The following is a 57,671-nucleotide window of genomic DNA, read 5'->3' as shown; positions in this document are numbered from 1 at the left end:
CGTGTTCGCCCGAAAGGAATTGAATTGACTCCCACGCCCGAACTGCGCCGCATCCACCTGCACCTGCCCCGCCTGCGCCTGATGAGCGCGAATGAAATGCTCCGCGCCAAAGCCCGGGACCACCTCTGCGGCAAGCTGGCCTACGAACTCGCCAAAACCGGTCAGAAGTCGAGCAGGACTTCTAATCTTTTGGAAGGTACTGTATGTCCAATCCAGTGTTTTGTTCTCAGGCCCAAAGTGTCGCTCAGTCTCGCTGACTTGAATGAGGACGCCATTATCAGCTTGGCGAGTGCTGCGCAAGGTGTTCGGGCCCGTGGGCAGCGTGACGTCCTTCAGCACCGCAGAGCAAATGATGGGTTAGGCCAACGATTCCGGTTACGGCCTTGCCAGCAGCGTCTGGACGCAGAACGTGGGCCAGGTCAGCACCGCACTGGAATACGACTGCACCTGGGTCAATAGGCATTCTATGCTGATCAACAAAATGCCCCACAGCGGCTTCAAACAAAGCGGCTAAGGCAAACACATGAGCATATAAACGCTGGAAGACTGCTCAGGGGTGCAGCACGTCATGATCAAGCACTGAGAATTCCTGAACTGACGGACCAACCCTACGTAGCTGCACAGCGCGTTCAGATATGGGGTATGCAGTCCGTCCTCTTCAGCGTGCCCAAATCACTGAATCTGGTTGTTCTGAGCCCAGCGATCTGGCTATGCTCGTCCTAACCCGGCACTATTCGATCGGCTGGATTTCCGACAGAGTGGTGGAGGCCGACTCGATGCGCTGCTGACGCAGATTGCCCAGGTCTTTGGCATTGACGGCATGCTCGGCCATCACGATGGTCTGGCACAGCAGCATCAGCGAGCCGCTCATGCTGCGGCCCAGAATCTGCACGCCTTCCGCACCCAGAATCACGCCCTGTTCTCCATCGGTCAGAATCAGGACATGCGGCCCCACCAGCAATCCGGCCTGATCGGGCGAGGGCCAGGTGCGGGCGCGGCAGGCCATCAATTCTTCCCGCCAGCGATCGGTGATGCCCTGCTGCGGGCCGCCCTGCAGGGGTGCAGACGAATTCCCGGCATTGGCCTGGGCGGTCACGCCCCCGATCACCTGGCGAATCCGCTCACCCGGCAGGGCGACCAGATGTTCGACGATCCGTTCTGTAGATCCGTCTTCGTTGGGTCCTTCTGCGGTCGGGGGGGTGCTGTCCGGAGTAGCGGTTTCTGGAAAGGCCAGCAGCAGGGCCACCACCTCAGCCACGTCGGAGGGGAGATCAGTCAATTGCAGGTGCGGCAGTGCGTTTTTCACGGGGAAACCTCCTGAACTCGGCGGGGCGGGGACACCATTCGGTCTGCCCACCTCCAGCCGCTCGTAGGGCGCACGATACCGCTTGTGCGCCGCCGAGGTGAGGGTTCCAAGATTGAGCCAAGATCTTGAACTGAAGAAGGGAATGAAAGTTCAGGCAAGCTGCACAACCCCTGGCTCCAGCTTCAGTCCTCACGCTCTGTGCCATCTAGCCCGTACCGGGCATAAGCGGGTCAGGCCGTAAGACGGTTCCGCTCACTGAGACGGAGCAGCAGCCAGAAGCCGGTGCTCTCCGGCAACAGCCGTCCGGCGGCATGGAGGGCACGCAGAGTCGGGAGGTGGTACAGCTCGCCGTCATCACCGCGAACCAGATCATCAGGACGAAAAGGGGTGGACTTGAGGCTCTCTGTGTTGTGATCCATAGTGGCTCCCCCGCCATTCATGAGCGGTACATGAAAGGCTTCTTTAAGTTTCCTCAAGTATCCGCCTTCTGTTCTGTCAGGAGTCTGACTCCTGCTCTGAGGTGTACAGACAGGGAAGATCAAGGGCAACCAGCCAAACGCAGGTGCCGACTGCCAGCAAGCAGAGCAAAGTTCTAGGAAACTCCCAAAGAACAGTGGAGTCCTCAGAATGTGGAACTGCTTATCATGCAGTGTCATATAAGGCAAAATCACCACAGGAGGCAATTCATGCTTGATGCCACAATGCGGCTTCACCGAGAATTTTTATTGGCGCACACGGCTGGTCAGAAGTTGTTTGTCATGCTGAATGTCTCGCCGGATCAACAGGCGGTGCAGGCCCGGCCCGATCTGTCGGTGGTCTTTGTCGTGGACACTTCCGGCTCCATGCGCGAGGTGGTCACCGAGCCGACTGAACACACCGGTCAGATCACGGTGGTCGATGGTCAACGGTACGAGGTCGTGCACGGCGGCAAGAACAAGTTACAACTGGTCACGGAGGCGCTGCGGGGCATCATCACCTCGGATCTGATTCAGGCGCAGGACCGCCTGGCCCTGGTGAAATTCGATGATCTGGCCGAAATCCTCGTGCCCTTTACTGCCGCGACCGACCGGACCGCGCTGCTGAAGGCCACCGACCGGCTGGACTGGTATTCGGGCGGCACCCAGATGGGCGCAGGCATGAAGGCCGGGGCAAAGGTACTGGAAACAGAATCGGGCAGCCGCCGCATGGTGCTTCTGACCGATGGGCAGGCCTTCGATTCGGAGGTGGTCAGGGAACAGGCGGGCGTGCTGGCCGGAATGCAGGTCTCGGTGACCACCATCGGCGTGGGCGACGACGTGAATACTGAACTGCTGACAGAAATCACCGACCGCACGCAGGGTCAACCGATTGATGTGGTGCCCGACAACCAGAATCCTCAGCCTCCTGCCGTGCGTGCCTCCGACCTCCCCGCTGCTCTGCTGGGCGACTTACAACAGGCCGCCAACGAGGTCGTGACCAATGTGGCCCTGACCGTGCGGGCCGTCAAAGACGTGGTGCTGGAGCGCGTGACCCGTGTGCAGCCCACCCAGACCGAGGTGACCAAAACCGAGGGGCCGCTGCAACTCGGCAACGTGGAGGCCGGAACGGGAGCGACCTACATTCTGGAATTCACCCTGCCGGAGCGCCCCACAGCCCGCATGCGTCTGGCACAGTTGGGCCTGACCTACGAGGTGCCCGGTGCAAATTACCGGGGCGAATTGCCGCCGCTGGACGTGGTCGTGGAATTTACCGGCGACGAGACAATGGCCGCACGGGTAGATGGAGAGGTGATGCAGTGGGTTCAGCAGCGCAATATCGAGAGCCTGGTTGCGCAGGCGAGCCGGGAAGCGCAGAGCAACCCTGAGCAGGCCGTCAAGACTCTCGAACAGGCCCGCAGCATGACCCAGCGCCTCGGCAACGGGGCCATGACTCAGGTCCTCGACCGGGCCATCGGTGAGCTGGGCAGCAGCAAGACCATCAGCCTCGGCACGGCCAAGACCATGCGGCTGGGCGCAAAAACGCAGACCCTCAAGGCCAGCGGCGGCGCAGGCGGCCTGCCCACCGACGAGGAAATTCGCAAGCTGACCGGAGCTTAGGTCGGTGAGCTGCCCAGTCTGCGGCGCTGCCGTCCAGCCCGACGAAACGGTCTGCCACACCTGCGGCGCACCGCTGACCCCCTCCGGACTGGTGGCGCTGCCTGTCGGTACCACGCTGATGAGCGGCCAATACACCCTCAACCGGGTGCTGGGGCAGGGCGGCTTCGGCATCACCTACGCCGGACAGGACACCCGGCTGGGCCTCAAGGTGGCGATCAAGGAACTGTTTCTGGACGGGTCTTCGCGCCGGGGCAAAACGGTGGTCGCACCAGGGAATATCAGCAGCGCAGAGTACCAGACCACCAAAACAGGCTTTCTGGACGAGGCCAAAGTGCTGGCGAGCTTCAATGATCCCGGCATCGTCAAGGTGATGAATTACTTCGAGGAAAACAGCACCGCCTATCTGGTGATGGAATTTCTGGAGGGCAGCACCCTGGGAGGCCTGATTGAAAAACGCGGCCCGATGCCGCCTGACGTGGTGTTCGAGGTGGCCCGTTCGGTGGCCAAGACCCTGGAGGTGATTCATCAGCGCGGCCTGCTGCACCGCGACATCAAGCCCGACAACATCTTTTTCAATCAGACCGGGCGCATCGTTCTGATCGACTTCGGTTCTGTGCGGGCCTTCGTGGCGGGCAAAACGCTGAGCCATACCCGGCTGGTCACGCCCGGTTACGCGCCGCTGGAACAGTACGGAAATTCGGGACGCTTTGGGCCGTACACCGATATCTACGCGCTGGGGGCCACGTTGCTGCACGCCCTGACCGGGCAGATGCCGCCGCCCGCCACCGATCTGATGCTGGGCACGTCCCTGCCGCCGATGCCCGATTCGACCCTGCCGGGGCTGCGCCGCGCCGTCACGCAGGCAATGGCACTGCGCGTGGAAGACCGTCCGCAGAGCGCACAGGCTCTTCTGGCAATTCTGACCACGCCAGCGGCAAAACCGAAGACCGCAGCGCCGCCCCCTTCACCCGTTCCCCCCACACCCGCACCTGCTCCCCGCCCCCCGACTCCTGTGCCCCCAACCCCAAAACCTCCAACCCCAAGACCCTCAAAACCTTCAGCTCCTCAAGCTCCGCCCCCAGCAGCCCGACCCACCACACCTCAGCCGAAGCCTGCGCCCAGGGCCGCGCCTCCGGTTGCCTCCGCCGCCAAACCCACACCGACCCCGGTTGCAGCCGCTCCAGTCGCCTCTGCTCCAGTTGCCGCACCGAGGCCCGCCCCTGCACCCGTGCTGCCCCCTGTTCCTGCTTCCACGCCCAGTGCGGCTCCGTCCTTACCCGTTCCGGGTCTACCCGCAGGCAAGCCCCGCGCCCCGGTGTCCCGCACCGCCTTCATGGTGTTGGGCAGTCTGCTGGGCGCGGCGGTCGCGGCCCTCTCACTGGGAGAATCCGCTCCTGTTCAGATCACCCAGTACGCCTTTGCCGCCGCAGTGGGCGCAGGTGTGGGGATTTTTGTGGGCTGGCTGCTGTGGTTTGCCTTACCCGTGGTTCTGCCTGTGGCGGCGGCGGCAGCAGCGTACTTCTATGCCCAGGGGGCCGGCTTTCATTGGCCCACCGTCATCAGCGCCAGCGTGGGGGCAGCAGACCTCGCCCTCATTTTTCTGATCCTCATTCGCCGTATCTCGCTCTAATCCGGAGGAACCACCATGACCATTCTTTGCACCGTCTGCGGCACCGCCAACCCCGAAGGCACCACCTACTGCGAAGGCTGCGGCGTCGAGTTGTCCGCAGCTTCTGCGTCTACCCCCGTTGCGCCTGCGGCGGCTGCGGCACCTGGAGAGGAAACTGGGGCTTCAGCGGCCGTTGATCTCACTGCTGCGACTGAGGCTACGCCGGAAGTCAACGCTGCCGCTCTGCCCGACACAAGCGCCGAGACTGTCACCCCCCCAGAAGCCGCACCCACAGAGATTGCCCCTGAGGAAGCGGCACCCGTGGGAGGCGAATTTACAGAGGCGACGGCTCCAGAAATGGCGTCCGAAACGGCTGTCTCTGCAGAAGTCGCCGCTTCTGCCGCACCTGTGACCGAAACGCCCCCGGCAGCCCCCGTTCTTACCGGAGAAGCCAAGCTGGGAATCAAGAAATTCGGTGCGCCCACGGGCGAATTCATTCCCTTGCAGGGCGAACGCTTGGTCGTGGGGCGTTTCGACGCTTCCAGCGGTCCGGTCGACATTGACCTGAGCGGCCTGGGCGGGCAGGAGCATATTTCGCGCCGCCACGCTGAGCTGTACCGCGATCAGGGCACATGGTCTGTGCGCGACCTCGGGTCTACCAACGGCGTGTACATCAAACGCAAGGGCGAAACGAGCTTCTCGCCGCGCCTTCAGGAACCTGCGGCCCTGTCGGACGGAGACGAACTGGCTTTCGGCAACCTGATGCTGACCTTTCAGCAGAGCTGAGGATGACCCAGCCTGACGATCTGACCCCCACCCCGGCGGCTCCCGAGCAGGTTCCGCCGCCCGAATTCCAGGCAACCGAAGCCCTGCCTGCCGAGTCTTTGCCCACGCAACCGCAGGCATTCACGCCAACAGAGACGACGTTGCCTGTACCGACGCCAACCGTTCCAGAAACGCCAGATGCGCTGGTAGATGGGCCAAAGGAAGACGGCCCGCTGGACGTGGACTATGTCTTCTCCTCATCGCCAGAAGTGGACAGCTCAGCGATAGATGGTGCAGAGGGAGACATGGCAGAGGCCGAAGCTCCTGAGAACAACGGCGCTGAGGGTCTGGAAAGCCCAGAGATTGAACAGGACTCCCCCGATTCAGATGCTCCGGTGGATACAGACGAACCAGTAACTCTTGAAAATCCAACCCTTTCAGAGAGTCCAGTTCTCCTAGAGAGTGCAACTCTGCTGGAGGGGACAGATTCACCAGAACATGCAGCCCTGCCCAACCCTGGCGAGGGGGAAGCTCTGGTGCCCACGGACGGCGTCATCGGTGAAAGAGTTTCAGGCCCTGAGGAGCCGCCTATTGGAGTGGAGGCTGCTGCTACAGCAACTCTCTCTGATCTCTCCAGCTTTGCGACCGGAGAATTGGAGGAAGAGACCTACGCGCCGACCGTGGCTGTGCACGGCCCACAGGCAGGCGCAGTGATCAGCGGCTATCACCTCAATCAGGATCTGGGACGTGGCTGGTTCAGCGCCAACGCTGTGGGTGCTGGCCCCAGCGTGGACGTATATGTGCGGCCTGAGCCGCTGTGGGCGGGTCTGCGCCCTCACCGCCTGCTGCCCAGGCCGACCCAGGTGGGTGACCTGTGGGTGCTGGCTCCGAATCAGGGCACGCCCCTGACCGTACCGCTTGATCCGGCGACCGCACAGGCGCATCTGACCGAGCTGGCCCGGCTCCTGTTTGCGCTGGAAAAACAGGGCTACGCTGTGACCGACCTTGATCCGGCCAGCGTTCAACTGACGGGGGAAGGCCTGAAACTGAGAACGCCGCCGCAGGTGGCCCGGCTGGGCGAGGCAGTGTTGCCGACCCTGCGCGACAGTTTTACACCGCCTGAAGTGCAGGAAGGGCAACCCGCACAGGCAAAAAGCGGGGTATATCTGCTGGGGGCACTGTTTTTTCAGTGGATGACCGGGCGTTCCCTGCCCGCCGAGGGACCATCGTCCATCATCCTGGCGGGCATCCGCACATCGGGCGTGCCGCAACTGCTGAGCGGCATGTTGGCTCCCCTGCCGCAGCGCCTGACGCCCACCGAATTGCTGGCGGCCCTCAAAACGGCAGCGAGCAGGCTTCCGGTGTATCAATTGGCAGCGGCCACCGACATCGGCCTCAATCCCGAACGGCCCACCAACGAAGATTCTTACGGGTTCGTGTGGCGTCAGACCGGGCAGCACGGCGGCGGAGAACTGATCCTGCGGGCGGTCGTCTCGGACGGGATGGGGGGCATGGCGGCAGGCGAGGTGGCGAGTCAGGCGGCTGTGCGGGCCTTTCTGGGTTCGGAGGCAACCGGACCGGAGGGTTCTGCTCTGGCAGGTTCGGCCCTGGAAGCTCAGGTCTGGGAGGCCAATGCCGCTGTCCTGACCGATATGCAGGGCCGGGACGGCGGCTGCACGCTCACAGGCGTGGAGATACACGGCACCCGGCTACAGCTGGGGCATGTGGGCGACACCCGCGCCTATGTGGCTCAGGGCGGCGAGGTGCAGCAGCTCAGCAAAGACCATTCTTACGTGGCCGCGATGGTCGCCAGCGGTCAGATGACGCCGGAAGAAGCCCAGGTCAGCCCGGAGCGCAACAAGGTTCTGCGCTCACTGGGCAGCCTGCGAGCCGCGCAGGACAACTATGTCCAGGTTCTCCCGGAGCCGCTCGAATTGCCTGTAGGCAGCCGCGTTCTCCTGGTGTCGGACGGCGTATGGGGCGAGGTGCCGCCGCCCACGCTCCACGACCTTCTGCTTCATGAACCCTCGTTGCAAGGCCTTGTAGACCGCCTGATCGAACTCAGTCTGGAATCGGGCGCACCGGACAACGTGACCGCCCTGGTCATCGAACGGGTGAGATAGGAGGCGGCCACCGGATAATGAGCGGGAAGAGGGAGCGGCCCCGAAATCTGGGTTGCGCCTTCTTCCCGTCAATTGTTCCGCCGATGGTTGATACGGACTTCCTCTGATCTCTGAGCATTTGGGAAAACGCCGATAGGGTCGTCCATCGTCCCCAGCACTCGTCGTGAACGGACGCCCAGAAGGACGCCACTCCCTCCCGGACTTCTTGCCCCTCGCTCTGGTCCGATGATTCTCGCGCAGTCTCGCCATGCGGTATGACACAGGTGGACACAACAGCCCGATTCAACCAGCTGATCTCCTACGGAATCCTTGTGACTTCCGTACAGTCGGCCCCTTTCCTGAGATACGGCTACCGCCTGCCCGTCCATTTTCCAACTCGTTCTGCTCTGCTTCGCAGCTTGGCAAGCTGGATGAAACACCAAAAAGCACGGTATTTGATCGGAATCCGTCTCACTCACTCAAATTGTGAACATAGCCAGATTTGATATTCGGTGGTCGGCTAGGCTTTAGAAATGATCCATCAAATTTTCATGCAGCTGACGGCCCGCCGTATCCGGCAGCTTCAGCCATGACGCGGCCCCGGCCCCTGCGGGTCATGCTGGTGGATGACAATCTCACCGATAGGCTGCTGGCCGAAGAGGCTTTTGCCTCCATGAATCAGCCCTGTACACTGATCACCGTAGAGAGCGGCGAAGCAGCCCTGCGCCTGCTGACTGATCCGGCGACCGTATTACCGGACGTGCTGCTGCTGGACATCAATATGCCGGGCATGAACGGATTCGAGCTGCTGGTCAAGCTCAAAGACCATCCACGGCTGCTTTTCCTTCCTGTTGTGATGCTGACCACCTCAGCCATTCCCAAGGACGTCTCTCAGGCCTATATCCTGCACGCCAGCGCCTATATGCTCAAATCTCCGTCTTTTCAGACCTCCCTGGAGCAGATCGAGAGGTTCATCGAGTTCTGGACCCAGGCCCGGCTGACCACCTGGCCCGACATGATCCCGAAGTAAAGGAATCGGCAGCAGCCCACTGATAAGCTCTGCCAATGTGGATGTCGGCTGGAAAAGGGAAGCGGTAACTATTCCAGTCCGCCGTGTATTGATTGTCGAGGACAGTCTGGAAGATACGATGTTGCTGGAACTGGCCTTCGCGGAGCAGGCTCCAGACGTCGAAGTGTGTTCGGCCATTGACGGAACGTCGGCACTGGCTCAGGGCTGGTTGCGTCATCCCGTGCCGCTGGTGGTGCTGGACATGCATTTGCCACACGAGGCGGGCTCGGAAGTTCTGGCCCAGTTGCGCCGCCAGGCGGGGCCGTCCTTGCAGGTGGTGTGCTGGAGCAGCCACGCCCACCCCACGGAAGTTCAGGCAGTGCTGGATCAGGGCGCAGTGGCCTACCTCGAAAAACCGGTGGGTCTCACTGGATTTTTTGACCTGGTCAAGACCATTCTGGCGCTCTGAACGGCCTCACCTGTCTGGTTGCCTCCTGCGGGCAAATTGGACGCCACCTTGATATGGGTGGCGTCCAATTTGCCCGCAGATCAGATCATCCAGATGACATCAGTCGTGGAGAACAAGTGAACTGGCTTTACTGGGTGCCGATTCTGATGCCAGCCTGAGCGAGTTTGTCCTGCCAGCGCTGAAATTCTTGCCGCTCGGTTTCCAGGGTGACCGATGTGCCCAGCACTGTTGTCGAGATGGTCGTGCTGCCGTTCAGCCCCTTGGCAGGCCACCAGTAGGGGTTGCCGTCCACGACGTTCCCGCGCACACGCGTCCAGCCGATAGTGTTGTAGCGCACGATATTGTTCCCGAAGGTGGAAGGGCTGAGGGCAGAACCGCGCTGAGCGTCCCAGAGGTACATCCCTACATTCTGGGCAGGTACTGGAGAGCCGTCGGGAAGGCGGCCACTGGAGAGCACGCGGTTGTTTTCCAGCAGGCTGCCCATGCCGCCCGCAATGGCGATTCCGTAATTGGTGGTGCTGACGACCTGATTGCGGTAGACGTGCGCGTAACCGTTTCTGGTGGGGTCGCTGACCTTGCCGTCGCCGATCAGAATGCCGCCGCCGGAGAACTTGTCGTCGGTGGCGGGAGCAGCGTTGTAGGCCCCCTGAATGTAGTTGTCGTGAATTTTGATCGGGCTGTTGGGCGTACCGCTGCTGACAAACAGGTTGATGTTGTCTTCGACGCGGCTCTTGCCGGGTTCATTGACGACCTGATTCCAGGCGATCTCGGCCCCGGCGATGCGGGTCACGTCGTTGAGCTGCACAAACTGCGCCCAGTTGAAGGCCTTGTCGGAATAGCCGCCGTTGCCGTTGCTCTGGCGACCGTCGATGTTTTTCACCACGTTCTTGACGACCGTGATGGTCTCGCCCAGAGCTGCATTGCCCAGGTAGTGACGGACATAGATGCCGCCCGTGCCCTCCAGCAGGTTGTTTTCCAGATGCACGTCATACACTTCTTCGAGGTTGGCAAAGCGGCCAGGGCTGCGGCCTGCGAACTCGGGGTTCAGGCTGGTGCCGCGGGTGTTGCGCACCGTCAGGCGAGTATGAAAGCCCTGAATGAGGGTACCGCGCCCGCGAATGAGGCTGTTTTCGATCACGACTGGCTCGCTGGTACGGATGCGGACGGCAGGAACACTGGAATCCAGCGATTCCCAGTTGCCGGAATAGGTGCCGCCCCGCGTGATCACGAGAGGGCCGCCAAAGACTTCCTTGGACTCGGTGCTGCTGACTGCAACGGGGGCGCAGCCCTGCAGAGTCGGCGCGGCCCAGTCTGCATGATCCTGAGAAGGCCCGTCTCCGGCAGAGGTGACCACCAGTTTCAGTTGCTTTTTCCCGGCCACGTTCGCCGTCAGTCGCCTGGCAGCGTCGGTGCCGCGCAGCAGGCCAGAATCGGCAAGAAGCTGGCCGTCTGCCCATACCTGGAAGGTCACGCTGCCGCCGCTGACTTCATCGTCTACGCCCACATCGGCAGAAAAGGTCTGACACTGCTCCCCCACACTGAAGACCAGACTGGAGGGGGCGTGAACGCCGTACCCACGTCCGTAGGTCTGGCCGCCCAGCGAAAGCGTGCGCCCATCGGCGGCGGCCTGCTCGCCGTTGCTGAGGTCGTACTCGACTGGCCCCCAACCGCTGGTGGCGCTCAGCAGTTGCTGCGGAGCAAGAGGCTGCGAGCTGGGAGACGGCAGAGACTGGGCCGTCAGACTGCCTGAGCCGGAAGCCTGAACACCGGAAACAGCGTCGGTATTGGTCGGCGCAGAGACCGAGGCGCAGGAAGCCAGGGTAAGGGCGAGGGTGGTGAAGGCCAGCAGAGAGTGTTGTACTGAACGTATACGCACGGGAAAACTCCTCGAACACACCGCCTCACCCTGTCCGGCATCCAGTCGCCCAGACAGCGGCGGCAGAACGGCGGACAACGGCAGAACTCCTGGGGAGAGACGGAACTGATCTTGCAGGGCTGCAATAGAGAGACTCGGCGCACCAGAACGGGCGCAGGGACTGATAGACGGTCGCACCACTGGCTCGACCTGTTCGAGGTGCCCGGATTACAGAACAGGTGTCGTCGCCTCACTCAGTCAGGAGTATCTTTACCTGACGCTTAGACTATACGCAGGACAGTTCTTACGGAATTCTGACTTTTGTACCCAGACCTGGAGGGGGTTTCTATCGCTCACGACGGTGTTGATCGAAATCCCGCAACTCATCTGACTGCTGCGTTCTGAACGGGTGGATCAGGACTTATGGATGCGCTTGGGCGGCCTTTTTTGCAAACGTAAAGCGCTATTCACATTCTATTCTCATTTAATTATCGATAGCCGAGCCACTCGGTTCAGTGGCTAGGTGAGTGGTCTTCACCCTCTGCTCCGGGGTCTTTGCTCATTCCTGAACATTCGTGCAAGCAGACGGTGGGCATTCATCATCGGCAGTCTTTATCTTTGCCTTCTCAGACCAGCACTTGCGGTGTAGTGGGAAGCGCCCCGCCCAAGAGGTCTGAGCCGTGACGCCCTCACCTCTTTCCGTCCTCTTTCCCCGCCGGACCAGTCGATTCGGCAGCAGGAGCATCTTGTGCCGTATTCCACCCATCCCACCCCACTGCTGGAGCGCGGGCATTGGCGCGACCTCAGCGGTACCTGGCAGTTTTGCTTTGAAGACGCTGGACTGTGGCAGCACCCCAGCGAGGTGGTGTTCGACCGTGAGATTCAGGTTCCTTACGCCCCCGAAAGCGTGCTGAGCGGCATTCACGACGAGGGCTTTCATTCGGTGGTGTGGTACGGGCTGACACTGACCCCCACGCCAGAAGAACGAGCGGAGAGACTGCTGCTGCACTTCGGGGCCGTGGATTACCACGCGACCGTGTGGGCCAACGGGCGGCTGGTGGCCCAGCACAGCGGCGGCCATACCCCTTTCAGTGCCGACATCACCCAGCAGGCGCGGGCAGGCGAAACGGTCGAAATCGTGGTACGCGCACAGGACAATCCACACGACCTGGCCAAACCGCGCGGCAAGCAGGACTGGCAGCTTGAGCCGCATTCGATCTGGTATCCGCGCACCACCGGCATCTGGCAGACCGTCTGGCTGGAACGCGTGCCTGAAACCTATATCCAGAAGCTGCGGTGGACGTCGGATTTGCAGCGCTGGCAGATTGGCGTGGAGCTGGACATCAGGGGGCCGATTCCAGTGGGCCTGAGCGTCCGCGTGCGCCTGTACCGCAATGAAACCCTGCTGGCCGACGACCGCTACGGACTGGCCCAGGCCGAGATATCGCGCCAGATCGCGCTGTCTGACCCCGGCATCGACGATTTCCGCAACGAGCTGCTCTGGAGTCCGAATCATCCTCAACTGCTGGACGCGGTGGTGGAACTGATGTTGGGCGAGACGGTGCTCGACCGCGTCCAGAGCTATACGGCGCTGCGGTTCGTGGGCGTGACCGGCAACCGCTTCGTGCTCAATGGGCGGCCCTATTACCTCAAGATGGTGCTGGATCAGGGCTACTGGCCCCAAAGCCTGATGACCGCCACGGACGCCGAACTGCGCCGCGACGTGGAGCTGACCCGTCAACTGGGTTTCAACGGCGCACGCAAGCATCAGAAGATCGAGTCTCCGCGCTGGCTGTACTGGTGCGACGTGCTGGGCCTGCTGGTCTGGGAAGAAATGCCCAGCCCGTACCGCTTTACGCCCCAGGCGGTGCACTGCCTGATTCAGGAATGGACCGAGGTGCTGGAACGTGACCGCTCACATCCCTGCATCGTGGCGTGGGTACCGTTCAACGAATCCTGGGGAGTGCCCGACCTGCCCACCAACCCCGCCCACCGCGACTATGTCCGCACGCTGTACCACCTGACCAAGACCCTCGATCCCAGCCGCCCAGTGATCGGCAACGACGGCTGGGAACACATCGCCACCGATATCCTGACCATCCACGATTACGCCGACGACCCCGAGATGTTGCGGCGGCGCTACGGTACGCTGGAATCCACGCGGCTCTCGCTGGAGCAGCAGCAGCCCGCAGACCGCGCCCTCACGCTGGGCGACTTTCAGGCCACAGGACAGCCCGTCATGCTCTCGGAGTTCGGCGGCATCGCCTATATTCCCGATCACAGCAGCGGCTGGGGCTACAGCCATTCTCAGAACGAGGCCGATTTCGTAGAGGATTACGCGGCTCTGCTGAGGGCCATCCACGACTGTCACGGGTTATCAGGCTTTTGCTATACCCAACTGACCGACACGTTTCAGGAGAAAAACGGCCTGCTGTACGAGGACCGTACGCCCAAAGCCGACCTCCTGTCGCTGGCCCGCAGCACCCAGGGCACGCGCACGGCCAGGGAAATGACCATCGACCCGGTGATGAACCCTTACGGACACGCGGCGCACTGGCTCAAGCGGGCCGACGACGAACTTTTTGCCATCACCGATCAGGAGTAAGACTGACGGAAAAGTGAGAAAATGAAGGCCGAAGGTCCGCTGACCTCCTACTGAACTCTCAGAATCTCAACTGGCGCTTGCAGCCGCTCCTACTTCTACATGAAGAGGGCGGCTGCAAGTGTCTATGCTTACAAATTCACCGTCTCAAACGCAACTCCCCGACTCTATGTGGTGTAAAGATACCATTGGTTCCCAGGTGGTCGGTACATAATGACTCCAGAAGCGTTGTCAGAAAAAGGTCAGTGATCAGGAGTTAAATTAACATTACCTTATGAAACAACTCACGGCGCTCCTCCCCAGAGTGTTCCACCCTGCTGCCGAAGACTTGCCCGATCCCAACGTCTTGCTGGCCCCGGAAGGCTATTTCGTCTATGCCACCAATACGCCGGGGATCAATGTTCCAGTGGTGTTCAGTGCTGACCTTCAGAGCTTCAGCCTGCTGGGAGACGCCTTACCGGTGCTGCCCCGCTGGGTGCGGCGCGGTTTCACCTGGGCACCGGAAGTGGCCAAACTGGGACAGCGTTACGTGCTGTACTTCACGGCCCGCCTGCGCCGAAGCGGACGCCAGGTGATCGGGGTCGCCACCAGCGAATGTCCGCAGGGCCCCTTTGTGGCCGCCGATCAACCGCTGATCACGATGCTGGAATCGGGCGGCGCGATTGATCCCAATGTGCTGATCACGGCGACCGGAGAGCATTACCTGTACTGGAAAAATGACGGCAACGCTGTCGGACAGCCCACGCAGCTGTGGGGGGCGGCCCTGAGCAGCGACGGCCTGAGCCTGCTGAGCGACCCGGTTGCCCTGCTGACCGCCACCGAACCCTGGGAGCGCGAACTCGTGGAAGCGCCGCAGGTCATTGAAGGAGACGGCGTCTTTCATCTGCTGTACTCGTGCGCCGATTTTGGAGATGAAAGCTACGCGGTGGGCCATGCCTCCGGCCCCACTCCACTCGGCCCCTTCCACAAAACCTGTAATGCGCCCGTCCTGGCTTCACACGGGCGACTGGCCGGGCCGGGCCACAGCCACGCCTTCCGCACCGCGACCGGGCACTGGCAACTGGCCTATCACGCCTGGGAAACCGGACGTTGCGGCTACCCGAAAGGCCGCCGGGCACTGCACTTTCTGCCTCTTCAGCTCGACGGCGGCCACCTGAGACTGACCTTTCCCTCAGTGAACGCCGAAGCCTGCGACTGAGTACAACCCGGAACGAGAGATCAGGTTCGCTCTGCTTTCCCAGGCCAGGGAAAGCGCAGCGAACCTGATTTCATGGCAAAACAGTTTGATCAGTTGGGGCCGAGAACCACCCTCGACGCCCGGAGCTTGGCCTGCCAGCGGTCGAATTCCTGAGCTTCCATCTCGCGGGTGATGGTTCCGGTCAGCGCAGTATTGTTCTTGCAGTTTTTGGAACTGCGGGTTTCGGTGTCGCAGTCGGGAAACCAGAACGAATTCTGGGCCGTCGGAGACTTCGCAGGCTGCGCCCAGCCCACCACGTTGTTGTACATCACGTTGTTGAAGAAGGTCTTGCGGGCCTTGTCGCCGTGAAGATCCCAGACGTAGATGCCCACGTTCTGAGAAGGGATGCGGCGGCCATCGGGCAGCAGGCCGCTGGAAATGACGCGGTTGTTGTAGGCCTCGTTGTTGTGACCGGCAGCAATGGCGATGCCCTGATTCGAGGTGCTGACGATCTGATTGTTGTAGGCCCGCAGATACGCCGACGCCTTGGCGACACTACTGGCCTGACCGTCACCCAGCATGATGCCGCCGCCGCCGTATTTGTCGCTCACCGGATCGGCTGGGTAGGCTCCCTGAATGTAGTTGTCGTGAATCAGGACTGGACTGTTGGGCGTACCGCTGCTGACATACATGTTGATGTTTTCTTCGACGCGGCTCTTGCCGGGTTCATTGATGATCTGGTTCCAGGCAATCTCGGCATTGGGAATATTCTTGACATCATTGAACTGCACGAACTGAACCCGGTAAAAGCCGGTGGTGGAAAAGGCATTGGGGCCGTCGCTGTAGCGCCCGTCAATGTTCTGCGCCTTGTTCCGCAGGACCTTGATGGTGTGGCCCTTGTTGGGATCGCCCAGAAACTTGTTGAAGTACATGCCGGACGTGCCGATCAGTTCATTGTTCTCGATCCGCGCACTCTGAAATTCTTCAAGGTGAACGAAGTAACCGGGCGTGCGGCGGTAACTGGCCGCCAGGCCCGGATTCAGCGCCACCCCGCGGGAATTGCGAACCGTCAGATTGGCCTTGGCATACCGGCTGCGGATCAGGGCACCCCGGCTCTGGATATTGGAGTTTTCGATGACGACGGCTTCACTGGTAGAAATCGTCACGGCAGGCTTGTCGGGATTGAGGCTTTCCCAGTTTCCCGAGTACACGCCTCCCTTGGTGATGGTGATAGGGCCGCTGTAGGTGATTTGAGCCTGTGCAGACGCGCTCAGCAGAGCAGCGCACAGCGCCGTCAGGACAGGGAGGCACAAGTGTGCACCAGAGGTTGGAACAAACTTGACATTCTCTTTCATTCCAGAACTGTGCCGCACCCGACGCAACAGATTCGCTAACGGCGGATGAATATCTGGATTTCGATTGAATGAGACTGACATTTTCATTGTCTCGCGTCACATATCTTACTCATTTTTAAATATTGATCTGATCCGGCCTTCAATCTTGGTGGGCCTGACTACATCTCTTGAAGCGGCTGACCAATTACATTGCCTGCACTACCCAGTGAGATTCAAAGGAGAGAAGCATGAGCGACTACCAGCAAGACCTGTTCCGTTACGTGGCCGAGGAGTTTACAGAGGATTACCGCGAAGGCGAACTGGAACGCCGGGAATTTCTGCGCCGGAGCGTGTTGCTGGGTGGTTCGGTGGTGGGAGCACGTACGCTGCTGGCCTCGCTGGGAGTAGCTGGGGTAAGCGCTGCGGAACTGGCCGCCGCACAGACGGCCCCGCCGCAGAACGAGGCGGCCAAGAACACCTATCAGGTGGCTCCAGACGACGCCTCGCTGGACGCTGGCCCAGTCACCTATGAGGCGTTGGGGCGCACCAATTTTGCCTACCTCGCCCGTCCGAAGGGCGTGACCTCTGCGCCCATCGTGATGGTCATTCACGAAAACCGTGGCCTGCAACCCCATATCCAGGACGTGGCCCGGCGGGCTGCCAAAGCGGGGTACATCGCGCTGGCTCCTGATTTCGTTTCCTCGGAGGGCGGAACGGACAAGTTTACCGACACCGCCCAGATTTCGGCCTTTATTGCCCGGACACCCGCCGAGACGCACGCGGCGCATGGGCTGGCCGCCGTGGAGTTCCTGAAAGCACAATCCGGCGCACAGGCCGACCGCTTCGGCATGCTGGGCTTTTGCTGGGGCGGCGGCATGACCTGGCTGCTGTCGACCAAACTGCCTGACCTGAAGGCCGCTATTCCCTTCTACGGCCCCTCGCCCTCATTTGCCGAGATTCCCAAGATCAGGGCGGCGGTGCTGGGCGTTTACGGCAAGCTGGACAACCGCATCACGGGCAACGCAGCCGCCACCGATGCGGCCCTGACCGCTGCGGGTGTGAAGCACCAGTTCTTGATCTATCCCGGAGCCAACCACGCCTTCCACAACGACACCGGAGCCAACTACAAGCGCGACGCCGCCGAAAACGCCTGGGCAACGACCCTGGTCTGGCTGAGGGCCAACCTGTAGAAATTCCGCCTGAAGCAGAGAGGCCCGAGACTGAGCTGAGAAGAAATTGCCCTGACAGTCCAGAGACAAGAGAGCGGGAAATGGTCCTCTACCGACCACTTCCCGCTTTTCTTGGAGCGCCTACTGCGGCAAGACCAGCCAGCCACCCCGCGAGTTTCCGCCCGTGTACAGAAATCCCTGTCCGGTTGGGCCTGCCACGCTGGAGGAACGGGCGACTGGAAGGGGCGTCAGGGCCGTCCAGGTATTGGTCGCGGGGTCGTACGCGCTCACGTCCGAGATGGGCCGTTCGTGCGAGGATTCGCCGCCTGCCACGATCAGGCGTCCGGCCAGCACGAAGGTGGAATTGGCGATGTGGCTCCGGGCACGCGGCAGGCTCGTGAGGGCCGTCCAGGTGTTGGTGGCGGGGTCGTACACGTGCAGCGACGCCTGCGTTACGGATGCCTGATCGTGCCCGTGCTGACCGCCCACGGCATAGATTTTGCCGCCCATGACCGCTGATCCCATGTGATGGCGCGGATTGGGAAGAGGAGCCGCCACCGTCCAGGCCGAGGCTGCGCCTGTCAGGTCCAGGACATAGTGGTCGCCCACATTCTGGGTGCGGGCCAGGTTGGTGCCGCCAAAGTAATGCAGCTTGCCGTCCAGATATTCCAGCTGTCCGGCGGCCCTCTCGGTGGGCAGATCGGGCAGGCGGCTGTAGGTATTGCTGGCCGGATCGTAGCGCCACACGGCCCTGGTGCCGAAAATCTGACCGTTCCAGGTCGAGTTGGCGAGGTAGCCGCCCGCGTAATAGAGGCTGGTTCCGTCGGTGGTCAGGCCCGCGTGCGTCACGCCTTTTTCGGGCATGTAGGCCAGCGGTGTCCAGACATTGGTGGCCGGATCGTACATGTAGGCCCGGTTGGTGGGCGTGCAGCATCCCTTCAGGCTGTCGAATCCGCCGAAGGTGTAGAGCCTGCCGTTCAGCATCCGGCCCTGTGCCTCCGAGACGCTGTACGGCTGGTTGGCAAGAGCCGCGTAGCTGTAGGTGCTGGTGGTAGGAGCCGGGGGGCGCAGGGCGTTGGCCGAGGCCGCCGCCGAGGTGTTTCCGCCCGAATCGGTAGCAACCACACGGTAAAACGAGGAAGCATTCTCGGGAGCGTACGTATCGGTGAAGGTGGACGCAGTGAGGCCCTGAGGGGTGATCAGGCTGTACAGGCCATCAGCCCGCACCGCACGGTACACCCGGTAACCCGCCAAGTCGGATTCGGAATTGTCGGCCCAGTCCAGCACGATGCCGCCCGGAGCAGAGCCGCCCGTCTGGGGCGACGCGGTGAGGGCGCTGGGGGCGGCGGGCGCGGTGCTGTCGCCTGCACAGGTCAGGCGGGCATCGGCCCAATCGGCATGGTCGAAGCTGACGCCGTCGCCACTGTTGGTGACCACCAGCCGCAGATTCTGCACGCCCGCCACATTCACGCTGACCGGTTTGGCCGCGTCCGTGCCGCGCAGGATGCCGGAGTCGTAGAGCTTGCTGGCCGTGCCGTTCCAGACCTGAAACACCACTGTTCCCTTGTCGCCCACCTCGTCATCCACCCCCACGCTGGCCGTGAAGGTGCTGCACTGACCGCTCAGGGCATAACCGATCTCGGACGCCGCGTGGACGCCCAGCCCTTTGGCAAACACCTGCCCGCCGATGGTCAGGGGTCGCCCATCACCTGCCAGCTTTTCGCCGTTGCTCTGGTCGCGTTCGACTGGCCCCCAGGTGTTGGTGGCACTGGTCCAGGTCAGGGCAGAAATAAACGTGTCGCCGCTGGGCTGCTGGGCCGGACAACTGACGCTGGCGTTGGCCCAGTCGGCATGGTCGTAGCTGACACCGTCGCCGTTGTCGGTGACCACCAGGCGCAGGTTCTGTACGCCTGCGATATTCACGCTGACCGGTTTGGCCGCGTCCACGCCCCGGACCAACCCCGAATCGTAGAGCTTGGTGGCCGTGCCGTTCCAGACCTGAAACACCACTGTGCCCCGGTCGCCCACCTCATCATCCAGCCCGACGCTGGCAGTAAACGTGTTGCACATCCCGCCCACTGCATAGCTGATCTCGGACGCCGCATGGACGCCCAGACCTTTGGCGAACACCTGCCCACCGATGGTGATGGAGCGTCCGTCGGTGGCAAACTTGTCGCCGTTGCTCTGGTCTTTTTCGACTGGCCCCCACGCGTTGGTGGCACTCGTCCAGGTCAGGTCGGAAAGGAAATTGTCGCCGCTGCCGAGGGCCTGAGCCTCCAGTGAGGCGGCGGGGGTGCGGATACCTGTCCAGGGGTAGGTCTGACCGCCCGCGTAGGGGTCAGCACTGGGGTCGGTACCGGGCGGATCGAGGCGGTCACTCCAGGGGTAGGTCTGGCCGCCCGCGTAGGGATCGGGTACCTGGGACCGGCTCTCATCCGGGCGCGAGCAGGCCATCAGCACGGTCAGGGTCAGCAGCGTGCCCAGCACAACTTTTTTGCTCATCAGGCTCCTTGCAGCGGTAGCTGGGGAAAACGAGACAGGTGGGGCCGCCCTGTGATGTCGGCGGCCCCACTCAGCGTCCTCAGCGCACGATTTCTATGCCGGAAATGGCCGGGAAATCCACACTGGCCTTCAGATCCAGCGTCAGCTTGCCGTCGGTGACCTGCACGTTGTCGATGGGCACCACCAGCGCGGTTTTGCCGCCGCCGCTCTGGGCCACGATGTCCAGATTCGGAACGCGCAGCACGCCCTCGGCACTCACGTCGAAGATCCGCTTGCCAGGAACGGTCCAGGCCAGATCCGCAAAGTGCAGCTTGACGAGGTAGGTGCCGTTGTTGACCGGGATATTGAAGCTGATCTGGCGCGATTCCTGCGGCGTGGACGTGCCGACGTTGCCCCGGTAGGTGCGGTAGAGCAGGTCGTTGTCGGTGCCCAGAATGTCGTAGGTGCTGCTGGCGTTGCCCTCGTTGATGGCCGTGGTGGGCGTGTAGGGCGCGTCGCCGTTCTGGTCTCTGTCGGACAGCCAGACGTTGCCGGTGGCCGGATCGGTGAAGGTGGCCCCGCCCACGTTCAGCAGGATCGGTGCGGGCTTGAGGTTGGTGATCAGATACAGGTTGTCGTTGTAGTCGTAGTTGATGCCCGCGTAATCCATGATCATGAGGTAGGTGTTGAGAAGCGGGACGCCAGCGCGGTCTTTGGCGGGCCACAGCCGGATGTGTTGGCCGCAGGGCCGCAGGCAGCCGTTGTTGCGGTCAGCGGTCTGGCTGTTGCGGCGGGGATCGCCCCACTCACCATCGATCCGGAAGCCGAAGTTGATGCCCGCTGCCGGAGTGAACGACGCGAGGCTGGGAGCCAACGACCCGTTCTGACGTGGCAGCACAGTCTGGGCGTCCACACCCGCATGAACCAGAATGGTGTTGCTGGTGGTGTTGCGCTTGTCGTGCCAGAAGAGCGTGGCGGTGTTGCCCTGCGTATGGTAGGCAGCCAACTGACGCACCGTCACAGGCTGGGTCTCATCGGCCCGTTGCCAGTAGGCCGACAGAACCTCGTCGCCCTGCGCCCGCACCAGTCCCTTCTGATCCAGGGTGGGTTCGCCGCCCACCAGACTCAGCGTGTAGCCGAAGGCGTCGCGGAGCTGGAACACGTTGGGTTCCTGGCCTCCCTCGGAAACGCTCTGCCACAGGCCCGCAAGCTGCACCGCGTAGGCGGGTTTGCTGGAGTCGTTGGAAGCCACCGTCAGCGTACCGGTCTGGTACTTGGTCGCCTCGGCCACGAAGCGCAGGCGCACATCCAGGAAGCCGCCGGGAGCAAGGTCGTTGGGCAGGGTCGGAGCCGGGTCGAGGACCCAGGGGCCGCTGATCGGCAGGTCGGACACGCGCAGCACAGAGCTTCCGGTGTTCTTCAGGCGCAGGGTCACGCGTTCATGCACGCCGTTGCTGGGGGGCGCGGTCAGGCTTCCGATCCGGCTGAACACGAGGCGGTCGAAGAAAGGCACGCCGTCCAGATTTTCGACCGACAGAACCGGGCTGCCGCCGCTGTTGGGCCGGGTGGCGTTGGCACTGGCTGGCAGCGACATATTGCCCACCTGATCAACCGACACCACCTGGTAAAACGAGCGCACGCCCTCGGGGGCCGGATCGCTGTAGCCCGACGTGGTGATGGGCTGAGGCGTCAGCAGGCTGAAGGGGCCGCCCGCAGAGGGAGAGCGGTAGACGCGGTAGCCCGCCAGATCGGGTTCGGTGTTGTTGGCCCAGTCCAGCGTGATTCCGTCCGGGGCAGGCACGGCGGTCAGGGTGCCCGGAATGGCGGGCGGGGTGGTGTCGTCGGTGCAACTGACCTTGGCATCGGCCCAATCGGCGTGGTCGCTGCTGATGCCGTTGCCGCCGTCGGTGGCGACCAGACGCAGTTCGTTGACGCCGCTGACCGGAACACTGATGGGCAGGGCCGCATCGGTGCCGCGCCGGATCGGGCTTTCGTACAGCTTGACGCCGTCGCCGTAGACCTGAAAGACGACGCTGCCGTTGGAACCCACTTCATCGTCCACGCCCACCTGTGCGCTGAACACGTTGCAGCGGGCCGCCAGGCCGTAGGTAATGGTGGAGCTGGCATGGACACCCAGACCCTTGGCAAAGGTCACGCCGCCCATCGTGAGGATTTTGCCGTCGCCCTGCAGCTTCTCGCCGTTGCTGAGGTCGCGCTCCACTGGCCCCCAGCTGTTGGTGGCGCTCGTCCAGGGCAGGTCGGACAGTTGGTTTTCGCCGCTGGGCTGGCGGGCGGGGCAACTGACTTTGACATCGGCCCAGTCGGCGTGATCGAAGCTGATGCCGTCATTGTTGTTGGTGACCACCAGCCGCAGGTTCTGTACGCCCGCGATATTCACGCTGATGGCTTTGGCCGCGTCTATCCCGCGCACTGTGCCGGAGTCGTAGAGCTTGCTGGTCGTGCCGTTCCAGACCTGAAAGACCACCGTGCCCTTGTCGCCCACCTCGTCGTCCAGCCCGATCTGAGCGGTCAGGACACTGCACATCCCGCCCAGCGCGTAACTGACCTCGGAGGCCGCGTGCACGCCCAGGCCTTTGGCGAAGACCTGCCCACCGATGGTGATCGGGAGGCCGTCACCTTCCAGCTTGTCGCCGTTGCTGCGGTCTTTTTCAATCGGCCCCCAGGCGTTGGTGGCGCTCGTCCAGCTCAGATCGGACAGAAAGTTGTCGTTGCTGCCCTGCGCCAGGGCTGTCAGACCGGGGGCGGAGGCCCGCACGCCCGTCCAGGGGTAGCTTTTGCCGTCCGCATAGGGATCGCCGCTGGTCGGCTCCAGGCGGTCACTCCACGGATAACTCTGACCTCCCGCATAGGGATCGTCCTGGATGACGGATGTCTGCGGCGTGTTCTGCGAGCAGGCCATCAGCCCCAGGGCCAGTCCCATCAGTCCGGCCCCCATTCGTTGCCGTGCGGCCTTTCTCCTGCGTTCCGTTACTCCTGCCATCCTCTCCCCCTCTCCTCTTGCCCCTACCGCGGCTGTTCTTCATACGTTGGCTGCCGTACACGCGTCGACCTGATCGGCCTGCCCAGAACAGAACCTGCACAGATACAGAGCCTGCACAGGGCCTGCTCACCTCTGCTCGGCGTCTCAGGCTGTAAAAGCAGACCTGGAGTGCTGGACACTGCCCACACTGAACCAACAAGCGTCAATGTTTCGTTGCAAGACGTTTCGTTGCAGGTTTGGGAAGAAATTGCCGAGCGCCAGGGCAGGGTGCAGGCATTTATTTTTCGTTAGCGCACCCTGACTACCCTTCAGGTGTGATTCTTGACTGTGACCTCTGAACAGGCTCCGGCAGGCCATGTTCAGGGCCGCCGCCGGGTACAGGCCATCGTCAGGTACAGAAGGTCATGTTCGGGTACAGGCTCCGCCGTTCTGGCCCCTCTGCATCCACCTCAGCCACCTTAAAGGAGCGCCCTTTGCACCCGCCCCCACTCTCTTCTTCCCGAGCTGCTCTCTCCGCCGCTTCCTCTGCCCTCCCTGCTTCGGCCCTCCGTCCTTCTTCCCTCTCGCTGGCCCTGGGAGGCCTCGGCCTGATGTTGGGTGCGGCGGCCACTGGCACGCTGGCGGTCTGGAATCCGCTGCTGGCAACGGTGGCGGCCCTTCTGGTGTTTCTTGTGGCTGCCGCGCTGGCAGTCCGGGTTCATCTGCCCCGGATAGCCCTGGGCGCTCTGGGGGTGTGCCTGCTCGGGTACGCGATGCTGGGGCGCGGTTTTGCCTATGTGGGGGTGGCCCCGCTGTTTGTCGGAGAGATGACTCTGGCTCTGTGCGTGCTGGCCGCGCTGCTGTCGTTCAGTGGGCGTACCCTGATCCATTCCAGAATCGTGGCCGTGCTGCTGGCCTTCCTGGTCATCGGACTGATCGCCACCCTGCCGCAGATCGGTCAATACGGCATCGATGCCCTGCGCGACGCCGTGCTGTGGGGTTACGGACTGTTTGGCCTGGCAGTGGCCGCGCTGCTGCTGCACACCGGCTGGCTTCTGAAGGTGGCCCGCACCTACGTCAAATTCGTGCCGCTGTTCCTGATCTGGACTCCGCTGGCGATCGTGGTATTCGAGCTGTACGGCCCTTCCCTGCCCCGCTTTCCCGGCAGTCAGGCCTCCCTGATCGATCTGAAGGGCGGAGACGTGGCGGTGCATCTGGCAGGCATCGCCGCGCTGATCATTCTGGGGCTGCCGCAGGTGCTGCGGCCCGTGCAGGAGCGGCTGAGTGCGGCGGCCAGCCAGAGGCAGGAGTGGGTGTGGTGGGCGCTGTGGCTGGCAGCGGCCCTGATTCCGGTCTTCCGCGTCAGGGCGGGCATTCTGGCTATTGCGGTGGCGGTACTGATCGTTCTGGTCATGCGGCTGGGCGCACGCACCCGCAGCGGCCCGAACGGGGCGAGCACAGGCGCGGGCAGCCGTTGGGGCAAACCCGCGCTGCTGGTCACGCTGGCCCTGACCGCCCTGCTGGCCTTCAATGTGCAGGTCAGCGTCGGTGAGAACCGCAATACCGTATCTGCCGAGGCCCTGCTGTTAAACGTGCAGAGCATCGCGGGTCAGACCGGAGAAGGCGACCGCGACGGCTCGCGCGGCTGGCGGCTGAAATGGTGGACAGACATCGTGAATTACACGGTCAATGGCCCCTATTTCTGGACAGGCAAAGGTTACGGCGTCAATCTGGCCGACGATGACGGTTACCAGCTGGACGGCAATTCTCTGAGAAGTCCGCACAACGGCCACCTGAACATTCTGGCGAGGTCTGGAGTGCCGGGGCTGCTGGCCTGGGCAGCGCTGCAACTGGCCTTCGTTGCCGCGCTGCTGCGGGCACATCAACTGGCAAAGCGGGCCGGGCAGGATCTATGGGTGCGGCTGAATATCTGGGTTCTGGCGTACTGGGCAGCTTTTATGGTCAATGCCAGCTTCGATGTCTATCTGGAAGGGCCGCAGGGAGGCATCTGGTTCTGGTGTCTGTTTGGATTCGGCCTCGCCTTGATCGAAACGCAGCGGCGACTGAGGCCGCAGTGGGAGCGCACGCCGCAAGTGTGGCAGGGAGGGGCAGCATGACCGGCCAGCACGCCGTCAGCACGCCGCTCCCCAGAACCCCGGCAACCAGGAAACCCCGCGTCATGCACGTCGTCACCCATCTCGATCTGGGCGGCGCGGAAGAAGTGGCCCTCACGCTGGCCGAGCAACTGAGCGGGCAGTGTGAATTTTCGGTCTTCGCGGTGATGGGCATTGCCAAAACGCCCGTAGGTCAGGCGATGCAGTTACGGCTGGAGCGGCTTCAGATTCCGGTCTACAGCGGCACGCCTCTGGATATGAAACGCGGCGGAATGCTGCATGCCGGGTGGACGCTGCGGCGTCTGCTCCAGCGTGTGCGGCCTGACGTGATTCACCTCCACACCGATATTCCAGACGCCACCTACGCGGCCAGCCTGCTGTTCGGCGCGGAAGGGCGGGGGGTTCGCGTGATCCGCACCATCCATAACACGACCCTGTGGCCCAAATGGGCACGGATCGGGCGCTGGGTGGAACGCCGACTGGAACACGCGGAATCGGTGGCCGTCTCGCCAGCCAGCCTCCGGGGACTGCACGAGTTCCGGCGGCGGCATGGGCTGGGGCCACTGCCCGAAGCCCAGACCGGGGTGATCTACAACGGCGTGACGGCGAGGGCCAAGGCTTCTGCCCAGCGGACTCCGGGGCCAGCGCGAGTGCTCTTTGCGGGCCGCTTCGAGGCCCAGAAGGGAGCCGATCTTCTGCCCGCCATCCTGGAACGCGCCGCCGAATTGACGCCCGCTGCCGCCGACATCCAGATCTACGGACACGGCACCTTTGCGCCGGTGCTGGAGCACTGGGCGCAGCGGCAACGGCAGGGTGGGCGCTGGCCCGTGCAGGTCTCGCCGCCCGTGCCGCGCCTCTCTGCACAGCTGACCAACTACGATGTGGTGCTGATGCCCTCGCGCTTCGAGGGCCTGTCGCTGCTGGGCATTGAGGTGGTGCTGGCAGGTACGCCGCTGGTGGCCGCCCGGATCGACGGTCTACAGGAACTGTTTCCCCCCGACTCCGACCTGCTGGTGAGGGCCACAGATGTGGAAGGCTTTGCCCGCACGCTGGCACGGGTGATCGAGGCTCCGGCGCAGTACCGGGAGCGGGCCGCCGCGCTGATCGCCCCCACCGCCGCCCGCTTCAGCATGGATCAGATGACCGACGCCTATCTGGGCCTGTACCGCCAGGCGTCCACTGCCGGAGCCGCCGGATGAAGGTTCTGGTCGCGCACAATTTTTATCAGCAGGCGGGCGGCGAAGATGGGGTCTTCCGGGCCGAAACGCAGCAACTGGAGCGGCTTGGGGTGGAGGTCACGCGCTACACCGTGCACAACGACGACCTCAAAGGTGGCTCGGCGGCACGGGCGGCCCTGCAAACCATCTGGAATCCGGCGTCGGCCCGCGCTCTGGCCGGAATCGTAAAGGCGCAGGGCATCGACGTGGTGCATTTTCACAACACGTTTCCAATCATCTCGCCCGCTGCGTACTGGGGCGTCAAGGGAAGCGGCGCGGCGGTGGTGCAGACGCTGCACAACTACCGCCTGATGTGCGTGAACCACAACTTCTACCGCGACGGCAAACCCTGTCAGGATTGTCTGGGCAAAACCCCGCCCTGGCCTGCCGTCAAACATTCGTGTTACCGGGACAGCCGCGCCGCATCGGGGGTGGCCGCGGGCATGTTGACCACGCACCGCATGTTGGGCACCTACCGCCGGATGGTGGACGTGTACATCTCGCTGACCGACTTTGCGCGGGGGCTGTACGTGCAGGGCGGCCTGCCCGAATCGCGGCTGGTGGTCAAGCCCAACTTTCTGGCCGATGATCCTGGATTGGGCACGCACGGCGGGAATTACGCGCTGTTCGTGGGCCGCCTGTCGCCCGAGAAGGGCGTGCTGACGCTGCTGGAAGCCTGGAAAACGCTGCATACCCGCCTGCCACTGGTGATCGTGGGCGACGGGCCGCTGGCCGCCGAAGCGCAGGCCGCCGCCGCTGCCTATGAGGGCGTGACCTATCTGGGCAGGCAGGACGGGGCGCGGGTGGCCCGCCTGATGCAGGAGGCCACCACGCTGGTCTTTCCGTCCGAATGGTACGAAGGATTTCCGATGACGTTGCTGGAAGCTTTTGCCACGGGCCTTCCGGTGGTCGCCAGCCGGATCGGTTCGGTGGCCGAAGTGGTGCAGCATGACCGCACTGGCCGCCATTTTCGCCCCGGCGACCCGCAGGATCTGGCCGCGCAGGTGGGCTGGCTGCTGGATCACCCCGAGGCCCGCGCAGACCTGGGACGCGTGGCCCGGCAGACCTACCTGAATCAGTACACCGCCGAGCGCAACGGCCAACTGCTGCTGGACATCTACCGCCGGGCACAGTGGCAGGCGCGGGCGGGGGCGGGCGAGATCCAGCCCACGCCCGAGCGCTGAGTGCCTGCTCTGACCGCCCCTCTGTCTGAGTGGGCCACTGAACACTGCGGCGGCAGAGCTGCCTGAGCTGGCCTGGATTAATCCTGGCGTACCCAATTCGGCACTACCTCAGAACGCCTCCGATTACCCTCCTGAAGACTCTCACCTATTGCCCTGTTCATTGTTTGGAGGCTGTTTCAAATGACCCCTGATCGCACCAACACCTTTTCTCCTGCCCGTCCGGACGCTGTGACCCCTGCCGCCCTGTCCTCCCGCCCTCTGCGGCGCTGGCTGCTGGGCGGGTTGCTGCTGCTGTCGGCCTGCACGCAAGCTGGGCCACTCTCGGGCGGCGCAGTCACCACCCCGCCAGCAGCGGGCGGTCCTGTAGAGTTCGTCTATGACGGTCAGGACTACTCCTGGACAGACTCAGCCCCGGCAGGCATCCAGTCACTGGCCCTCAGCGCGGGCGACAATGCCCTCAGCGGCCAGCCCTGGACGGCGGCCAGCAGCGGTTGGGGGCCAGTCGAGCGCGACCAGAGCAACGGCGATAAGGCCGCAGGCGACGGACGCACCCTCACGCTGGCGGGTCAGACCTACGCACGCGGGCTGGGCGCACATGCCAATTCAAGCCTGACCTTTGCGCTGGGCGGCCAATGCAGCACCTTCACGGCCAGCGTGGGGGTGGATGACGAGGTGGGCGACCGGGGCAGCGTGGTGTTTCAGGTCTGGAACGGCACAGCCAGCAAGCTCTACGATTCCGGCACCCTGCGGGGTACGGACGCGGCCAAGCCGGTCAGCGTAAATATCGCGGGCGTGCAGAACCTGCGCCTGGTGGTCACCGACAATGGCGACGGCATCAGCTACGACCATGCCGACTGGGTCAACCCGGTGGTGGCGTGCAGTGCGGCCAGTACCGTGCGCATCAACGCGGGCGGCCCGGCCCAGACGGTGGGCGGGGTGGAGTGGCAGGCCTGTAACGCCGTCACCTCCTGCGGGGGTCTGGTCACGGGGGGATTTTCCTACAGCGAAACCGACGCAGTCAGCGGAGTCGTGGCCCCGGCCAACGCCGCGCTGTATCAGACCGAATGGACGGGCGGGGCCACCAACGGCGTCTCTGTCGGGCAGACGGCCTTCGAGTACAAGGTTCCGGTACAGAACGGCAATTATCAGGTGCGCCTGCATTTTGCCGAACTGAACAAGACGGCGGCGGGTCAGCGCGTCTTCGATGTGAAGGTGGAAAATCAGACCGTCCTCAACCGCCTGGATATTTTTGCCGAGGCAGGCGGAGCGGGCCGGGCACTGGTCAAGACCCTGCCTGCCAGCGTCACCGACGGCGTCCTGAATCTGGCGTTCGTGCGGCAGGTCGAGAATGCCAAGGTCAGCGCCATAGAGATCATTCCGGTGACGGCCACTGCCGGAGTCGTCTCGGCCAATGTGGAGGAACTGGTGTTCAGTACGCACCGCAACGCGACCTCGCCCACCCAACGGGTCACGCTCAGCAATACGGGCACGGCAGCCGTGAAGATCACGGGGTTGACGTTGGCGGGCCAGAATGCCGCCACGTTCGGTCTGGTGGATGCGCCTGCCCTGCCGTTCACGTTGGCGGCGGGCCAGAGCGTGGGCGTGGGCGTGCGGTTTGCACCCCAGGCCAGCACCGGATCGCTCAAAGGGTCGCTGCAGGTGGCTACGGAAGGCGGCGCGTCCACGGTGGTCAATCTGTACGGACTGAGCGCACTGGGGCTTCAGGGCGATCAGGAACCTCCCCTGCAACAGGTAGTGAATACCCTCGGCTACGCCATCAATGTGGGGAGTTCCTCACTGATTCTGGGCACGAGCAGCAACCTCATCGGAGATGAAGTGGCCTCGCAACTGTTCCGCAAGGCAGGCAGCGGCCCCGTGACGATGAAAGCCGTGGCCCGTTACTCGCCCGACGATCTGTTGCCGTTCGGGTACGTGGCCGCAGGCAGCACCACCCTGAACACGGTGGGCACGATTGCCACCGGGCAGGAGCAGACGCTCAATCCGGCACTCACCTCGGGCACGCAGGTCAGCTTCGATCCCGGTGACGTGGCCTTCGGACTGTTTGCAGGGCGCACCAGCTACGCGCCCCAGACGACCTACACCCAGGACAACCTCAATACCGGACCAATCAAGCACGCCGCACGGATCTATCCTCTCAAAGACCGCGCCGGACAGCCCGTGCCGAACTCCTATCTGGTGGCCATCGAACCCGCCTCCAACGGCGACTATCAGGATTACGTGTTCGTGATCAGCAACGTCAGGCCGTCCACCGCCGCAGCCACCACCATCAACTGGACGCAGCGGGCCGACGCCATCAAGGCTGTTTCGGAAGCGCAGGGAGCCGCCGTGAACGGCAAGCTGTACATCTTCGGCGGCTTCGACAGCAACTTGCAGACCAACGCCAGAGTGCAGGTCTACGATCCGGCGGCCAATACCTGGAGCGCGGCCCGCGATATGCCCGAACAGATCACGCACGGAGCGGTGGCGGTAGACGGACAGACGATCTATATGGCGGGCGGTTTCGTGGGAACTCATCCTGGCCCCCAGACGGCCCATGTCTGGAAATACAACGTCGGCACCAATACCTGGAGCGCAGGCCCGAATCTGCCCGGCGCACGGGGCGCGGGCGCACTGGTCAAACTCGACCGCACCCTGCACTTTTTCGGCGGCACCGAGCGTGACCTCGCAGACCGCAACATCTATAAGCGCGACTCGCCCGAACACTGGGTGCTGCAACTGGACGGCGGCACGGCCTGGACGGTGGCCGCGCCGCTGCCCAACCCGCGCAACCACCTCGCCGGAGCGGTGCTGAACGGCAAAATTTATGCGCTGGGCGGCCAACATCTGGGCGATGAGGAGGCTGGGAACCAGAGCGCGGTACATCTCTACGATCCCGCCAACAACACCTGGACGGCGCGGGCCAACCTGCCGCTTCCCGAGGGTCACATCAACGCCTCGACCGTGACCTGGAATGGCCGAATCATGGTCATTTCAGGCGTGACGCAGCGATCTGCAGAGGTTGCCAATGTCAGCGAGTATGACCCGGCCGCCAACACCTGGACCGCCCTGACGCCGCTGCCCGCGCCCCGACAATCTCCGGTGGCGGACGTGATTAACGGCCAACTGGTGGTGGCAACCGGGTCGCTGCCGTCCGGGGCCTACGCGACCAGCTGGACAGGCGTGCGGCAGTGACCGAACCTGCGACCGAACCTGTCCAGCGACCCGCCAGAATCAAGGTGCTGTTTGTTCTGGAGGGACTGTATGGGCGCGGCGCAGAACGGGTCACGCTGGGCCTGATCTCCCGGCTAGACCCCCGTCAGTTCGAGCCGTCCATCTGGATCCTGCGTTCCGAAGATGCGCTCAGGGGCGAACTCCCGCCCGGCGTGCCTGTGACGGTGGCGCTGGGGCCGGGGCAACGTATTCGGCACGCCGTGACGCGGGTTCCGGCAACGCTGCTGGCCGCAGCGCGGCAGGCCGACGTGATCGTGGGCGCAGTGGAATTGATGCCGACCTATTTTGCAGGACTGGCGAGCCTGCTGACCGGGAAGCCCGCGGTGGCCTGGGTGCGCAACGACCTCAGCCACACCTTTTCCGAGCAACCCGCTTGGCACCGCATTCTTTCACGCCTCATCTATGCCCGGCTGCCCCGGTTGGTCTTCGTGTCGCAGGGCACGCGGGAGACCCTCGGCGCGTTACAGCCTCTGCAACCCGAACGTCTGAGCGTGGTCTACAACCCGATTGATCTGGAGCGCATCCGGGCCTACAGGGAACACCCCCTGCCCGAGTGGGCCACGTTTATGAAGACCCGGCCCACGGTTCTGGGACTGGGCCGCCTGACGGAACAGAAGGGCTTCGACACCCTGATTCGTGCCCACGCGCAGTTGGTGAAGCAGGGCGTGGCGCATGATCTGATCATCGCGGGTGAGGGCGAGCAGCAGGCCGCACTGGAACGGCTGATCGAAGAATTGGGCGTGCAGGGCAGCGTACATCTGCCGGGATACCTGCCCAATCCCTACCCGCTGCTGCGGGCGGCCTCGGCTTTTGCGCTCTCCAGCCGCTGGGAAGGTTTGGGCGGCGTGATCGTGGAGGCGATGGCCTGCGGAACGCCAGTCGTTGCTACCGATTGTCCTTCCGGCCCCGGCGAGATTCTGGAAGGTGGCTGGAGCGGTCTGCTGGTGCCTGTAGACGATGTTCAGGCGTTGGCCGAAGCCCTGCGGCAAGTGCTGATCCAGCCTGCGGTACGCCAGCATTTTGCGGCCCTGGGCCTGCGCCGCGCTGAGGCTTTTGCGCCAGCCGTGAGCGTACCCCAGTGGGAAGTCGTGCTGAGGGAAGTGGCCGAACAGGCTCCTTCTGGACAGGGTAGAAAGGTAAAGGCACAGGCAGCCCTTTGAGCCGGGTATAAGCGAATACACGCAGACCCGAATAAAACCTTTAGACAACTCCTTTCTTTGTCGATGCCGTAACGCCTTCTTGGGCACAGTAATGGCAAGCGGAATACGAAGTTGCCGCGGCTCCTATCCGGACGCGGCAATCTTTTTGTTCTTTCATTCTCGTCTGGTTTCTTCCGTCCATTTCAGGCGAACCACTTCAGGCTCCCTTGCCCCGTTTCCGGAGGACCTATGTCAACTACTGTTCATTCCGAGGCTGCCTACCCTACCCCGGCCCTGCCCATGAAGGCCATCATTCCTGCCGCTGGGCTGGGCACGCGCCTGCGTCCGCTGACCTACGCCCGGCCCAAGCCGGTGCTGAAGGTCGCCAACAAACCGATCATCTGCCACGCCATTTCGACCCTGTCGGACGCGGGCATTCAGGACATCGGTATCGTGGTGTCCGACCTGACCCGCAAGGCCATCGAAGGCGCGGTGCGCGACCTGGAAGGCGTGAACATCACCTTTATCTACCAGAATGAGATGCTGGGACTGGGGCACGCCGTGAAGGTGGCCCGTGAGTGGGTCGGAGACAGCAACTTCTGCGTGTATCTGGGCGACAACCTCTTCGAGCAGGGCGTGGGCCGCTTTATCGACCTGTTCTACCGCCGCCAGGCCGACGCGGTGGTGGCCCTCGTAGAAGTGGACGACCCCAGCGCCTTCGGGGTGGCCGTGATGGGTGAGGGCGGACACATCACGCAGCTGGTGGAAAAACCCAAAGTGCCGCCCAGCAAGTTGGCGGTGGCGGGCCTGTACTGCTTTTCTCCGGTGATTTTTGACGTGCTGGAAACGCTGAAGCCCAGCGCACGCGGCGAATACGAGATCACCGACGCGATTGCCGAACTGATTCAGGAGCGCGGCAATGTGCTGGGCGAATGCGTGCAGGGCTGGTGGAAGGACACAGGCAAGCCCGAAGACCTGCTGGACGCCAACCGGCTGCTGCTGCGTGAACTCAAGGGCTGCGTGCTGGGCAAAGTCACCGACTCGCGCCTCACGGGGGCGGTGGTGGTGGAACCCGGCGCAGAAGTCATCAACAGCGTGATCATGGGGCCAGTGACCATCGCGGCGGGAGCCAGAATTGAGAACGCGTATCTGGGGCCGTATACCAGCGTGGGGCGCGGAAGCCTGATCCGCAACGCCGAGGTGGAATACAGCGTGATCGACGAGGACGCCGAGATCTCCAACATGAGCGTGCGGCTGCAGGAATGCCTGATCGGGGTCAAAGCCCGCGTGGTGGGCCACGGAGCCATTCCCCGGATTCACCGTTTCGTGCTGTCGGATGCCAGCTCTCTGGAACTGGGGTGCTGAGGTGAGTGACTTGATGCCTGGATCAGATCAGACTTTTGTTCCGCAAACGACGCCAGTCAATGCCGACAACGATTTCCGGCGCATGGGAACAGTGTTGCGGCGCAGCGCGGGTATCATCGCAGCCAGCGCCCTCCTGGCCGGGGGAACGGCCTACTTTCTGGCGGCCCGCCAGACGCCCGTGTACCAGGCGAGCGCCAGCCTGATCGCCGTCAGAAACGATGGCGGCAGCAGCCTGCTGAACGGCAGCGTGTTCGCGGCCCCGTCGCTTCCACGCGGCGCACTGCAAGAAGCCCTGCAAAGCAGCGACGTGCGCGAGCGCGTTCTGGACGAGCTTCAGACCTTCGGCAAATCGTTGCCGCCCGCCACCCTGACTGGCCTGACCTCACAGGTACGCAACGACATCGGCAGCGTGCTGAGCGTGCAGGCCCAGGGCAGTGGACAGCAGGACGGCGTGTTCAACGTAAAAGCGTCCGCCACCAGCCCAAAAACGGCGCAGGTGTTGGCCGATGCCGCCACCGCCGCCCTGTTGGGCTGGGATGCGGGACGCGCCCAGCAGCGGCTGGCGCAGCTCAGAGACAGCTTCGAGGGGCAGTTTGAAGCCCTCGATACCCAGTTGCAGGCCGTGCCCACCACTGCTGCCAATCCGCGCCGCGCCGCACTGGAACGCCAGACGCTCGCGGCAGCGCGGTCACAGGTCCTCCGCAACCTGGCCCAGGTGACGGCGCTGGAACAGTCCACCACGGGCAGCCTCGCGCCGCTGGCCAGTGCAGAGTTGCCCCGTCAGGCCGCCTCACCGCGTCCGGCCAGAAGCGCGGTGCTGGCAGCCCTTCTGACGGCCCTGTTGGTGGGCGGCGCGGCGCTGCTGTGGGCCGGGCGGCGGCGCACGGTGTACGGAGAACAGGACGTCACCGGCTGGGGCGTGCCCGTACTGGGACGCCTGCCGAGTGTGCCGGGAGTCTCCAGCGGGTCGGGGTTGTTGGCGGCGCTACATTCAGGGGGCTGGCAGACGGGTGTCAACTTTTTGCGCGTGAACGTGTTGTCGCAACTGGGCGCAGCGGGGGCCGGAGCCAACGCAGGCCAACCCCGCCGCGTGGTGGTTGCCAGTGCGGGGCCAGCCGAGGGCCGAAGCAGCGTGACGGTGGCCCTCGCCCTCAGCCTCGCCCAGAGCGGTGAGCGCGTGCTGGTGGTGGACGCCGACCCGCGCCGCGCCGCCCAGACCGGCCTGTGGCAGAACCTCCAGGGTTCAAAACGGCCAACCTCTGCCGCCGAGCTGGGCCGCCCGGTGTCCGTCACCGAGCAGATCGACCTGTTGCCTGCCAGCGCCGCGCAACACCCCGACGGCTCGCTGGATCAGGCCCGCCTCAGCCGCCTGCTGGGCAGCCTGAACACTCCGTACGACACCATCGTGTTCGATACCCCGCCCCTGCTGACCTCACCCGATGCAGTGGCGCTGGCAGCGGCAGCGGACGGTCTGGTGCTGATCGTGGTGCCCGGCTCGACATCGCTGGACGACGTTTCTGCTGCATTCGACGCTGCCCGCACCGTGCGTGCCCGTGTTCTGGGCGTGTTGCTGAACGCCCGACCCCGCCTGAATGCGGCTGTGGCTGCTGCTCCCGCACCTCTGGCCCGCGAGCGCGTGGGCGGAGAAACGATCACACAGTAGGACTGAGCCAAACGTGGGACTGAAAGAGGCGTCGGGGCACCATTCCCGACGCCTCTTCTTGCCTCATTTACAGGTCAGTGGTTGTTGGTCCCTTTTCTATTCTCCCCTGCCCCACTTCCACACGCGCACTGTTTTGTCCAGCCCGCCGCCCGAGGCCAGGGCCGCGCCGTCCGGTGCGAAAGCCAGTGCCCGGATGGGGGCAGTATGTCCGGCCCAGACCCGTTGCTCCGCCCCGGTTCGGGCATTCCAGAGCCTCACCACACGGTCTTCTCCTGCTGAGGCGAGGGCGGTTCCATCCGGTGAAAAGGCCACCGCCGCCACTGGGGCACCGCTGGAGAGGGTGCGGACCAACTGGCTGTCCGGCAGGCTCCAGAGTTTGAGGGTGGTATCTGCGCTGCCCGTGACCACTTGCCGACCACCAGGGGCGAAGGCCACAGCCGTCAAGTCATCGGCGTGGCCCCGCAAGGTGCGGGTTTCCCGGCGGGCAACCACATTCCACAGGCGGGCGGTATTGTCGCGGCTGGCGCTCGCCAACTGGGTTCCGTCCGGGCTGTAGGCGACGGCAGTAACCACATCGGTATGGCCCAGCAACGAGGCTTGCAGCGTACCGCTGGCAACGTCCCAGAGCTTGATGCTGTTGCCGGTGCCCGACAGCGCCGTGTTGTCTCCGCTGCCGCTTGCCAATTGGGTTCCGTCCGGGCTGAAGGCCAGCGACGTGACGTAGTAGGTGGCCGGGTCAAGCGTGAGGCGCAGACGACCCGTGCCCGCTGCTCCCGCTCTCACTTCCCAGATTCGGATGCGGCCATCTGCGCCCGCCGACGCCAGCAGGCTGCTGTCGGGACTGAAGGCCAGAGCATTGACGGCGCTCTGGTTGGGCAACCTGCGCTGATCTGGCCTGCTCTGCGCCGCACCTGCACGCAGGGGCCACAGTTCGATCTGGCCCGCGCCACTGCCTGCGGCGAGCAGTTGACCGTCGGGAGAATAGGCGAGGGCCAGCGCCGCGCTGCCGAGGTTCAGAACGGGGGGCAGGACAGAGAGTGGGGCAGTAGACACAGCACCTGCCTGCATCACCTTCGAGACAGCTGGGGCACAGCCCACGCCCGCTCCGAGCATCAGCGTGACGCAGAGCAGTTTGGGCCAGAGTCGGCGGTTGATCGACATGAGAAACACCTCCGGAAAACGAGTGAGAGAGTTGCGGGTGTCCGTGTGAGGTCAGAGGCTGGTCCCCACTCTGTGTAAAAACCCGCGCCGCAACTCCCGAGAAGGTGAGCGGCGGCGCGGTAGGGCGGTCTGGATGCGGTGAGATCAGATCACTTGACGCGCACCAGGGTCAGCTTGCCTGCGCCCGTCTGCTCATCGAGCTGAGCCACGTACAGGTGACCTGTCGACCGGTTTTCGGTGAGGTCAAGCGGGCTGGGCGTAAAGTTGCTCAGGCCGGTCACGTAGGTCTGGGCCGTGATGATGTCCAGATTCGGGCCACCGGGCGTCAGCACCACGATGTCTTTGCCCGCGCTGTAGCGCACGACCAGCAGCTTGTTCCGCAGGGCGGAGGTGGGGGCGTTGGTGTATTCCTCGATCACGCCGTTGGCTGAAGCGTGTTCGCCGAAGTCGTAGGCGAAGCCGCGCCAGTTGCGGTCAGGCAGGGTGCCCACCGGGTAGGAGGCCACCTCGGCCTTGTCGGTGCCTGCCGTGGGGTTGCCGCCGTTCATGACCCATTCGCAGCGCTGGGGGTTGGGATGGCCGTAGTAGCCACCCGGCAGAACCCGGAACAGGAAGTCGTGCTGCACGGTCACGCTGGTCAGGGCGGGTACGGCGGGGCTGGTGTAGGGGCCGTCTGCGCGGTTGTTGCAGGAGGCGGGCAGGGTGGCCGGAGTGCCGGGGGTGTTGCCGCCCGCCGCCGAGCCGTTGGTGGGTACGTACAGCTGGCCGTTGGTGTGCCACACCATGTCGTAGGCGTTGCGGATGCCGCTGGCATAGATGGTCACGGGCGCTCCGGGGGCGTAAGGGTTGTACAACCCGCCGTCCGAAGTCTGGACACTGATGGGCGGTGAAGGAATCCGGCTCAGATCGACGCGCAGCAGTGAGCCGCTGAGCAGACGTTCAGGACGGTTGCCCCAGGCATTGTCGGGTGCGCCCATGGCCGAGTTGCTGCCCTGAAGCACGTAGAGCGCACCGGTATCGCCGGGCCGGAAGGAGATGCTGTTGGTCTGGTGGTCACGGATGGAGCGGGGCAAGCCCACCACGTAATCCTGCACGTTTTCCAGATTGGGGCCGCTCAGGCGGGTGATCTTGCCGCTCCAGTCGGGCGAGTTGTTGGTGCCGTCCCAGAAGTGGTTGTTGCTGATCCAGGCGATCAGGTTGTCGGCAGTGGCCGCCGGATCGAACTTCAGGCCGATGATGGTACGCGGCCCACCGTTGGCAGTCTGAACCGAGGTGATCGTCTGCGGCGCAGTGACCGTTCCGTCCGGCTGGACCCCGAAGCGCAGGATTTCACCGGTCAGGGTGGCGGCGTACAGCTTGCCGTCCGGTCCCATTTCAACGGTGGTGTAGGGCATGACGGGCGCGTTGGGCAACGCGATCTGCTCGAAGGCCACGCCGCTGGTATCGGTGGAACTCGCCCCGGTCACGAAGGTGGAGCGCAGGGGCAAGAAGGCCGCGCCGTTGATGTCTTTGAGGTCGGAGGTGATTTCAAAGATGTAACGGGTATTGGCCTGAAGGGGCGAGGTGGGCTTGATGACCACAGCGTCGCCGCCGCCTGAAGTATTCACCGAGGCCGGAATGGTCAGGTTGGTCCCAGCGTCGATCAGATGCACTGCTGTAGAGGTCAGCGTATTCAGGTCGATGGCGTTGTTGGGGAGGTTCACGTCGGCAGTGACCGATACGGTGGGATCGACCATCGTCTGGTGATCCTGCGGAGAGTAGCCGCGGATGCTGGGACGGTCTCCGGGCTGAATGACCACGTAATTCAGCTTGGTGTTGCTGCCGCCCACCGCGTCGATGGTCAGGCGTCCGTCCTGCACATTGGCGAGCAGCGTACTGGACATGAATTTGCGGGTGGCGATGGGCACGAAGCGGGCAATGGCAAGCTGGCCCTCGATATTGATCTGGTGGGCGCTGTCGTAGGTGTTGCTGGCGTCACCCACGCTGACGGTAACGTTGTAGACGCCGTTGGGCAGGGCGTATTCCCAGGCGGCGGGCGTACGAACCGCCGTGGTGCTGGAGACGCTGTCTGGAAACTGCATGTGCATCAGCGTGTTCAGGCGGGCGTCCACACCCACCAGGGCACGGTCGCGCGAGTTGGGCGTGATGTCGATAGGCACGCTCGCACCGCTGCCGACACTGGCCTGGGTGATCCAGCCGTAACCGCGCGTGGTGGTGTAAGCCGCGCCCGTATCGGCGGTATAACCGGCAGGCTTGGCGGAACTGGCGGGCTGGAAGTTGATCAGAAGGCCGCCCGCAGGCAGGGTCGAGGCCGCATTCACGGTGATCTGAGCGCCGCCCGATTTGCTGGGGTCGAAGGTCGAGGTCGCGGTCACGGTGGCGGTGCCCGACCCGACTCCGGTGATCAGGCCGGACTGGCTGACGGCCACGACGGCGGTGTTGCTGCTGGTCCAGGTGACGCCGGGGCTGTAGCTGCCCTGTCCACTCACCTCGGCACTGAGCTGCTGCGTGCCGTTCACGTTCAGGCTGACTGGCGCGGGACTGACTGTCACGCCGCTGACGGCGGGCTGCACCGTGGAGCAACCGATTTTGGCAGAGGCCCAGTCGGCGTGGTCAAACTGTACGCCGTCGCCACCATCGGTCACGCGCAGGGTAAGTTGCTGCTTGCCTGCCACGTTCACGCTGACCGAGCGGGCCGGGTCTTTGCCGGTCATCAGGCCGCTGTCGAACAGCAGGGCTCCGTCGGCCAGCACCTGAAACGCCAGGGTGCCCTTGTCGCCCACTTCATCGTCCACGCCCACTTCGGCGCTGAAAGTGGAGCAGGTGCTCCCAAGTGCGTACACCAGCTGTGAGGCTGCGTGCACGCCAAGGCCCTTGGAATACACTGTGCCGCCGATGGTCAGGGTGCGCCCGTCGCCCGCCGGACGTTCGCCGTTGCTGGTGTTGGCTTCAACTGGTCCGTAACCGTTGGTGGCCGAGAGCGGAGTCAACTCGCTCAGCAGCTTGTCGCCGGAAGGCTGGGGCGTGCTGCACGTCACTCTGGCATCGGCCCAGTCGGCATGGTCGAAACTGACCCCGTCGCCGCCGTCGGTGACCACCAGGCGCAGGGTCTGCACCCCGCTCACGTTCACGCTGATGGGTTTGGCCGCGTCCGTACCGCGCATGGTGCCGGAATCGTAGAGCTTGGTGGAAACCCCATTCCAGATCTGGAAGGCCACCGTGCCCTTATCGCCCACCTCATCGTCCACGCCAATCTGGGCATTGAACACCGAGCAGGCTCCGCCCAGTGCGTAACGCACATCGGAAGCGGCGTGCACCCCCAGACCTTTGGCGAAGGTCGTGCCGCCGATGGTGAGGGTCAGGCCGTCGCCGCCAGTGCGGGTGTTGTTGCTCTTGTTGATCTCGATGGGGCCGTACCCGCTGGTGGCCGAGGTCCAGGTCATATCGCTGAGCTGGGTTTCGGTGGGCGTATCCAGAGCCGTGAGGCCCACGCCGCGCCAGGGGTAGCCGAAGCCGCCGGGATAGGGATCGGAAGAATCGACCTCGTCAGACCACGAATAGTCCACCCCGCTGACATAGGGGTAGGCGGCCTCCGGCCCAGATGTTCCGGAAGAGGGCTGAGAAGAACAGGCCACCAGACTCGCTCCGACAATCCAGAGCAGTCCGGCCCGGAAGCGTCGGCGGGCGCTGCCCTGCCGTGTCCGTCCAGGTGGGGTTGAAACGGACAGATCCTGCTCCGTTAACTTTCGCGCTTCATCCACGCGTGCTGCCGAATATTGTTGACCCATTCAGGTTCCTCCAGAAACATCTGTGCCCCGCTGCGGGATGTCCCGTTGTTGGATGCACGGGCGAGTGTGGCCTATGAGGCGCTAACTTAACGTTTCGGGCTTTTTGGTGAATATTCACCCACGTCTCACTGACGTGTCTCAATGAACGCGGCTTCTGCGCTGGGTGGGTTACTCCAGTTTTATCTGACGGTCTGGACCAGGAAAGACTGACCTCGGGGGAGGGTTTACAGAGGTTCCATCCCTGCCTGTACTGTGGAGTTCAGGGCCAGAATTCACGGCCACCACACTTTCTCTACAAAGCGCTCATCAGTGACGCCCGACAGAAAGCGGCGTCTGTTTAATACGCGCCTGTACCGCCCAGCACGACCTTCAACGTGCGCACCAGGATCAGGAAGTCCAGCCGCAGCGACCAGTGGCGCACGTAGTAAGGGTCCCACTGCTCCATGCCCAGGTTGCCTGCCGCAGACCGGCCAGACACCTGCCACAACCCGGTCATGCCGGGGCGCACCCGCTGGCGCGTCAGCTGTACAGAAAGGGCCAGTTGCTGTGCATGGTAGGGCGGCAGTGGCCGGGGGCCGACCAAAGACATCTGGCCCTGCAACACGTTGACGAGCTGCGGCAGCTCATCCAGGCTGGTTTTACGCAGGAGGCGGCCAATGCGGGTAATGCGCGGGTCGCGCCGAAGCTTGTGATTGGCCTCCCACTCGGCCCGCAACTCGGCATTCTGCAGGAGCGTGTCCTGCAGCAGTTGTTCGGCATTGGGCCGCATGGTTCTGAATTTCCAGGTGGGAAACAGCGCCCCGCCCAGGCCCACGCGGTCTTGCAAAAACAGTGGATTGGCGCGGTCTTCCAGCCAGATCAGCACCGCAATCAGCCCGCACAGCGGCACCCACAGGGGCGCACTGACCAGCACGCAGGCCATATCCAGCCCCCGTTTACTGGTCAGGGCCAGGGGCCGGATCAGGCTGTGCACGGCAGAGAGGCCCAGCGCACTGCCCACCTCGTTGGTCTGCATGCCCATCAGGCACTCCTGCCGTGCAGAGCACAGAAAAAAGGCTGGCGAGGCCGCAGTACAGGGCCAACTGAGACGAAGGAAACTGGCGTCAAGGAGGCTGGTGCACAGGAGACGGCCACGGAACAGGCTGACACGGAAGCTTTTTCAAGGTCGCTCGGCATTCATGACTCCTCAAGCACGGTCAGGTTGGAAACAGGATCAGGTGGCCCGGCCAGTTCAGAAGATTTGACCTCGGCCCTATAGACGCCATGCTGCCGAACTTCTCGTTACTCAAACGTAAAAACAGTTGGGGAAAGTGGCCCTGCCAGGCTCCCTGATGCCGTGACCTGAGGGCAGAGGTACGCTTACACGCTCTCCAGTCAGCCCTCAGCCAGTTCTGCGGCCAATTCTTCTGGCGGGGTGGCCGGGTGCGCTAGTCTGTGGGTTCATTGAGCTTGCCTGCCGCCCTCTCCCCTACTCTCCGTGAAACCTGTGTCGCTGAAGAACGTGGGGTCTTTTTGCCCACCAGAGGCCACGTCAGTTTTGTGGGCCTGCACGGTCAGGCACTGGAAAGGCACAGTCCTGAGAAACAGAGTTCAGAAAAACAATCTCCGGAAAAACAGGGGTTGGGCAGGCAGGCAGCGGGCAGAAGCGACAGCCAGCGCCTGCCCTATATCGAAAGTTACACGCCGCACGGGGTGCAGGTGCGCCTGACCGACTGGGTGGGCCGCCTGACCTTTACCACCGAGTCGGACGCGGGGCGGGTGCAGCATCCGGTTCTGGTCTACCCGGCCAAATTGCACGAGCAGCCGGAGCAGGCTTTTGCAGCGCTGGGCCGGATGGCCGACGCCCTCCCCGAACTCGGCCAGCGCCTCAACTTTCCGCAGGGTCTGCTGTCGGCCACCGATCACCTGACCGCGCCCACCAGATCAGCTCCGGCAGCCCCCCAACTGCTGGACTGGGCGGGGCAGGCCTGGCAGCTGTGGCAACTGGCGCGGCGGCGGCCCCAGCTGGTGCAGGGACAAGGGCGGCGCGTACTGGACGATGGGCGCGTGCCCGACCGGGTGGACTGGGAACTGACCTTCGAGCATTGGGGCCAGGGCGGATTTCCCGGTCATGTGGCCCGCGACCTGGCCCCGCCCCTGCCGCCAGCGGCCACCTCAGCCCTGCTGGATTTATGGGACGCGCTGATCGCGGCGGCGCAGCAGTTGCCTCAGCCTGCCGAGCGCCTGCCGCTGCTCGCGCGTTTGACCTGGGCCAGAGCCGCGATTGCCGGAAACAGGGCGGGCGAGCGGGCCAGCAGCGCACCCACCCAGCGCAGAACGACCCGGCCCACCGCCGCCAGATCGACCGACGCCTTGACCCATCAGGCCGCGCTGCTGGCCGAACAGGTGCGCCACTGGTCACCCCAGTCCACCGGAATTCCGGAGGGCTATACCCGCATGGCCGAACTGTACGAGATCTGGGCGCTGGCCCGCCTCACCCAGGCACTCGGGGCCAGCAGCGGCGAATTCGAGCGAGACGCGGCCGGACTCTTTACGGGTACCTTTCGTGGCGACGGCGTAACCGTGACCCTCAATCCCCGGCTCAGTTTCCGGGGGATCGGACTGGGGTTGCAGTTGCTGCGCCCCGATCTGCTGGCCGTATTCGACGATGGGCGGGCGCTGGTGGCCGATGTCAAATACCGCCCGCTTGACCGCCTGAACGCCCAGCAGCACCGCGAAATCAACGATCAACTCCTGCGGTATATGGGCCTGTCGCACGCGGCCACTGGCCTGATCCTGTGGCCGGGCCGGGCCGAAACTGGGCGACTTTCCGGCGCTCCGGGGGCAGAACCCATACTGGAGGCCAATCCTTACAGCCCGCAGCAGGCCCTGCAAATCAACCCCCTTCCCGGCGAACGTGCCCGCATGGTGCGCGTCCGGCTTCATCCCAACGACCCTCACGGGGCGCTGCCGTTACAGCTGCGTACCCTCGGCTTTCCCGGAGTTTTCGCATGACCACCCCCCGAACCGCTTCCCCCTCTTTCATCACCGTTTTTGCCCAGTTCAAGATTGCTTTCGACGCTCTGTTTCACCTGCCTGCCGAGCAGCAACGCGCAGTGGAAACGGCGGCTAGGGCAGCCGATTGGATCACCGATTCGGGGGGTGCCCTCCTGTCGCCCGCCTTGCCACTCCGGGCACCGGGCGGGTCTGCGTCCAGTTCGCACGGTTCGGAGCAGGCCATCGAGTTTCCGTGGTCGGATGCCGGGTCACAGGCGGCGGCAGCGGCGGCAGCCCAACTGCAACTGCTGGTATGCGACGTGATCAGCGAATCTGCACGCGGGCCAGATGCAGTGCTGCGCCTATCGGGGCATGTGGCCGACGAACAGGGCGCGGCACTGGCCATGTTTACCCCTGCGCCGCGCCCGCTGCTGTTGGCCGCCGAACACTGCGCCCGCCAGAGTCTTCTGGGCAACCTCACCCGAACCCGCGTTCTGGCCTACCGCGCCGTTCCCTCTTCAGAGCGGGTCCTGTCGCTGGAAGCTCTGCTGCGTTACCTCCCGCGCAAACGGCAGGTGGCCCTGATCAAGGACGTGTCCCTGTACGAGCACGCCCTGGAGCGGCGGGGAGACGAATTCTGGCACCACTGCCGGTTGCGGGCCGCCTACAGTGAACAGGCCAGCGGGCAGCAGCACAGTCAGCCCTTGGGCAGCAGCCTGAGCAGCGGCCTGTTGCTGCACGCCCTCAGCGCCCTGGCCCTCCCTTACGCCAGACTGGAAGGCCAGACGCCGCCCCGCCCCAGTCTGGAGGCCCGCAACCTGCTGGACGGCCTGCTCCGGCCTGTGCCAATCAAAAAAGCGCCTGAGCCGGAGCAGCCCAGGCCTGTACCAACCAAGCCTGTAGCAACCAAGCCCGTACCCACCAGGCCCGTGCCGCCCACGCCAGAACCGGTCGTCACTGTGCCGGAGAATGAAAGTCATGGCACCGATCCAGTCGTCCTGCCTGTGCAAGAGCCTGTACCACTGACGCCTGAACCAGAAGCCGCGCCCCCGCTGCCCGACCTGTGGCACGGCCTTCAGGAGCGGCTGGTGATCGATCCAGAAGTGCTGGATACGGCGCGGGTGGCCCTGACTCTGGCCCGCCCGCTGCTGCTGGAAGGAGCGCCCGGCACTGGCAAGACGCTGCTGGCAACCCTGCTGGCCGAAGCCCTGTGCGGGCCGGGGAACTTTACGCTGGTCACGGCAGATGCCCGCTGGACAAGCAGCGACGTGCTGGGCGGCCTGAAAGTGGCCCCCGGCGACAGCCTGCGCTACCTTTTTCAACCCGGCATCGTCACGCGGGCGGCGCAGCGACATCACAGCAGCATTCAGAGTTCGGGGCGGCCCCACGCCCTGATCATCGACGAATTTAACCGCGCCCATCAGGATGAAGCCTTCGGACGGCTATTGACTTTGCTCGATCCCGAATACCGCAGCCGAATGCCGCTAGTCTCGGAGGCGGACGGCGCACCTGAGGCCGTGTATCTGCCGCCCGATTTCCTGTTGATCGCCACCATGAACGACGCCGATGTGGGCCGCCTACACGAGATTGGTGCGGCCCTGACCCGGCGTTTCGTGACCCTGCCGCTCACCGTGCCACGTGAGGAACGGGCTTTTCTGGAGCGAACCCACCCAGGGGTTGCCAGCGCCCAGCTGAATACGTTGTACGCCTTTGTAGGCACCGGTCAGCTTGCCGAAGACCGCGCCGCTTCCCGCCTGCGGGCTTACGTCACGGTGGGCACGCATTTCATGTGCGAGGCGCTGGCCCTGGCCGGGGCAGGCCTTTCGCTCGACGATACCCTCAAGACCCTGACCCATCCTCATCTGGCTGGCCTCAGCCGCGACCACCTGACCGCGCTGCACCGCACCGCCCAACAGCTGGAACTGCCGCATCTGGCTGCCCAGTTGCAGACCGCTGGAGAAGTCGCGCCGTTCTAGGGAAGGAATCACGAAGCCGCGCAGTGGAGGCAGTAGAGGACAGTCAGAAGATCAGCAAAGAACTTCTCTAGAAACCGTCTTTCTCAGATTCACTTCAACGTGACATACCCCATGCCTAAAGGCAGGGGCTTCTCAGGCGACGACATGCGATCCTCCGCTCTCGTTCACACCTGAAGGCCAAAGTATCCTGGCCCGCTGCAAGATGTTTTTCGCGGCGTTGAGATCGGCGTTTTCAGCCCATCCACACCCCACGCAAACAAACCTCGCCTGTGAGATGCGGTTTTCCCGGCACGTATGCCCACACTTGCTGCATTGTTGACTCGTGTACATGGGATTGACCGCGACAACTTTCCGGCCAGCTTCTGCCGCTTTGCTGGAAAGGATGAGAAAAAACGATGCCCAGCCCACGTCCGAAATGCTCCGGGCGAGGTTGGACTTGACCATGTTGCCGACCTTCAACTCCTCATGCGCGATCAGATCGTGTTCATTGACCAACCCCCGTGCGGTTTTGTGGTGAAAATCCAGGCGTTGCCGCCGGATCTTCCGGTGTGTTTTGGCGACGATCTGGACAGCTTTACGCCTCCGGTTCTTACCCTTTCCCCGGCGGGCCACCCTGCGCTGCTGAACCCGCAACTTCTTCAGGCTGGACTTGAGATAGCGCGGGTTGTCCACAAACTCCCCATCGGAGGTGATCGCAAACCACGTCGTCCCCACGTCCACGCCCACCGAGCTTCCCGTCTCGGGAAGCGTCTGCCCCGTGACTTCGCAGGTGTAGACCGCGTACCACTGATCCACGTCCAGCACGATCTGCACAGACTTGGGCTTCCCTTCCAACGGACGGTGCAGCTTGACCTTGACCGCGCCGATCTTGGGAACGTTGATGCGCCGCCCCTCGTCCACAGGCTTGCCGCAGGTGGTCCAGTCGTCCTTTTTGTTGTCCCAGCACTGCTTGAACTTGAACGAGTCCCAGCGGTCCCGCCCCTTGAAGCGCGGGAATCCCGCCCGCTTTGCCCCCTTGTTGACCCGGCTGAAGAAGGACTTGTACGCCCGGTCCAGCCGATCGAAAACATCCTGAAGGACGTGGCTGTAGACACCGCTGTACTCCGGGCAAGCCTCTTTGAGTGCGGTGAGTTCCTTTTGCTGATCGTAGGCCGAGAGGGTCTTGCCGTGCTTCCGGTAGGCTTCCCGACGCTGCTCAAGGCCCGCGTTGTACAGCGTTCGGGTCAGGCGCAGCGTCTCGAACATGGCCGCTTCCTGAGGCCTGGTCGGGTAAAGACGGTAGCGAAAGGTTTTGACCGCGGTGGCAACCCCCCTCAATTCAGTGCTCCGATGCGTTTCAGTCCTGCGTCCCGCAGGACACGGGCGCGTCCGAGCGCTGCAAGCATCTCTGCGTCGGGGGTTTCATGGCGATAGCCCCGGAATCCACCCGCCGCGCCGTTCGTGACGCTGCTGACCTGCCCTTCCGGGGCAAGGGGCGGCCTGAAGTCGCAATGCCCGCAGAAGTACCTGTCGCACTTCTCCACCTTCCGGGGGCGCAGCGTTTGCGTCTTGGCGCACCCGGCGCAGTTAAGGGTGACTTTCTCAGACATGCTTCTGGCTCTCCACGTATTGCTTGATGACGCTGAGCGGTGCGCCGCCTACCGTTGAGACAAAGTAGCTGTTGGTCCACAGCGTCGGAAGCCTAGATTTGAGCCACGGGAACTCAGAGCGCAGCAGGCGACTGGAACGGCCCTTTGCCAGCTTCACGAAGGTGTGGAGGCCGAACTGGGGGTCGACCTCCACCAGCAGGTGAACGTGATCCGGCATGATCTCCACGGCCAACAACTCGCACGCTTTCTCGGTGCAAAGCTCACTCAGGATGACCTTGAGCCGTTCGTCCACACCCTCAATCAAGACGCTTCTCCGGTATTTAGGCGTCCAGACAATGTGGTACTTGCAGGAGTAAACCACGTTGCGATTGGACTTGTACTGGAGAGGCAATTTCGCCATGGGAGGATTATATGGCACGCGCCTATCTAATGTAAGAGGCCTTTGCTGCCTCCTTCGGGGCGAGCCGCTCACCCAATACCTGAAGGGAGGGGCTTGCGCGACTCAGTGGGTCATTTTCACACCAGTGCCACGACAGGGCCAGCGTCTCTGCGGTCCATCATCTGGTGGGCCAGCAAGCAAAATGCTTTAAGCTCCGCCCATGATTATGAACCTGTTGCTGATCTTTATTCCGATCAGCCTGCTCCTGGAATATGTCTTCAAAGCGCCGCCCCTGTGGGTCTTCGTGACGGCCACCGTCGCCATCATTCCGCTGGCCGACTGGCTGCGCAAGGCCACCGAACAGGTCGCCGCACGCGCTGGATCAGCGATCGGCGGCCTGCTGAATGTCACCTTCGGGAATCTGGCCGAGCTGATCATCGCCATTTTCGTGCTGCTCAGCGGCAATATCACGGTGGTGAAGGCCCAGATTACAGGCAGTATCATCGGCAACGGACTGCTGGGCCTGGGCCTCGCCATCCTGATCGGTAGCTTTGGCCGCACCAAACAGAAATTTAGCGGCCAGAACGCCGGACAACTCAATTCCATGCTGTTTCTGGTGGTCATCGCGCTGATGATTCCCGCCCTCTTCGATTACACCGAACGTCTGCCCGGGTTTTTGGCGGGCAGTGACGCCGCCCGCACCAACCTGGACGAATACCTGAGTCTGGCCGTCGCCATTGTCCTGATCGTGGTGTATCTGCTGAACCTGCTGTACACCCTCGTGACCCACAAAGATGCCTTCGAGCAGGAAGAAGGCGCACATGAAGGCAAGCTCTGGCCCGTATGGCAGGCGGCAGCAGTGCTGGTGGGCGGCACGGCCCTGATCGCCCTGCAATCCGAAATGCTCTCGGGGGCACTGGAGGCCACGAGTACCACCCTCGGCCTGAGTCCTTTCTTCCTGGGCATTATTGTACTGGCCGTGGTGGGCAACTTTGCCGAATACATCGCGGGCAGCTACTTTGCCCGGCAGGGAAAAATCGGACTGGCCATCAACATCGCGGTGGGCGCGACCATTCAGGTGGCTCTTTTCACCGCGCCGCTGCTGGTACTGATTTCCTACGTCATCGGCAAGCCCATGAATCTGGTGTTTTCCAGCCCGCTGGAACTGGTGGCAATTGTCGCCGTCGCGCTCACCGTGACCACTGTGACCAAAGACGGCGAGGCGACCTGGTTTGAAGGCGTCCTGCTGCTGACCGTGTACGTGCTGCTGGCGCTGGCCTTCTTCTTTGTGACGCCCGGAGAGCAGGCGCTGTTGCCGGGACACGCTCCACTTACAACGGTCCTGGCTGCCCCTGCTCTGGCCGCCTGACGCTGAGTTTCCACAGCAAACCGGGCAACCGCATCAGCCCGAATCTCTTTCACACCGCTCGATCTGACGTGCCCATTGTTCTTCTGGGTGTGCAAGATTGAGCGGAACCTTTTGTCACTTTCCCCTCCGTCCTGTTCTCCAAAGGAGTTTGAATGACCCTCCCCGTATACCAAGCCGCGCCGCAACGCTACGACACCATGACCTACCGGCGCACCGGACGCAGCGGCCTCAAACTTCCGGCCATTTCGCTGGGGCTGTGGCACAACTTCGGGGGCGCAGACCGCCTGGAAAATGCGCGCACCATCTTGCAGCGGGCCTTTGATCTGGGTGTCACGCACTTTGATCTGGCGAACAATTATGGGCCGCCTGCGGGCAGTGCAGAAGAAACCTTCGGGCGGATATTGGCACAGGATCTGCGTCCCTACCGCGATGAACTGATCATCTCCAGCAAGGCGGGCTACGACATGTGGGCCGGGCCATACGGCAACTGGGGATCGCGCAAATATCTGGTGTCCAGCCTTGATCAGAGCCTGAAACGCATGGGCCTGGAATACGTCGATATTTTTTATCACCACCGACCCGACCCCGAAACGCCGCTGGAAGAAACGATGGGCGCACTCGATCACATCGTTCGCAGTGGGCGGGCGCTGTACGTGGGCATCAGCAATTATTCACCCGAAGGTACGCGTCAGGCCGCCAGGATTCTGCGCGAACTGGGCACGCCCTGCCTGATCCATCAGCCCAAATACAGCATGTTGGAACGCACACCGGAAGCAGGCCTTCTGGACGTGCTGCGCGAGGAGGGCATGGGCAGCATCGTGTTCAGTCCACTGGCTCAGGGTCTCCTTACCGACAAGTACCTGCACGGCATTCCCGCCGATTCCCGTGCGGTCACCTCTGGCCGGTTCCTGCGGCCCGAACACGTCACTGACGCCGTGCTGGAGCAAACCCGCCAGCTGAATGCAGTGGCCGCCGAGCGGGGGCAGACATTGGCGCAACTGGCCCTGGTGTGGGTGCTGCGTCATGCCGAAGTCACCTCGGCCCTGATCGGAGCGAGCAGGCCAGCGCAGATTGACGACGCGGTCGGCGCACTGGGCAACTGCGAATTGAGTGGCGATGAATTGGTCCGGATCGAGGCGATCCTGAGCGCGTGAGGGGGCAGCTTTCAGCCTGACCGAAATCAGATGACCCGACATTCTGCGGGGGCCTCGGCCCTACCCCACCAATAAACCCCATCACCCCCCCCAAAATCGCTGCTCAAATGCAGAGAAACTCGGCCCATTGGCGGCTGCGGGCGCGTAAGGTGTAGCCATGATGGCGTCCCTGATCATCGCCGCAGTGCTACTGGGCTTATTTTTTCTGGCGCGGTTCCTTGCACGCCGCAATAAGGCTGTTTCTCGTCCTCCCCTACCCAAAACACCCCCCGCCGTTCAATCTGGCGTCAAGGTCGTTCCTCGTTCCACCGTTCAGCCTCCTCTCCCCGACTTCCGAACGCCACCCGGTACAGCAGACCTTGATGATGTCGATGCTCTGCGCCCAGAAATAGACGCCTCGGCGCTGGCTTCGACCCGAATGGCCGTCACCCAGGCCGTGCCCGACGGTGTACTGGCCGATGCCCTTCTGGACGCCACGCCCGCACAACTTCAGCACCTGTTGGCCGCTGTGCCCGACGACGTACTGACCAACGCTCTGGGCAGCCAGAACACCACCCAGCAGCCCATCAAGGCAGCCGACCTGGCCCAGTTGAAGGGGATCGGTGACGCAGTGGATGACCTCGATTTCTGGAATTTGTCGGACAAAACGTAGCTGCCAGCTCAATGACCTGCAGTCATAAAAGATCTGGGAGCACTGGTGCAGTTTGCTCGACTGATTGGGGATGACTTGAAGCACAGCAGCAATGCTTGCTGTCGTATAAAGAGGCAGCATTAAACGGAGCTGGGAAATCCTCAACAACCAGCGATATGCCAATTTACTCCGGCAGGTAGAACGAAGCCCCATCTCAAGCCGTAGCTTATGGGGCTTTGCTGCGTGGATTTTCAGGTGTGTTGGAACAACAGGTGCGAGTGCAGGTGGAGCTAGACCATTCTTGAATTACGTAATTCAGAGGCGTAGCCCACATCCGAAAGAAATGGACAGCCTATTTCAGCAGGTCGTTCAGCTCCTCCATCAATTTCAGAGCACGCGTCCGCTGAAGCTCCGTGAGCTTTGAGAGTCGCCGGACTGAAATATTTTTCTTCAGCTGTTCCAACACAGGCTCGTTGTGAAGTGTGGGTTGTAACTCGGCAATGGCAAGTCTGAGGTCTGCGTGCGTCAGTTCCTCTGTCAGCACCCGCTGTAGCAGGTCGGCATGATGACGTTGCGGCGCACGGGAGATCAGGACTGCCTTACTGTAATCGAGGCGACCCGACTGAACAGCCTGGATCAAGGTGGCGGGCAGTTGGAGGGCTGGCAGACCATTGGTCACAAACGATGTCCACTGTTCGCGGCCCAACTGTGCAAAAAGCTGTTCGAGGACCTGAACCTGCTCAGGAGCACTTCCAGGGTCATTCCGCAGTTGTTTCAGAAGCACGACAGCACTTTCCACACTGACCCCAAAGTGGTGGGCCACCAGATTCAGCTTGGATGTCACCTCGTCGAAGCGGTTCAGGTCTTCGCGTTGCAGGTTTTCGACCGCCGAGATGATATCCACCTCTGCGGGTGAAAGGGAACGAACGATGACCGGCACGCTTATCAATCCAGCCTGCTGCGCAGCACGCCAACGCCTTTCCCCATAAACAATTTCGTAGCGTCCATCTTCCAGTGGGCGGGCCATCAGAGGTTGCAGGACACCCTGCTCCCGAATGCTGTGGGCCAGTTGAAGCAGTCCGGCTGAATCAAAATAACGGCGTGGTTGGCGTGGGTTGGGTTGAAGGGATTCCACAGGCAATTGATGTGGAAGTTCTGCCGAAGATTGATCGCTGGGCGAACCTGAAAACTGCAGAGAGCGGTTCAGCAGGTTACCCAGACCTGCGCCGGAGCCTTTGGATTGAAACCGGTTTTTCGTCATGCTTCCTCTCCAAACGCCTGCTTGATCTCGTTCCAGATTTCCGTGAACTGCCCAAGTTCGGTTGGGCATTGACCAAAGACCTTCTCGTAGGCACTGAGAGACTTGACCACTGTACTCAGGCGAGGGTGGGCGTTCAGCGCGTCATTGGCTTCATGCGCCATCGCTTTGCGGGCATCGAAGCGGTTCAGGACAATGGCGTAGTTGAAGCTCTCAAGAGCTGCTTCCAGATCGGTCAGGAGTTCCAGCGTGGTCGCCAGACGGTCAACATCCATTCCCGTTGGCAACACAGGGACCAGCACGACATCAGCCACTGTTGCGGCACTCTTGAGAATTTCGCGGTTGTTGGGCGGAGTGTCGATAATCACGGTATGGCCTGCTCTGGCGAGGTCACGCGCCTGACGCATCAGCGTATTTCGCTCGGCTGCAATCACACGGAAGGGCAGCTCTATTCCATCGGCTTGGGCGTGCTGTTGCCAACGAAAGGCACTTACCTCCTCATCGGCATCCAACACCACGACATTGCCCTGTTGCAGCGCAATGGCCGCCGCCAAGTGCATCGTCAGGGTCGTTTTGCCGACGCCCCCTTTGAGACTGGTGAGGGCCACAATACGGGGAGCGTGTGACACCGCAGTTACAGGCGTCGGCATCAGTGTTGCCACCGCCTGTCCATGTTTGGTAATGACAATGGGCTGGCCTGTATGCTCCAGTTCCCGAATGCGCTCTGGCAGTTCTTCCCGAAGCGCACGAATTCCAACTGTTTTTCGGCTCATGTGCAGAGTGTACACAGACAGAACTGAAATCCCAAACTCTGAATTACGTAATTCAGAGCAGGAGAGGGGAGCTATGGGGTGGATTTTGCAGTTGCTGGTCGGATACAGCAGTCCAGTTCCCCACCTCTGAATCTCAGCGTCTCAGATGAAGATCCGGGAATCTCCACGTCACAGGAACCGCCCTCTTTTCGCCCTCTGTCACTCTTTCAATTCTAGACTTATCACTGGATAGTTAACGGGGCAGACCAGCAGGAACACTCTTGACTCTGAATTACGTAATTCAGGGGTACCTGTACTCTGCTCGCACGTATTCAGAGCGGCCATTCACCCCGTCACTTCTTACAGAGAAACCTGTCAGGGGACGCCAGACTGGAAACCATGACCCGTATCCCCACCACTCTGACAGACGAACAAATACCGAAAGAACTGGGCAGTGCCCTGGCTGGGCTGTACAGCGGAGAAGCACGTCTGCCCTCTCGCGTGGGTGGCAGGGTGGCTGGGCTGGCAGCTTTGCAGGCTTACAATCCCAAGGACTACGCGGCCCGTAACCATCTGCTGGCCCCTATTTCCCGCCTCTCCATGTACCTGCGCCACGGCATGCTTTCCCCCAGAGAGCTGGCCGATCATCTCCGTGCCCGAGCCAGGGGAACAGACCGAGAAGAAGGTCTGCGGCAACTGGCCTGGCGTGAATTCTTCTGGCTGGTGCTGAAGCAAAGGGGCCGGGCGGTGCTGGAGAATCTGGAGGAGCCAAAATACCGCGTTTCCTGGTCGCCGGAGTTGCCGAGTGATGTGCGGGAAGCGCAGACCGGCTTGCCCTGTGCCGACGCCTGGATCACACACCTCAAAGACGATGGATACATGCACAACCACGAGAGGATGTGGTTTGCGGCCTATCTGGTGCACTGGCGGCGGGTGAACTGGAAGGCCGGGTACGAATTTTTCCGCGAACACCTGCTGGATGGGGATCTGGCCAGCAATGCCCTGAGCTGGCAGTGGGTGGCGAGTACCTTCAGTGGCAAGCCGTACATCATGAATCAGGCCAACATCGAAAAGTATTCGGCGGGTCGCTGGTGCGAGGGCTGCACCGCCGATTGCCCATTTATGGGAAGTTATGAGCAACTGCAGGAAAAATTGTTTGGATGGCGGGCATGAGCGTGGTTGTCTGGCTGCATGGCGACAGCCTCTCTATCACTGACCCGGCCCTCTCTGCCCATCCAGAAGCGCCTGCCCTGTTCGTATTCGACCGTCCCTTTCTGTCCAGTCACCGGATTGCCTTTCCCAGACTGGCCTTCATGTACGGCGGTGTACGCGATATAGCCGCCGCACGCTCTGCATTGACTGAGATTCGGGTGGGCAGCGTGGCCGAAGAACTGGCCCAGTTTGCGCGGGAGCACAGGGCCACCCAGCTCCATGCCAGCGAAAACCCGACGCCGGAATTTGAAAGCATTCTGCAGGGCGTGCAGGAGCGCTGTCCAGAGCTGAAACTGGTGATCCATCCCGCCGAACGCCTCACGACCTTCAGTGGCCCGGTCACCAAATTTTTCGGCTTCTGGAAGAAAGTTCAGGCCGAAGTGTTGGGTGGAGGTGACCTGTTCAGAGGCGTGGAGATGCCCCCCAGCCCTGCACCTTCCAGACCGCAACGCGATCACCGCAACCGTTGGGCAGATCGTAGAAGTAAGTAATCACTACAGGCAGAGGCACGGGCCAGATCAGCCGTGCCTCTCTTTTTACTCAGGTTCCGATTTTACTGATCCAGGCTCACGTCTCCGGCACTGCAATAAGAGCCGGGGGTGTGCGCCAGATGCACGACCCGCAGTTCCTCCTGCTCGTCTCCTAGGCGGACTGGACGGAACTCGGGCGCAGCCTGCCAGTCGAATTGGGGTTTTTCAGGGGCAGCAGCCTCATGACGTTTCAGGGCCAGCGGAAGCAGCCGCATCCGGCGCTCTGTCCATTCCTGATCCCATGGCCCCTCCGCCGCAATCTGCTCGGAGGCACGGAACTCGTAGTAGATGGTCCGGCGCAGCTTCTTTCCCTCGGCTCGTTCGGAGCCGTGAACGACCATCACGTCATGCAGCAAGACGTCGCCCGGTTCCATTTCCACATAAATGCTGCCAGGAGCGTCCCAGCCGTGTTGCTCGGCCAGCTCGCACACATCGGCGGGCGCGGTCTGACTGCCCGGAATCACGCGCAGGGCACCGCCCCCCGCCCGCGACTCGTCCAGATACAGGTCGTAGTTGAAGATGCGCCACCGGCGAGGATGCACGGCGTCCTGATGCCAGGGCACCTTCTCGCCGTCGCCCTCGAACTTGAAAACCATACTTTCGTAAGTAGGCACGAAGTTCGGCCCACACAGGCTTTCTGCCACGCCCAGAACTTCGGGACTCCCCAGAAGTTCGAGTGAAACGGGTTCGCCCTTGTCGTGAACGTAATCCACCCGCCACATCACCCGGCCCACTTCGCGCTCGGCAAACAGGTGATCTGAATTCCTGCCGCCGTCCTCCAAGCCGCGCTCTATCCAGCGTTGGCCTGCATCTTGAAGCCGGGTGAGCAGGTCGCCGGTGACCCAGTTACGCAGGATCAGGTAGCCGTTCTCGTCAAAAAAGCGGATCTGTTCCGCCGTGAGATGGAAGCGGGAAGCGGGGGGCGAAGAAGTGGGCGCTGCATCGGTCAGAACAGTCATAGCGGGCCTCCGGTGAACCAAAAAGACATTCGTAGCTGGAGGCTCAGAGTAAGGCAGCACAACAGGAAAATCGTTCGGCTTTGGGAGCGCCGATTCCGGTATTCTCAGAATGTGTCTGCCTTCTCCACATCGCCACCAGAGCGGGAAGAGGTATTTGGGCTGGCCTGCTGGCGAGGACAGCCGGGGGCCATGTCAACTTTTCACCGTCACCGCGAGATTGAACTTAACCTGGTGTTGCGCGGTTCGTTGACCTACCTGATCGGGGGCCGCCGCCTGACCGTTTCTGCCGGACAGTTGGCGCTGCTGTGGGGGGCGATGCCTCACCGCCTGATGAGCAGTAACCCGCAGACCGACGTTTTCTGGCTCACTGTTCCTCTGGGCGACGTGTTGCGCTGGAATCTGCCGCAGCCTCTAGTACAGGCCATCCTGGGCGGGCAAGCCGTTCATTCAGAAGCCACAGACGCCACCGATCAGGGACGATTTGCAAGTTGGGCTGCCCTCCTGTCAGAGCAAAGCAACCCAGAAACGCGGCGAATCGTCCTGCTGGAGCTGGAGGCGCGGTTGAGGCGGTTGGCGCTGAACTGGAAAGAACTTCCCTCCAGAAAACCCAGGGGTTCGCCGGGCATCAGCGCAGCAGACCACGTGGAACGAATGGCTGCATTGATAGCCGAGCAATATCAGCAACCACTGAAGGTGGCGGAGATTGCCGCCGCCGCTGGACTACATCCCCATTACGCCACCACGTTGTTTCGGGCGTCCCTCGGTGTGGGTCTCAGCGAATACCTGACCCAGTCACGCATCGCCCACGCCCAACGCCTGTTGCTGACCACCAATCTGCCCGTACTGGACATCATGCACGAGGTTGGATTCCGCTCGACCAGCCGGTTTCACGAGGCGTTCGTGCAGGCGTGTGGGATGACTCCAGGGGCATTCCGGCGGGGGAGTTGGCCCCAAAACTCACTGGAGTGACCGGAGCGCCGCCCGCCGATCAATCTGCCGAACGAACCTGCAAACGCACTGCCACCAACCGCGCCAACACTGCGCCCACCAGCGTCACCGCGAAGGCCAGCGCAAAAGCCGTACTCAGCGGCGTGGCCCGCGCGATCAGTGCGCCGCCTGCCCCTGCGGCCAGCGCGACCATCAGGACTTCTATGTTCGCCAGCTGACCCGACAATTCACCCGCCCCCTGACCCTCCGAATCCACGGTGGCAAGAGCAAAAAGACTGTTGCTGTTGTAGCCGATGCCCATGCTGAGGCAGGCCACGAACCAGCCCACATAGGCGCTCCAGAGGGGGAGACCACCCAACACACCAGCAGTGGTCAGCAGAAGTCCGCTCAGGACACCGAGCATCCCTGCACGCACGCGGGCAGGTCGGGTCTGAGAGCCGAATCGCCGTTCCAGTTGCGCCTGCACCCACGATCCCAGTGTCCAGGTGGCCCCACCGATGCTGAGCAGACCGCCCGCCTGAGTGAGCGTGAGGCCGCGCAGTTCGTGAAGGGCCAGCGGCAAAAAAGAATTGGTGCCCAGCAGCGCGAAGGCCGCCAGGCCGCGCACGGCCAGCGCCGCAGGCAACCCACGCCGCGCCTGCCAGAGACCTGCCGGAAACAGCGAACGTGAAGTCAGTGCCACACCCGCCAGACCCACAGCGATCAGGATCAGCCCCCAAATGTCGGGACGGCGCAGGCCTTCTATCAGCGCCCCAGACGCCACCGACAGCCCCAGCGCAGGCCACAGCACCCGGCGGCTTCCCAAGCTGGCCGCCCCGCCGCCACCACCATGTGCGGAGGACTGGGGCGCACCCCGCAGCGGAAGCACACACAGCGGCGCACCCAGCACCAGCACAGGGAGCAGGCCCCAGAAGACGGCCCGCCACGACCAGGCGTCGGCAATCAGGCTGGCGATCAGTGGCCCCGTGAGAGCAGGAATCAACCACGCACTCGAAACCGCTGCCAACATGCGGGCGCGGGCCTGTTCGGGATAGCGGGAGGTGATCACCGCAAACGGCAGCAACCCCAGCCCGCCTGCGCCCAGACCCTGCACCAGTCTGCCCAGCACGAACGCAGGCATATTCGGGGCCAGTCCTGCGACCAGCAAGCCCAGCGCAAACACCACCAGAGATACGGTGGCTCCCACCGCCAGCCCCCGCCGGTCCGACAGCAGGCCCGTGAACACCGCACCGAACAGGCTGGAAAGCAGGAAGGCACTGGACGCCCATCCATACAGAGACAGTCCTTGCAGATCGGCAGCGACACGCGGCAACACCGTGCTGACCGCCATCGCCTCGAACGCCACGATCAATACCACCAACAGTAACCCGGCGCTGAGGGTGGGCGGGACAGTGGGTTCGCCAGATGGACTCAGCGCGGTTGGGGAAGAGGAACGGGCAGCACGCACAAACGGCATCTTTGCACAGCAGAAGACAACAGTCGTGCAACTGTGAGGGAAAGACTCCCTCCATGAGCGGCCTGTCTTTTTTGAGACGAATCGGGCAGACCCAGGAAAACAGGCCATAGTTCCAGAAACCCTGTGGCAGAGCAGTTGAGTAGGTCGTAGTTAGTAGAGCGTGCGCCCCAGCAGCGAGAAATCTGAGGAAAAGGACGGGGAGACCCGGCATCAACGCTCGCCGTCCAGTCTCCCCGTCCTCCTCTGAAATCAGTCTCTGGGTTCGTCCTTCTCTAGTCCTTGCTGCGGCTGCGGTTATAGCTCTGGCTCATGGCACGTTTGCGGGTCAGGGTCTGATCGATGTCGGCATTGACGGCCAGATCGTCCAGGGCCTGCGCTTCCTGCTGCGCGACTGGTGCGGGCAAGAGGGGGGAGTATTCATCAAAAGCCCTCCGGCGCGAGTTCAGGGCAAGCTGCGCTCCGGCCACGTTTCCGGCGTCCAGCAACTGCACGGCGTCCTGCTTGGCGCGGGCATTGTGCAGCAGTTGCTCGGCCAGCCGCACGGCGCTGTTCTCGGGCAGAGCAGCGTAAGCATCGGCACCCAGCACGGGCAGGTTGAGCTGAGCACGCAGGCTATGCCTCACACCGTCGCGGCCCGTCCAGGCCAACCGAATCCGGGTCACGCCGATATCAGAGGATTGGGGCGGT

General features: G+C 62.9%; 42 protein-coding genes, 1 pseudogene and 1 riboswitch (2 of these 44 cut by a window edge). Of the genes and pseudogenes, 26 read left to right on the top strand and 17 right to left on the bottom strand.

Going from position 1 to position 57,671, the window contains the following annotated elements:
- Both F561_RS28725 and F561_RS30495 read left to right on the top strand, forming a co-directional pair.
- Positions 1-28 carry the 3' end of a hypothetical protein gene (locus F561_RS28725; RefSeq protein ID WP_157451635.1) on the top strand. The gene continues 209 nt to the left of window position 1, outside the view, so only the last 28 of its 237 coding nucleotides appear in the window; its start codon lies off the left edge, out of view; the stop codon is at positions 26-28.
- A gap of 345 nt (positions 29-373) precedes the next feature.
- A pseudogene (locus tag F561_RS30495) lies at positions 374-514 on the top strand (aldehyde dehydrogenase family protein); the annotation flags it as partial.
- A 216-nt stretch (positions 515-730) separates the two neighbouring features.
- Here the strand turns inward: F561_RS30495 and F561_RS0107230 are convergent.
- Positions 731-1,306: a hypothetical protein gene (locus F561_RS0107230; RefSeq protein ID WP_019009282.1), complete on the bottom strand. Its 576-nt coding sequence runs from the start codon at positions 1,304-1,306 to the stop codon at positions 731-733.
- A 230-nt stretch (positions 1,307-1,536) separates the two neighbouring features.
- Positions 1,537-1,725 carry a hypothetical protein gene (locus F561_RS0107225; protein ID WP_157451634.1) on the bottom strand — a complete coding sequence of 63 codons (189 nt, stop codon included), beginning with the start codon at positions 1,723-1,725 and terminating at the stop codon, positions 1,537-1,539.
- A 267-nt stretch (positions 1,726-1,992) separates the two neighbouring features.
- Between F561_RS0107225 and F561_RS0107220 the strand changes: the two genes are divergently transcribed.
- From F561_RS0107220 to F561_RS0107195, 6 genes are all read left to right on the top strand, one after another.
- Positions 1,993-3,381, top strand: a complete 1,389-nt coding sequence (locus F561_RS0107220) for a vWA domain-containing protein (RefSeq protein WP_019009280.1) — start codon at positions 1,993-1,995, stop codon at positions 3,379-3,381.
- 4 nt (positions 3,382-3,385) lie between these two features.
- Entirely contained in the window at positions 3,386-5,011 is a 1,626-nt protein-coding gene (locus tag F561_RS0107215; protein WP_026298674.1) for a serine/threonine-protein kinase, read from the top strand.
- 15 nt (positions 5,012-5,026) lie between these two features.
- Positions 5,027-5,776 carry an FHA domain-containing protein gene (locus F561_RS0107210; protein ID WP_019009279.1) on the top strand — a complete coding sequence of 250 codons (750 nt, stop codon included), beginning with the start codon at positions 5,027-5,029 and terminating at the stop codon, positions 5,774-5,776.
- Positions 5,777-5,778: 2 nt separating this feature from the next.
- Positions 5,779-7,878, top strand: a complete 2,100-nt coding sequence (locus F561_RS25045; protein WP_019009278.1) for a PP2C family protein-serine/threonine phosphatase — start codon at positions 5,779-5,781, stop codon at positions 7,876-7,878.
- Positions 7,879-8,446: 568 nt separating this feature from the next.
- A complete protein-coding gene (locus F561_RS0107200) occupies positions 8,447-8,887 on the top strand; it encodes a response regulator (RefSeq protein ID WP_019009277.1) in 441 nt (146 codons plus the stop codon).
- Positions 8,888-8,924: 37 nt separating this feature from the next.
- Positions 8,925-9,335: a response regulator gene (locus tag F561_RS0107195; protein WP_245556459.1), complete on the top strand. Its 411-nt coding sequence runs from the start codon at positions 8,925-8,927 to the stop codon at positions 9,333-9,335.
- Between the two features lie 127 nt (positions 9,336-9,462).
- Here F561_RS0107195 and F561_RS0107190 read toward each other — a convergent pair whose 3' ends face one another.
- Entirely contained in the window at positions 9,463-11,289 is a 1,827-nt protein-coding gene (locus F561_RS0107190) for an NPCBM/NEW2 domain-containing protein (RefSeq protein WP_245556458.1), read from the bottom strand.
- A 78-nt stretch (positions 11,290-11,367) separates the two neighbouring features.
- A riboswitch (cyclic di-GMP riboswitch) is annotated at positions 11,368-11,452 on the bottom strand.
- A gap of 486 nt (positions 11,453-11,938) precedes the next feature.
- On the opposite strand from F561_RS0107190, the gene F561_RS0107185 reads away from it, so the two are divergent.
- Together F561_RS0107185 and F561_RS0107180 are read left to right on the top strand one after the other, a co-directional pair.
- Positions 11,939-13,795 carry a glycoside hydrolase family 2 protein gene (locus tag F561_RS0107185; protein WP_019009274.1) on the top strand — a complete coding sequence of 619 codons (1,857 nt, stop codon included), beginning with the start codon at positions 11,939-11,941 and terminating at the stop codon, positions 13,793-13,795.
- Positions 13,796-14,066: 271 nt separating this feature from the next.
- On the top strand, positions 14,067-14,990 hold the full coding sequence (locus F561_RS0107180; RefSeq protein WP_019009273.1) for a glycoside hydrolase family 43 protein: 924 nt from the start codon (positions 14,067-14,069) through the stop codon (positions 14,988-14,990).
- 89 nt (positions 14,991-15,079) lie between these two features.
- Here F561_RS0107180 and F561_RS29920 read toward each other — a convergent pair whose 3' ends face one another.
- Positions 15,080-16,282 carry a hypothetical protein gene (locus F561_RS29920; RefSeq protein ID WP_245556457.1) on the bottom strand — a complete coding sequence of 401 codons (1,203 nt, stop codon included), beginning with the start codon at positions 16,280-16,282 and terminating at the stop codon, positions 15,080-15,082.
- A gap of 269 nt (positions 16,283-16,551) precedes the next feature.
- Here F561_RS29920 and F561_RS0107170 point away from each other — a divergent pair, with 269 nt between their 5' ends.
- Positions 16,552-17,493 carry a dienelactone hydrolase family protein gene (locus F561_RS0107170; RefSeq protein ID WP_019009271.1) on the top strand — a complete coding sequence of 314 codons (942 nt, stop codon included), beginning with the start codon at positions 16,552-16,554 and terminating at the stop codon, positions 17,491-17,493.
- Between the two features lie 120 nt (positions 17,494-17,613).
- Here the strand turns inward: F561_RS0107170 and F561_RS0107165 are convergent, their stop codons facing one another.
- Together F561_RS0107165 and F561_RS0107160 are read right to left on the bottom strand one after the other, a co-directional pair.
- The gene (locus F561_RS0107165) at positions 17,614-19,974 is read right to left on the bottom strand and encodes an NPCBM/NEW2 domain-containing protein (protein ID WP_019009270.1); all 2,361 of its coding nucleotides are present in this window, start codon (positions 19,972-19,974) and stop codon (positions 17,614-17,616) included.
- A gap of 79 nt (positions 19,975-20,053) precedes the next feature.
- A complete protein-coding gene (locus F561_RS0107160) occupies positions 20,054-22,954 on the bottom strand; it encodes an NPCBM/NEW2 domain-containing protein (RefSeq protein WP_245556456.1) in 2,901 nt (966 codons plus the stop codon).
- 473 nt (positions 22,955-23,427) lie between these two features.
- Between F561_RS0107160 and F561_RS0107155 the strand changes: the two genes are divergently transcribed.
- From F561_RS0107155 to F561_RS0107125, 7 genes are all read left to right on the top strand, one after another.
- Positions 23,428-25,050 carry an O-antigen ligase family protein gene (locus F561_RS0107155; protein ID WP_245556455.1) on the top strand — a complete coding sequence of 541 codons (1,623 nt, stop codon included), beginning with the start codon at positions 23,428-23,430 and terminating at the stop codon, positions 25,048-25,050.
- Positions 25,047-26,246, top strand: coding sequence for a glycosyltransferase (locus F561_RS0107150; RefSeq protein ID WP_019009267.1), 1,200 nt, complete (start codon positions 25,047-25,049; stop codon positions 26,244-26,246). Before F561_RS0107155 ends, F561_RS0107150 begins: the two co-directional genes overlap by 4 nt.
- The gene (locus F561_RS0107145) at positions 26,243-27,448 is read left to right on the top strand and encodes a glycosyltransferase family 4 protein (RefSeq protein WP_019009266.1); all 1,206 of its coding nucleotides are present in this window, start codon (positions 26,243-26,245) and stop codon (positions 27,446-27,448) included. The genes F561_RS0107150 and F561_RS0107145 overlap by 4 nt, the downstream gene beginning before the upstream one ends.
- A gap of 180 nt (positions 27,449-27,628) precedes the next feature.
- Complete coding sequence (locus F561_RS29915; protein ID WP_019009265.1) at positions 27,629-30,640, top strand: NPCBM/NEW2 domain-containing protein; 3,012 nt, start codon at positions 27,629-27,631, stop codon at positions 30,638-30,640.
- Positions 30,637-31,839, top strand: a complete 1,203-nt coding sequence (locus F561_RS0107135) for a glycosyltransferase (protein ID WP_019009264.1) — start codon at positions 30,637-30,639, stop codon at positions 31,837-31,839. The genes F561_RS29915 and F561_RS0107135 overlap by 4 nt, the downstream gene beginning before the upstream one ends.
- A 228-nt stretch (positions 31,840-32,067) precedes the next feature.
- The gene (locus tag F561_RS0107130) at positions 32,068-33,183 is read left to right on the top strand and encodes a glucose-1-phosphate thymidylyltransferase (protein WP_019009263.1); all 1,116 of its coding nucleotides are present in this window, start codon (positions 32,068-32,070) and stop codon (positions 33,181-33,183) included.
- Between the two features lie 13 nt (positions 33,184-33,196).
- Entirely contained in the window at positions 33,197-34,846 is a 1,650-nt protein-coding gene (locus F561_RS0107125) for an AAA family ATPase (RefSeq protein ID WP_019009262.1), read from the top strand.
- Positions 34,847-34,942: 96 nt separating this feature from the next.
- Here F561_RS0107125 and F561_RS0107120 read toward each other — a convergent pair whose 3' ends face one another.
- From F561_RS0107120 to F561_RS25030, 3 genes are all read right to left on the bottom strand, one after another.
- Complete coding sequence (locus F561_RS0107120; protein ID WP_019009261.1) at positions 34,943-36,007, bottom strand: WD40 repeat domain-containing protein; 1,065 nt, start codon at positions 36,005-36,007, stop codon at positions 34,943-34,945.
- A 149-nt stretch (positions 36,008-36,156) separates the two neighbouring features.
- Positions 36,157-39,795, bottom strand: coding sequence for an NPCBM/NEW2 domain-containing protein (locus tag F561_RS0107115; protein WP_245556454.1), 3,639 nt, complete (start codon positions 39,793-39,795; stop codon positions 36,157-36,159).
- 337 nt (positions 39,796-40,132) lie between these two features.
- Positions 40,133-40,816: a sugar transferase gene (locus F561_RS25030; RefSeq protein WP_019009260.1), complete on the bottom strand. Its 684-nt coding sequence runs from the start codon at positions 40,814-40,816 to the stop codon at positions 40,133-40,135.
- Positions 40,817-41,238: 422 nt separating this feature from the next.
- Here F561_RS25030 and F561_RS25025 point away from each other — a divergent pair, with 422 nt between their 5' ends.
- Positions 41,239-42,789 carry a hypothetical protein gene (locus F561_RS25025; RefSeq protein ID WP_157451633.1) on the top strand — a complete coding sequence of 517 codons (1,551 nt, stop codon included), beginning with the start codon at positions 41,239-41,241 and terminating at the stop codon, positions 42,787-42,789.
- Positions 42,786-44,747, top strand: a complete 1,962-nt coding sequence (locus tag F561_RS25020) for an AAA family ATPase (protein ID WP_040380038.1) — start codon at positions 42,786-42,788, stop codon at positions 44,745-44,747. Before F561_RS25025 ends, F561_RS25020 begins: the two co-directional genes overlap by 4 nt.
- 132 nt (positions 44,748-44,879) lie before the next feature.
- Here the strand turns inward: F561_RS25020 and F561_RS25015 are convergent, their stop codons facing one another.
- Genes F561_RS25015 through tnpA form a run of 3 tightly spaced genes read right to left on the bottom strand, consistent with a single transcriptional unit; the run spans position 44,880 to position 46,727 of the window.
- Positions 44,880-46,064: an RNA-guided endonuclease InsQ/TnpB family protein gene (locus F561_RS25015; RefSeq protein ID WP_040380035.1), complete on the bottom strand. Its 1,185-nt coding sequence runs from the start codon at positions 46,062-46,064 to the stop codon at positions 44,880-44,882.
- On the bottom strand, positions 46,061-46,336 hold the full coding sequence (locus tag F561_RS0107090; RefSeq protein WP_019009257.1) for a hypothetical protein: 276 nt from the start codon (positions 46,334-46,336) through the stop codon (positions 46,061-46,063). The genes F561_RS25015 and F561_RS0107090 overlap by 4 nt, the downstream gene beginning before the upstream one ends.
- Positions 46,329-46,727 carry an IS200/IS605 family transposase gene (tnpA, locus tag F561_RS0107085; protein WP_157451639.1) on the bottom strand — a complete coding sequence of 133 codons (399 nt, stop codon included), beginning with the start codon at positions 46,725-46,727 and terminating at the stop codon, positions 46,329-46,331. Before tnpA ends, F561_RS0107090 begins: the two co-directional genes overlap by 8 nt.
- A 208-nt stretch (positions 46,728-46,935) precedes the next feature.
- On the opposite strand from tnpA, the gene cax reads away from it, so the two are divergent.
- From cax to F561_RS29910, 3 genes are all read left to right on the top strand, one after another.
- A complete protein-coding gene (gene cax, locus F561_RS0107080; protein WP_019009255.1) occupies positions 46,936-48,084 on the top strand; it encodes a calcium/proton exchanger in 1,149 nt (382 codons plus the stop codon).
- Between the two features lie 152 nt (positions 48,085-48,236).
- Positions 48,237-49,238, top strand: coding sequence for an L-glyceraldehyde 3-phosphate reductase (gene mgrA / locus F561_RS0107075; RefSeq protein ID WP_019009254.1), 1,002 nt, complete (start codon positions 48,237-48,239; stop codon positions 49,236-49,238).
- A 157-nt stretch (positions 49,239-49,395) separates the two neighbouring features.
- Positions 49,396-49,890, top strand: coding sequence for a hypothetical protein (locus tag F561_RS29910; protein WP_245556453.1), 495 nt, complete (start codon positions 49,396-49,398; stop codon positions 49,888-49,890).
- A 331-nt stretch (positions 49,891-50,221) separates the two neighbouring features.
- Here F561_RS29910 and F561_RS25005 read toward each other — a convergent pair whose 3' ends face one another.
- Together F561_RS25005 and F561_RS27135 are read right to left on the bottom strand one after the other, a co-directional pair.
- Positions 50,222-51,130, bottom strand: coding sequence for a ParB/RepB/Spo0J family partition protein (locus F561_RS25005; protein WP_019009252.1), 909 nt, complete (start codon positions 51,128-51,130; stop codon positions 50,222-50,224).
- Positions 51,127-51,900: an AAA family ATPase gene (locus tag F561_RS27135; protein ID WP_019009251.1), complete on the bottom strand. Its 774-nt coding sequence runs from the start codon at positions 51,898-51,900 to the stop codon at positions 51,127-51,129. The genes F561_RS25005 and F561_RS27135 overlap by 4 nt, the downstream gene beginning before the upstream one ends.
- A 378-nt stretch (positions 51,901-52,278) precedes the next feature.
- Here F561_RS27135 and F561_RS0107055 point away from each other — a divergent pair, with 378 nt between their 5' ends.
- Both F561_RS0107055 and F561_RS27130 read left to right on the top strand, forming a co-directional pair.
- The gene (locus F561_RS0107055) at positions 52,279-53,052 is read left to right on the top strand and encodes an FAD-binding domain-containing protein (protein WP_019009250.1); all 774 of its coding nucleotides are present in this window, start codon (positions 52,279-52,281) and stop codon (positions 53,050-53,052) included.
- Positions 53,049-53,582 carry a deoxyribodipyrimidine photo-lyase gene (locus F561_RS27130; protein WP_157451632.1) on the top strand — a complete coding sequence of 178 codons (534 nt, stop codon included), beginning with the start codon at positions 53,049-53,051 and terminating at the stop codon, positions 53,580-53,582. Before F561_RS0107055 ends, F561_RS27130 begins: the two co-directional genes overlap by 4 nt.
- 62 nt (positions 53,583-53,644) lie before the next feature.
- Here F561_RS27130 and F561_RS24990 read toward each other — a convergent pair whose 3' ends face one another.
- Positions 53,645-54,580 carry a phytanoyl-CoA dioxygenase family protein gene (locus tag F561_RS24990; protein WP_019009248.1) on the bottom strand — a complete coding sequence of 312 codons (936 nt, stop codon included), beginning with the start codon at positions 54,578-54,580 and terminating at the stop codon, positions 53,645-53,647.
- Between the two features lie 189 nt (positions 54,581-54,769).
- On the opposite strand from F561_RS24990, the gene F561_RS0107040 reads away from it, so the two are divergent.
- Positions 54,770-55,549: a helix-turn-helix domain-containing protein gene (locus F561_RS0107040; protein WP_019009247.1), complete on the top strand. Its 780-nt coding sequence runs from the start codon at positions 54,770-54,772 to the stop codon at positions 55,547-55,549.
- 19 nt (positions 55,550-55,568) lie between these two features.
- Here the strand turns inward: F561_RS0107040 and F561_RS0107035 are convergent, their stop codons facing one another.
- Together F561_RS0107035 and F561_RS0107030 are read right to left on the bottom strand one after the other, a co-directional pair.
- Positions 55,569-56,984, bottom strand: a complete 1,416-nt coding sequence (locus tag F561_RS0107035; RefSeq protein ID WP_019009246.1) for an MFS transporter — start codon at positions 56,982-56,984, stop codon at positions 55,569-55,571.
- A 272-nt stretch (positions 56,985-57,256) separates the two neighbouring features.
- A protein-coding gene (locus F561_RS0107030) for a vWA domain-containing protein (protein ID WP_026298668.1) crosses the window boundary here: on the bottom strand, positions 57,257-57,671 show its end. Its footprint extends 857 nt past the window's final position; only the last 415 of its 1,272 coding nucleotides appear in the window; its start codon lies off the right edge, out of view; the stop codon is at positions 57,257-57,259.

The sequence above is a fragment of the Deinococcus aquatilis DSM 23025 genome (assembly GCF_000378445.1).
Lineage (GTDB): Bacteria > Deinococcota > Deinococci > Deinococcales > Deinococcaceae > Deinococcus > Deinococcus aquatilis.
The sequence above is the reverse complement of the archived record's forward strand: the minus strand, read 5'-3'. Positions and strand labels throughout refer to the sequence as shown.

Bases quoted from the DNA above. Each gene is read 5' to 3' on its own strand.
- cax (WP_019009255.1), top strand. From the start codon at position 46,936: ATGATTATGAACCTGTTGCTGATCTTTATTCCGATCAGCCTGCTCCTG.
- F561_RS24990 (WP_019009248.1), bottom strand. From the start codon at position 54,580: ATGACTGTTCTGACCGATGCAGCGCCCACTTCTTCGCCCCCCGCTTCC.
- F561_RS0107130 (WP_019009263.1), top strand. From the start codon at position 32,068: ATGTCAACTACTGTTCATTCCGAGGCTGCCTACCCTACCCCGGCCCTG.
- F561_RS0107040 (WP_019009247.1), top strand. From the start codon at position 54,770: ATGTCAACTTTTCACCGTCACCGCGAGATTGAACTTAACCTGGTGTTG.
- F561_RS27135 (WP_019009251.1), bottom strand. From the start codon at position 51,900: ATGAGCCGAAAAACAGTTGGAATTCGTGCGCTTCGGGAAGAACTGCCA.
- F561_RS0107210 (WP_019009279.1), top strand. From the start codon at position 5,027: ATGACCATTCTTTGCACCGTCTGCGGCACCGCCAACCCCGAAGGCACC.
- F561_RS0107160 (WP_245556456.1), bottom strand. From the start codon at position 22,954: ATGGCAGGAGTAACGGAACGCAGGAGAAAGGCCGCACGGCAACGAATG.
- F561_RS0107145 (WP_019009266.1), top strand. From the start codon at position 26,243: ATGAAGGTTCTGGTCGCGCACAATTTTTATCAGCAGGCGGGCGGCGAA.
- F561_RS25020 (WP_040380038.1), top strand. From the start codon at position 42,786: ATGACCACCCCCCGAACCGCTTCCCCCTCTTTCATCACCGTTTTTGCC.
- F561_RS0107115 (WP_245556454.1), bottom strand. From the start codon at position 39,795: ATGGGTCAACAATATTCGGCAGCACGCGTGGATGAAGCGCGAAAGTTA.
- F561_RS0107200 (WP_019009277.1), top strand. From the start codon at position 8,447: ATGACGCGGCCCCGGCCCCTGCGGGTCATGCTGGTGGATGACAATCTC.
- F561_RS0107180 (WP_019009273.1), top strand. From the start codon at position 14,067: ATGAAACAACTCACGGCGCTCCTCCCCAGAGTGTTCCACCCTGCTGCC.
- F561_RS0107120 (WP_019009261.1), bottom strand. From the start codon at position 36,007: ATGTCGATCAACCGCCGACTCTGGCCCAAACTGCTCTGCGTCACGCTG.
- F561_RS25005 (WP_019009252.1), bottom strand. From the start codon at position 51,130: ATGACGAAAAACCGGTTTCAATCCAAAGGCTCCGGCGCAGGTCTGGGT.
- F561_RS0107090 (WP_019009257.1), bottom strand. From the start codon at position 46,336: ATGTCTGAGAAAGTCACCCTTAACTGCGCCGGGTGCGCCAAGACGCAA.
- F561_RS0107165 (WP_019009270.1), bottom strand. From the start codon at position 19,974: ATGAGCAAAAAAGTTGTGCTGGGCACGCTGCTGACCCTGACCGTGCTG.
- F561_RS0107055 (WP_019009250.1), top strand. From the start codon at position 52,279: ATGACCCGTATCCCCACCACTCTGACAGACGAACAAATACCGAAAGAA.
- mgrA (WP_019009254.1), top strand. From the start codon at position 48,237: ATGACCCTCCCCGTATACCAAGCCGCGCCGCAACGCTACGACACCATG.
- F561_RS25030 (WP_019009260.1), bottom strand. From the start codon at position 40,816: ATGGGCATGCAGACCAACGAGGTGGGCAGTGCGCTGGGCCTCTCTGCC.
- F561_RS29910 (WP_245556453.1), top strand. From the start codon at position 49,396: ATGATGGCGTCCCTGATCATCGCCGCAGTGCTACTGGGCTTATTTTTT.
- F561_RS29915 (WP_019009265.1), top strand. From the start codon at position 27,629: ATGACCCCTGATCGCACCAACACCTTTTCTCCTGCCCGTCCGGACGCT.
- F561_RS0107225 (WP_157451634.1), bottom strand. From the start codon at position 1,725: ATGGATCACAACACAGAGAGCCTCAAGTCCACCCCTTTTCGTCCTGAT.
- F561_RS0107220 (WP_019009280.1), top strand. From the start codon at position 1,993: ATGCTTGATGCCACAATGCGGCTTCACCGAGAATTTTTATTGGCGCAC.
- F561_RS0107035 (WP_019009246.1), bottom strand. From the start codon at position 56,984: ATGCCGTTTGTGCGTGCTGCCCGTTCCTCTTCCCCAACCGCGCTGAGT.
- F561_RS0107170 (WP_019009271.1), top strand. From the start codon at position 16,552: ATGAGCGACTACCAGCAAGACCTGTTCCGTTACGTGGCCGAGGAGTTT.
- F561_RS25045 (WP_019009278.1), top strand. From the start codon at position 5,779: ATGACCCAGCCTGACGATCTGACCCCCACCCCGGCGGCTCCCGAGCAG.
- F561_RS0107150 (WP_019009267.1), top strand. From the start codon at position 25,047: ATGACCGGCCAGCACGCCGTCAGCACGCCGCTCCCCAGAACCCCGGCA.
- F561_RS0107125 (WP_019009262.1), top strand. From the start codon at position 33,197: ATGCCTGGATCAGATCAGACTTTTGTTCCGCAAACGACGCCAGTCAAT.
- F561_RS27130 (WP_157451632.1), top strand. From the start codon at position 53,049: ATGAGCGTGGTTGTCTGGCTGCATGGCGACAGCCTCTCTATCACTGAC.